Consider the following 57,671-nt stretch of genomic DNA (forward strand, 5'->3'; position numbering starts at 1 on the left):
TTCTTTCAGATAATTGCCAAGCAACAATTTCATTATTATATAAATCTAAAACGGCTGATAAATACACAAATTTGTCTCCGATTCGTACATATGTAATATCGGTTACTAGCTTTTCATACTGCTTTTCTGAATAAAATTCTCTGTTCAGTACGTTAGGAAATACAATAGAACCTCTACGCCCGTAGAAAGGTCTTTTCTTACGTATGACTGATTTTATTCCTAATTCCCTCATTAAACGCCGCACACGTTTATGATTTATAACCATTCCTTCTCTGGATAAAGCCCTCGTCATTCGTTTATACCCAAAGTATGGATGTCGTTTGTGAAGAGCTAAGATATGTTCCTTTAACAGAATATCCTCTTCCATGCGAATCGCTTGTTTAGAACGACTATTCCGCCATTTGTAGTATCCAGCTTTTGAAACTTCACCAATCTTAAGAAGCCACATAAGTGGGTGCTTTCTCCTTAATTTATCAATCATTTGAAACCTTTGTGCTTTTAAGACCACTCCTTCCCGTGTAGATTTGGATTGCGCTTTTTTAGGTAATCTACCTGCGCCTTCAAATAAGCATTCTCTTCTTCTAGACTGTTAAAATGCTTCTTATGCCACTTACCACGTTGGTCATCAAATGATATCTCATTTTGAACTTTCTTTACCCATTCAGCAATTTGAGCATCACTCTTAATCCCGAATCGCTCACGAAGGCGACGATAGGACCAGCCCTCCTCTAACTTTAAACGAACTACTTCTCGTTTTAATTCTTCTGTATATGTAGTATAAGTTTGTCCTTTTTTTGCCATAGAAAAATCCCCTCGCAGGTAGACTATTTAAGAACATCATATCATGTTCTCTTTTTTTGATGTCTACCTGTAGGGGATAATACCACTCTTCCTCAAAGAGAGTGCACTTTTTCGATTATTATGCAGCGAGCAGGCCACATGTAGGGTCTGAACGACGAAACGCTCCATTATCTGGGAGAACAACCACCTTTCTTTCCTGCCCACTAACGACCATCGTACGAGCATACACTCCTTGATCGATGAGGTCGATAACTGTATCAATTTCTCCAGCCTCATAAGCGACCGCGATCGCCCGAAGCCACGCTTTTGCTTCTTCTCCATTTGAAAGGGGCGAATTTTCTGTCTCGAGATCATCTCGAACGAGCGCAAGAGACTTCCGCGCCCTGCGGAGAGCTGCTTTCACCGCTCCTTCCGTTTTTTCTACCATCTTTGCTGCTTCTGACGTACTGTAGCCAAAAACATCACGTAGTAAAAAGACCGACAACTGCAAAGGGGATAAGTGGTTTACCAATGCGAAGAAAGCCCGTTCCATTTCAAAAAGCCCTTGTTCTGGCGGTGTCACCTCGGGTTTCTCCTGCTTCAAAATTCGCGCGAAAACGGCCTTTCTCCGCGATTGATCAATCCATTGGTTTTTGGCCACACGTAGTAAAAAAGCTTCCGGGTTCTGATGCCCTTGTTTTTTTAACGTCTCGATCGCTTTTAACCAAGTCTCTTGAGCTAGATCTTCGGCATCCCAAGTAGATTTTGTCACAAATAAACAATAGCGGCTAACCGTATCGTGAAGTTGCTTGAGGTGTTTTCTGTCGTTCATCAATCGATCCTCCTTATCACCATCATTATACAAGTAAACGAACAACAACTGAAAAAAGATACCCCTGTTCTCAATATTTTTTCCACCGTATCTTTTCGTGATCCTCCGTCGTTTACAACATGAACAGACTAAAAGACAATGGAGGTTTTGAACATGAATGGATATGTACCTTATGTTATCGAGCAATCAGGACTTAGCGAACGATCCTATGACATTTACTCAAGGCTGTTAAAGGATCGAATCGTGTTTCTAGGAGCCGCGATTGATGATCAGATAGCCAACAGCATTGTCGCCCAATTGTTATTTCTTGAAGCGGAAAATCCGAAAAAAGATATTTATCTCTACATCAACAGTCCCGGTGGATCAACTTCTGCAGGATTTGCCATTTACGATACGATGCAGTTTGTAAAGCCGTCGATTCATACGATTTGCACAGGTATGGCTGCTTCCTTTGCCGCCATTTTGCTTCTCGCAGGAACGAAAGGGAAGCGCTTCGCCCTACCGAACAGCGAAATTATGATTCACCAACCTTCGGGAGGAGCCCAAGGGCAGGCGAGCGACCTCGCCATTACAGCAAAGTGGATTTTAGGCATACGGGAAAAGCTCGTTACTGTCACGTCAGAACGAACAGGACAATCACCTGAAAAAGTCGCAAAAGATATGGATCGCGATTATTTTATATCTGCCGAAGAAGCGTTAGAATATGGGATCGTTGATCAGATCATTACGTCAGTCTAACTAGGGAAGCCAGAGGCCAACAGAGCGATGGCCTTTGGCTTTTTGTCTTACCTGTTTACCTTCCAGGAATACTTGAAACGCCATTGTCACAGTTTTTTTAAGACATCTCTAGTTCTGCTGCTCCATATACAAAACTTCCCACAGGTGACCGTCTACATCTTGAAAGCTCCAGCTATACATAAAACCGTGGTCCATCGGATCATTGGCCGGCTTGCCACCCGCTTCAATGGCCTTCGAGACGATCTCATCTACCTGCACTCGGCTATCTGCTGAAATGGCGATGATCACTTCTCTTGAGGTTTCCGTATCCGTCACTGGTTGGTTTGTAAAAGATTGAAAAAATTGTTCTAAGAGCAGCATCGCATAAATGTTTTCTCCGATCACTAAACAAGCAGCCTTGTCATCCGAATATTGTTCGTTAAATTCAAAACCAATGGAAGTGAAAAATTCCTTTGTTTTGTTTAGATCTTTTACCGGCAAATTCACAAAGATATGTTGTGCCTTCACTGTCATATCACTCATCCTTTCAAATCATTTTTTTCACAAGGTGATTGTAGCATGTAACAACGAGCGACATTTCTCACGGATTGCTATTTAGAGGATGATTAAAAACTTTACCTAAGAATCTTCTCATTGCGTTTCAAGCATATCTGAATGTTCACTTTACAATCTCTTGATTTATCAACAGTGAAATCTGGCAACCTTAGCATTTGCTTTCATGTTGTACGCTAAAGTTGTAAGGCAAAAAACGAGGAGGAATGTTTGAATGACGATAAAGATCTCACCAGAGATGACGGTTGAAGAGGTAGGTGCCGCTCTTCAACGAGAGCTTGATAGCCGTTGGCAGTTCGTATGGGAGAAACACCTAGATGAGCTTCAAAAGCTTTATCCTGAACATGGGGATGCCACCTACGGTATGTATTTCGATAAGCTCCTCCCTCCCATTTGGGAGCAGGTGGAGCAGCAAGATTTTTACTCGGCTCTTGAGCCAAAGGAAGACGATTATCTGATTGGCGGATGCTTAAATTTCAGACATTCCATGGAGAAGGAACACTGGGGATCTCCTGGGCATAACATTCGCGTCTTTTGGATCGTGTTAGCAAATCAACATGACGAACATGTCGGTTCATTGCTTCTAGAAATTTATCATTCCCATGAACGATTTCACCTCCCAGCTCCGCCGAGGATTCGGATCTGCCAGGAAACCATACGAGAAAAAATAACCGCACACATTCGCCAGTTACAGGAACAAGTATAACTGTTGAAAAGGGGCCGATCCGCTTAATGGAATCAGCCCCTTCTGTTTACCCTCGTCTCAACCGGTCTAGAATATCTAAATGAGTGGATAAAATCGCATCTAAATGTTCCGTAATCACACGAATGTCAAGATCCCACTACTTGATGCGAAGCAATGCTTGAATGGTTTCTTCGGAAAACCTTAGACATGAACCGATCGATTCATAATTATGTTTATTTTCGCACTCTATTTCTGCTTGGCTTCAATGTATTATGAATCGGCGGTGATCATAATCACCCTTTAACCTGTCTAAATGTAATCATTCATAGCGCAACGATTCGATTGGGTTTAACTTCGCGGCACGGTTGGCCGGAAGAAGACCGAAAATGACACCGATAAGCATCGAAAACAGCAGGCCACCAACAATCACTTGGACGGAAATTAACGACGGCCAGCCAGCAATCGTCGATACTAATGTAGCAATTCCTGAGCCGATTATGATTCCGAGAATTCCACCAATGAGCGTTAAAATTACCGCTTCGATGAGAAATTGAATTAAAATTTGCTGTCTTGTCGCACCGAGTGATTTACGAATCCCGATTTCTCGCGTTCGTTCCGTCACCGATACGAGCATAATGTTCATGACACCGATCCCGCCGACAAACAGAGAAATGCCTGCAATTCCACCGATGATCATTGTCATAATTCTCGTGATTTGACCGATGCCTTCTGCAATTTCTTCCATGTTCAGCACTTGATAGGCCTCTTCTGTTCCATTTCGGGCATTTAAAATCTCTGTCGCCTTTTCTCCCGCTATTTGCAAGTTTTCGAGGGAATCTGATTTGATCGTTACTTGACTAAAATCACTTTTCCCGTAAATGTTTCGCCACGTTTTCCATGGGATGTACACCTCTTGAACATTAAAAGCAAACAGTCCCGTCGGTGGTTCAAGCAGCCCGATGATTTCCACCGGCTGATTCCCAATCCGGATCACCTGTCCGATCGGGGACACTTCTTCCTCAAACAGTTCTTCGGCGATCCCTTCTGAAATAAGCGCAACCCGTCTACCGCCTAAAATATCACCGGTGTGAATCGCCACCCCTTTCGTGACGTTAAACGGATAGACATTTAAATACGCTTGGTTGACCCCGATGATTGAAGCATCTGTTTGCTCCTCTTGAAAACGAACCGATCCATATTCCGAGCTAAACGCAACCACATGCTCGACCTCATCGATTTTCTCTAGTTCGCGAATGTCTTCTTGGCTGAAGGGAGGCTCTTGCCATACGTTCGGATTTGCCTGAATCTCCTCTTCGGACGGCGAGTGGTAAATGTCCACGGTGTTTTCTTCACCTGCAATTTGTGATTTTAAAAGGGCTTCCCCACCTTGGCCGATCGCCACGACGATAATGACCGCTGCAACACCGATCACGATGCCAAGCATCGTGAGCACTGACCGCATTTTATGGGCTTTGATCGAATGAAGCGCCATGCGGATATTTTCAAAAATACTCATGGCTAGTCCCCACCATTTCTTACAGTCTCCACGATTTGACCATCGCGGACAAACACCGTTTGTTGCGTATATTCAGCAATTTCTGGTTCATGGGTGACGAGGGCAATCGTCGTTCCTTCGTTATTTAATGAACAGAGTAGCTCCATGATCGTTTCACTCGTTTTCGTATCTAGTGCACCCGTCGGTTCATCCGCTAAAATAATATTCGGTTCATTAACAATCGAGCGAGCGATCGCCACCCGTTGCTTTTGTCCCCCCGATAACGAATTAGGCAGGTACGTCATCCGCTCCGCTAACCCTACTCGCTCCAAGGCATGCGCTGCACGTTCTGTTCGCTCCTTTTTCTTCATCCCTGCATACACCATGGGCAGTTCAACATTTTGCAAAGCGGTGAGCCGCGGAAGCAAATGAAATTGTTGGAACACGAAGCCGATGTGACGGTTTCGTATTTTCGCAATTTCCTGCTCTGAATAATTCGTTAAATCCTTTCCATCGAACATGTAGCGCCCACTTGTCGGCTGATCGAGACAGCCAATAATGTTCATAAGCGTAGATTTCCCTGACCCTGATGGCCCCATAATCGCCAGAAAATCTCCGCTCGCGATTTCTAGATCAATCGCCGATAAAATTTCCACCATTTCGGTACCGACCCGAAATGACTTTGTCACACGTTCGAGCTTAATCAACGCTCACCACGTCCATTCCGTCTGTGAGCACACCATCGCTCACAATCACTTGATCAGTTTCTTCCAACCCGCGAATTACTTCAATCCGCGAATTTTCCACAAGTCCTGTTTCTACTTCAACTTGTCTTGCCTTCCCGTCTTCCACCACATATACGTAGCTGCCTTCATCTCCTTGATGAACAGCCTCAAGTGGAACCGTTAACGCCGTTTTTTCTTCTGTCACAATGTGCATAATCATCTGATAGCCTGGCTTTAATTTTGATTGATCCCCGCTTAATTGAATGGTAATCGGGTATTGAACGATGCCAGCATCGTTACCTAATGTCTCTGCCTCACTCGGGAAGTAGCTCACCTCTTTTACCGTGCCTTCCCACTCTTCTTCCGGCAGTGCGTCAGAGGAAATACGTACCTCTTGCTCTTCAGAAATGACAAGAGAGTCGTATTCTGAAATTTTCCCTTGAAGCTGGAGTTCGCCTGCGGAGGCAATCTCGAGGACTGGCTTTGTCATGCCATCTTGCCCTTGCTGCAAGTGGTCGTTTACCGTCATGACCGTGCCATCCCCGCGACTTTTGACAACCAGATCCTTTTTCTGCTCTTCAAGTCCATCCTTTTGGATTTGTAGCTGACGCAAGTCTAAATTCGCGGAGCGCTTCTCAAAGTCTAGCTGATCCTTTTCCGGTTGGATCGTTTTATCCGCCTCTTCCTTACCCACTTCATCTCGAAGCTCTTTCTCTTTCTTTTGCAGCTCTTTTTCCTGCTTCTCCAAATGATTGATCCGCAAGTAGCTCGACTCAATTTGCAACTCGTTCTGTCTCAAGCTGACGGCTTGAATATTCGATTAACGGTGTGCCTTCCTCCACTTCGTCACCGACTTCTACTAAAATTTCATAATCATTCCCTAGACTAGCATCAGCGTATACGCGCTGCATATCGACTAGTTCAACGGTACCAGGGACCTTAATTTCAGCCGAGATCGTTTCCATTTCAGGGGAAACCACCTCAACCGATGCTGCACTTTCTCCCATCGAATTCATCACGCCGATAGTGGCTACAGCTCCGATGCCAAGCACGAGCGCCAGACTAATGAGAAGCTTCTTTTTGTTCATATAAACACCTCTAAACCCCTGTTCCCGTTAAACTTAAGAGAATCATGATCACGAAGAATATAGTGACAATAACCCAAGAAGCTAGTTTTCCAAAGCCTGCAACCTTTTGTAAACCGAAAGCCAAAATGACAAATCCCCAAATTGTAAAGATTTCAATCGTATTTAAAAGTGGAAACAATGCGTGATCCATCTCAACAAAAGTCCCTAGACTTGTAAAAGTAGATAAAAGGCTCAATCCGAATAAAAAGGCGATGACACTATTCAACAATCCACCCGCTAACGAAATAAATCCAACAAATAGATTCATAGAAAACAGTTGCTTAAAGGTGACATCCTTTGCTGCAAGCTTGGCGATTAATAATTGAACTGCTGCTGAGATGAGTGGCACTAATAGGATTGTAAATATCCCCCCCATAACCACCGTCATGCGAACAAAAACTTCAAACCCTTCCGGCATCATGGCAAGCTCCTCGGGAGTTGCTAAATCTGTCATGTTGAGACCAAACGCAACAAGTAAAGAGGAGACTAGGCCGATCGCCATAAAAATCAATAAAGGCACTAGCACCTTCGGATTTTGTTTGATTCGTTCTAGTTGGACAAGGGGACTCGTGAAAATCCCGATAATGGATGGCTTCTCGCCACCTGCTCCGTTCTCATGTTCCATTACTTCATTATTCACTGACATTTGATCACCCCATAAATCTTTGTTTAAACACCCACTCATACTTACGCATTATCGTTTAAATGGTTTCATTTTTTTACATAGGTACTCTAAATATTTCAAAAAATAGACGGCTGTACTTTTCAGTTTTCGTCACTAAACAGACGTTCAAGAATAAGATAAAACTACTTGAACGGAATTTCTTAAAATGAGCAACAAAACCTACTTGACAGATGCGAATTATATGATTAATATTACGATTATCAATAAACTTTTCTGAACCTTTTTACGAATAAATGCACACAGCCTAAAACAGACTTTTCCGATCTGTTTTATAAAAATTAAAGGAGGACAAATCGTGAAAGTTTCCAGTAAAGGTGAGTATTGTTTACGGGCTTTAATCATCCTTGCCAAACATCCTGAACGACGCTTTACCGTTCACGAGCTTTCTAAGCAAACACTCGTTCCTCCCCCTTATTTAGAAAAACTACTGAGTCAACTCAGAGTCCTTTCGTATATTACGAGTAAAAGAGGAAAAGGAGGAGGTTACCAATTATCACGAGATGCGAGGGACATTAGCATTGGCGAAGTGATCCGTCAATTGGAAGGACCACTTGCCCCAATGTCTTGTGTCAGTGTCACCTCCTATCAATCCTGTGAATTAGAACAAGGTTGCTTGCTTAAGCCGTTATGGGGATTAGTACGTGATACGGTTGCCAATGTGTTAGACCAAACAACTTTGGCAGATTTAATTGAAAACAAACTCGGGCAAAGGAAGGTGAAATAAGTGGCCTATCATGATCCGGAAAAAATTGAAGAGATCAAAAAAGCGATCGAGAAAATAAAGTATGGATCTGTTCTGATCACGATACACGAAGATCAAATAATGCAAATTGACGCAACGGAACGGGTGCGTTTCCCACAAAACAAAAATAAACAGCAACCGGGCAAGTCTAGCGGTCAACCGAGGACTTCTCCTTCACGTAACTAAGAGCGAACATCGCTTTTGTGAAGGAGAAGTCTTTTCTTTTACTTTTAAAGACAAAGGAGAGTAAACCAATGAAATCAGTGATTGAAAAAAGCCAAGCGTATTTCAAAGGGATCACAATACTTACAATGATCTTTGCATTAACAGCATGCTCAACAGATTCCTCTTCGAATCAAAATGAACAGGGATCATCTGACATTAAAGCACAACCCATCGAGCTACTAAATGTCTCGTATGATCCAACCCGGGAACTTTATCAAGATTTTAATCGAAGCTTTATTGAATATTGGCAGGAAGAAACAGGTGAAACGGTGACGATTCAACAGTCTCATGGGGGATCAGGAAGTCAAGCTCGCTCTATTATTGATGGGTTGGAAGCAGATGTAGCTACTCTCGCCCTAGCCTACGATCTTGATATGCTCCATGAAACGCGTAACTTAATCCCGGAAAATTGGCAAGAACGCTTACCGTACAACTCAACTCCATATACGTCTACCATTGTGTTTCTCGTGCGCCAAGGGAACCCGCTTGACATTCAAGATTGGGATGATCTTGTTCAGGAAGGTGTATCTGTGATTACACCAAACCCGAAAACATCGGGAGGGGCCAGATGGAATTACCTCGCAGCATGGGGATACGCTCTTCAGGAGTATGGAAGTGAAGAAGCAGCAAAAGAGTTTGTCACGAAGCTGTATCAAAATGTAGCAGTGCTTGACTCAGGTGCCCGCGGAGCAACAACCACTTTTGTCGAACGAGGGATCGGCGATGTTTTCCTATCATGGGAAAACGAAGCGTTTCTTGCCCTACATGAATTAGGAGAAGACCAGTTTGACATTGTGTTCCCTTCCGTTAGCATTTTAGCGGAGCCTCCTGTTACCGTCATTGATGCAAATGCCGACAAAAAAGGAACACGTGAAGTAGCGGAAGCTTATCTTGAGTACTTATACACTGATATTGGTCAAGAGTTAGCGGCTGAACACTACTATCGGCCTCGGGAGGAAGATATTTTAGCAAAGTACAGTGAAGTTTTCCCAGAAATTCAGTTATTTACGATTGATGAAATGTTCGGTAGCTGGTCTGAGGCTCAGAAGACTCACTTTGACGATGGCGGAGTATTTGATCAAATTTATCAACCGTAGGAGGAAGTTATACACTTCCTTCTCTATTTGAACAATGAGGGGAATCAATTATGAAATCGGTTCGTAGTTGGAAAAAACATAATATTTTGCCGGGGTTCGGCCTATCGCTAGGATTTACGATGATGTATCTTGGTGCACTTGTCCTTCTTCCTTTATCAATGGTGTTTATCAATACGTCCTCTATGGGATGGCAGGCTTTTTGGCAAGTAATCACAGAGCCCCGTGTTCTCGCCTCCTATCGCTTAAGTTTTGGGGCCGCAATCATTGCTGCTTCTATCAATGCTGTCTTCGGTCTTTTAATCGCATGGGTTCTCGTTCGTTATCACTTTCCAGGAAAGCGAATCATTGATGGTCTTGTCGACTTACCGTTCGCCTTACCGACAGCCGTTGCAGGCATCGCTTTGACGACCTTATATACGACCAATGGCTGGATCGGCCAGTATTTAGAGGTATTCGGTATAAGGATAGCCTTTACGCCTCTTGGAGTCATTGTTGCCTTAACCTTTATTGGATTGCCATTTGTTGTTCGTATGGTTCAACCCGTGCTGCAAGGAATCGAAAAAGAGCTTGAGGAGGCGTCTGCCTGCCTCGGGGCGAATCGGCTACAAACATTTAGAAGAATCATATTCCCAACCGTTCTTCCTGCCCTGTTAACAGGGTTTGCCTTAGCCTTTGCCCGAGCATTAGGAGAGTATGGCTCTGTTGTCTTTATCTCAGGCAACCTACCGATGCAAACAGAAATTACACCATTGCTCATTATGACGAAGCTGGAACAATTCGATTATGCAGGTGCAACAGCTTTAGCAGCTGTCATGCTAATCATTTCATTTATTATGCTTTTATTCATCAATATTCTTCAATGGTGGTCGCAGCGTCGACAGCTATCTTAGGAGGAATCATTCATGGCACAACTATCAACGAATACCACGCCTATCTTTCAAACGGCCGCGAATGAATCTCGCTTCGTGAAAGTTACGTTAATCGGAAGCGCTCTTTCATTCTTATTTTTATTTTTAGTGCTCCCATTAATTGCGATCTTTTATCGTGCCTTTGAACAAGGATTGGCCGTTTACTTCGCTTCAATTAGTGAACCTGACGCTTTATCTGCTATTAAACTTACTTTCCTTGTCGTCCTCATCACGGTTCCACTTAACACGCTGTTCGGAATCGCAGCCGCTTGGGCGATTGGCAAGTTTCAATTTCGCGGGAAAAACTTACTGACGACCTTTATTGATTTACCGTTTTCCGTTTCGCCTGTGATCGCTGGATTGATTTTCGTCCTGCTATTTAGCTCTCACGGCGTCTTTGGGCCTTGGCTGTTGGATCGTGGAATCCAAATCATTTTTTCGACCCCCGGAATCGTCCTTGCGACGATGTTTGTCACCGTTCCTTTCGTTGCGCGAGAGTTAATTCCGGTTATGCAAGCTCAAGGGACAGCACAAGAGGAAGCGTCTTTAACACTTGGGGCAAGTGGGTGGAAAACTCTTTGGCATGTTACGCTACCTAATGTGAAGTGGGCCCTTTTATACGGAGTGATTCTTTGTAATGCACGAGCGATCGGTGAATTTGGCGCAGTATCCGTCGTTTCCGGTCACATTCGCGGGCTTACGAACACGATGCCACTTCACATCGAAATTCTTTACAATGAGTATCAATTTACAGCTGCCTTTGCTGTTGCATCTCTTATGTCACTTTTAGCGATCTTCACATTGATCGTCAAAAACATCATCGAATGGAAAAGCACAACCGTTAGGAGGGGCTCGTAATGTCTATCGTTATACAAAATATTTCAAAATCATTCGGTTCATTTCAAGCGTTATCCGATATTAATCTATCGATTGGAACTGGGGAGCTGGTCGCCCTTTTAGGTCCTTCCGGCTCAGGGAAAACCTCGCTTCTTCGAATTATTGCTGGTCTAGAAGCTGCCGATCAAGGCGACATTTACTTCCATAAGGATAAGGTGACTCAAACACACGCTGCTTCTCGGCAAGTTGGATTCGTTTTTCAACATTATGCTCTATTCCCGCATATGACGGTAGCTGACAACATTTCGTACGGTTTGCGAGTCAAACCACGAAAAGAACGCCCTAGCAAAAAAGAAATCGCTGAAAAAGTACGGGAGTTGTTAGCATTAGTTAAGCTCGAAGGGATGGACGATCGTTACCCAGCTCAGCTTTCAGGCGGCCAGCGCCAGCGCGTCGCTTTAGCAAGGGCGTTAGCCGTTGAACCAAAAGTGCTCTTACTCGATGAGCCTTTCGGCGCGCTTGACGCTAAAGTGCGAAAAGATTTACGAAAATGGCTACGTAAACTACACAACGAGTTTCAAGTGACAAGCGTATTCGTCACACACGATCAAGAGGAAGCGCTCGATGTTTCCGATCGAGTCGTTGTTATGAATCAAGGAAAAATTGAGCAAGTTGGGACACCAGATGAAGTATATGAGCAACCGAAAAGCCCATTCGTATATGATTTCCTAGGCAATGTGAATGTCTTTACAGGTAGGGTAAAACAAGGATTTGTGCACTTGGACACACATCAACTCAAAACGTCTACAATTTCAAAGGACATTCATAATCAGGAGGCGGTTGTTTATACAAGGCCTCACCACATGGAGATTTCACGAAAAAAACAAAAAGACGCCATTCCAGCTGTGATCGAACACATTCATATGGTGGGACCGATCGCTTTTCTTGAGCTTAACTGGAAAGACGACGAGGAAGCATTGCAAGTAGAGCTTGCAAAAGATCGCTTTCATGAACTTAACTTAAAAAAGGGGGAAACCGTATTTGTAGTCCCCAAAAATCTTACCTTATTTTTCCCTGAGGAATTTACGATCTAAAGAAACCCCTCTCAGAAAACGAATTAGCTCTGAGAGGGTTGATTATTACGTTTTTAGAAAATTTACCGCCATTCTCTTTAAATCCTACGCATACCATGGTTGCGTTGGTCGGTTAGAGGGATAACCGAAAGTGGCGCGATACGCTTTTCTTTCTGTGGTAAAATCAAACCAATGTTTCTCACTCTCTCGATCGTTCGCATGATGGACAATACAGCGGAAGCAGTCTTCTACACAAGGGTCGACCCAATAGCCGTAAAGTTTTTCTAGTCGATCCACCATCTCGTCTCCTTTTTCCAACTTAACTGCTTCCAAGTCAAAATAATCTAAATCAACAACCATTTGCGCCACTTTCGGACCGATAGAAGGAATCGTTTGAAAGATGGCCAAACCACGAAGGTATCGAGTCCGTGTCACCGGCGAATGTAAGTATGTAGCCAATGCTTCTACTTCCAAATAGGCAAGATCGCTTAGCTTCACCTTTTGCCTTCGTAGACTCTTCCGTTCCTCATCGGTTAATGGTAATTTAGGCGTCTTCATCTATGCACCTCCTTTATCCTGTGTATTGGCACTAAGACCCCCATTTCAAAATCGGTGAAAAATAAAAAGAAACCCTCCAGCTAATATTCGTTTTGACTATCTTCAACAGCTACGAAGAAAATCCTGCCTCGCATGAACGTGAAGCAGGATTGGTTTGATTAATCAAATGTAATGCGGTTCACGGTGTCACGATCAAGCTTTTTAATCACTTCAACGATCAGCTTCACCGTGTTTTCGTAATCATCACGATGCAAAATACTCGCATGAGAATGGATATAGCGTGTAGCAACAGTGATCGAAAGGGCAGGCACCCCGTTAGCGGTTAAGTGAATAGCCCCAGAGTCTGTGCCGCCACCAGCCATTGCATCAAATTGGTACGGAATGTTGTGCTCATCGGCGATGTCAGTCACAAAGTCACGAAGCCCTTTATGAGAAACCATGGAAGCATCATATAAAACAATCTGTGGCCCTTCTCCCATTTTGGCGAGAGCTTCCTTCTCCGTTACACCAGGGGTATCACCAGCAATTCCTACGTCCACGCCAAAACCGATATCAGGCTTAATGTAATGAGCAGATGTACGAGCACCGCGAAGACCTACCTCTTCTTGCACCGTTCCAACACCATACACGACGTTTGGATGGTTGGTTCCCTTTAGTTCACGAAGTACGTCAATGGCAATGGCGCATCCGATGCGGTTATCCCACGCTTTGGCCATTAGGTATTTCTCGTTTTTCATTACTGTAAAATCACAAACAGGAACGATGGAGTCACCAGGGCGGACGCCAAACTCGAGCGCTTCTTCCTTGCTTGCCACACCGATGTCAATAAACATATCCTTTTTATCGACAGGTTTTTTACGCGCTTCCGCTGGCAAAATATGTGGAGGCTTTGATCCAATGACTCCTGGAATGTTTCCTTTTTTCGTCATGACCGTCACCCGTTGAGCGAGCATGACTTGCTCCCACCAGCCGCCGACTGTTTGAAAACGGAGAAATCCTTTGTCATCAATGCTTGTCACCATAAAGCCAATTTCATCGAGGTGGCCGGCAACCATAATTTTCGGTCCGTCTTCTTTCCCGACCTTTTTTGCCACCAAACTACCAAGCTTGTCGGTTGTCACTTCATCTGCAAATGGTTCGATATGCTTCCTCATTACATCTCGTGCTTCCCGTTCATTCCCTGGAATACCGTTTGCGTCAGTAAGTTCTTTTAACATCTGCAATCGTTCGTCTAATTGTGCCATGAATATGTTCCTCCTTTAACCTTTGATTTCCTATGTATAAGTCTGAGAAGCAGTCACCTGCCTCTCTAGTATAAACGAAAAATGTTTCGGGACTCAAATTATTTTAAAATCAAATTAATAGCCCTCATCTTGTCGCTGATGGTTCACTTTATTTTTATCTAAATACGCTCTTTCTATTTCTACCGTTGAGAAGTTTAGTTTTTCTCCTAAAGCGATGTAGTGACTAAAAAGCGTTCGAAACGCCTGTTCTGTTCGTGACTGCTCTAGTTCTGAAATCGCGCGAAACACAAGGAGGAACTGCTCGGTTAACGTGTTTGTCTCATGATCCATCTGTTTGATTTCAACATCGGTCATTCGTAGCGTCAGTCCAAGTGTAAGGACAAAATGAAGACCATCCACATACTCTTCTAAGATGACGGTTGTTGGCGACGGCCCCTTCTTACTCCAGTATTTGAAGCAGCGTGTTTCATTCGCCAGTTCACCAAGCTCTACCTTTAAAGCAAGAAGCTGCTCATGGAACAAGTCGTATCCCGTCAAGCCGTGCTCTGTTTGAATCCGTTCGTTAAGCGTTTGTTGCAGCGTAAAAAGTTTGTTCAAGTTCACATATAATCCCCTCTCATTGATTCAATTAATTCCATTATATCAGGGCATGAGCCATTTGGTTGAAAAAAAGTGAAACCCATAGCAGAGCTCATCCGTATATTTTATAATAAAAGCACCTATGTTTGTTTTTCGGCTTTGAAAACAAAGCTGACGAAAGGAGAAGCAGCCTATGGTGATTGCGTTTCGCCTTCTGATCTTAATCGCTTTGATCATTTTAATCTACTCTGCGATTCGCTATTTGTTTCACCCAAAACGAAAGTTAGAGCAAGCTCATGATCGCCATCAATTTTTCTTTTATGATGACGAAAAAGAAGTAAGGAAAAATTTTCTCATTACTTATAAAGGTGTCATGTTTGAAGGAGAGAAGTATTTAGGGACGACAGAAACCTCTTTCGAAATCGTATCGATTTATGTATGGGCTCGCTCGACTGATCGGCTAAAAGGATTGGAGCGTCAAGACTTCCGCTTTATTGAAGAAGAAATTTTGTTACGCTATCCGACGGCTCGAATCGAATGGAAAAGCCCCGTGAAGGAATTTCTCAAAAAGACCGACGAACAACCACCTACCCCTTCGCCTTAGGGAACGTAAAAATCCTGTGGAGCAAGAACCACAGGATTTTTACGCTTTGAAAAACTCTTGCCATGCGTAGCGCTGTTCTTTTCTTCGTGCCATAAAACAGAGTAACCCAATGAACAACGCAAACACGACCGTTCCTACAAGGGGTAATTCATGAATCATATCGCCAAACAATGTATAAATGATAGCAGGTGGCATACTTAAGTAGAACGATATTTTCATATACTCCCGAAACGTTGGACGTGTCTCCATCACATAAAGGGACACAAGGTGAAAATGAATAAATGGCACGATACGAAGCAGCATCATTTGCGGCAGGCTCAAGCTCTCTTTTTCTCCTAAAAACCGCTTTTTCAACTGACTCACTTTGGCTAAGAAACGAGGAAAACCATGGACAATCCCGTAAAAGAGGGCACTCGTGGCTGTTAAACCGATAATGGAGTATAGTGAACCATAAAAAGATCCGAACAAATAACCACCTACGAGACAAATGATGATGACAGGAATGAAAAAGACTTGTCTAAACACATGAAGCATGATAAAGAGAACAGGGGCCAACCACCCACTTTGTTCAATTACTTTCAATGATGTTTCGAACATCTCTTCCATAAGGGCCCCCTTTCTTGACATAGTTAGTCTATGAACGAGTGTCATAAAAGATGTAGGCTAGGATCATAAGCTGGACAACGATTAAAAGAGGAAGTCCGACTGAAAAAGAAGCATGTTTTGTTTTATGTCGGAAATATCTCATTCCCGCAAAGACACCGATCGAACCGCCTAGCAAGGCAATGAGCCAGAGCGTTTTTTCAGGGGTTCGCCATCTTCCCGTTCTTGCTTTCTGTTTATCAAGCCCCATGACCGCAAAGCCAATTACCGTTAAACTGCCTACGTAGAGAAAAAAAACGAACAGGAACTCTCCCACTAGCTGTACAGCCTCCTTCGAAAACGAAGACATGTAGCTTCGTTTCTCCTTCTTCCAATGAAAAAGAAAGACGCAGCCACGAGTTGACTGCGCCAGTATTCATTAGTTGTTTAAGCTTGCTTTTGCTTTTTCAGCAAGTTGTGCAAATGCTTTTTCGTCGTTGATTGCTAGATCTGCAAGCATTTTACGGTTCACGTTAATTCCTGCAAGCTTTAACCCGTGCATTAAACGGCTGTAAGAAAGACCGTTCAAACGAGCAGCTGCATTGATACGTGTAATCCACAGCTTACGGAAATCGCGCTTTTTCTGACGACGATCACGGTAAGCGTATTGTAAAGATTTCATTACTTGTCCTTGAGCGGACTTGAAAAGTGTATGTTTAGAACCGAAATAACCTTTTGCTAGCTTTAATACTTTCTTACGACGACGACGAGCGACATAACCGCCTTTTACTCTTGGCATCGTAAAACCCTCCTTCTATCTGAACCGAATCAATTATTTTTTGTACGTTAACATTTCGCGAATACGCTTGAAGTCACCAGAGTGAACGATCGCAGATTTACGCAATTTACGCTTCTGCTTTTGAGACTTGTTCGCGAACAAGTGGCTTGTAAATGCGTGGGAACGCTTGAGTTTCCCAGATCCTGTTTTCTTAAAACGCTTCGCAGCGCCTTTATGAGTCTTCATTTTTGGCATAACTGAACTTCCTCCTTCAAATCATTTCTGTCGCAGCTTACTTGTCCGTCTTTGGAGCAAGTACCAAGAACATGCTGCGACCTTCCATTTTCGGCTTTGCCTCAACGATCGCAATATCTTCACATTCTTTGGCAAGGCGTTCAAGAACATTACGCCCAATTTCGGAATGGGTAATGGCACGGCCGCGGAAACGAATCGCTGCTTTTACCTTGTCTCCCTTGCTAAGAAACTTGCGTGCATTGCGAAGCTTCGTATTAAAGTCATGGTCTTCAATCGTTGGGCTCAGACGAACTTCTTTCACGTTGATCGTCTTTTGCTTCTTACGAGCTTCCTTGTCTTTCTTTTGCTGCTCATAGCGGTATTTTCCGTAATCCATAATACGGCATACCGGCGGCTTTGCGTTCGGTGCCACACAAACTAAGTCTAGATTCACGTTACGAGCCATATCCAAAGCTTCTGCTTTTGACTTGACGCCAATTTGGTCACCATTTGCACCAATAAGACGCACTTCGCGAGCGCGAATTCCTTCGTTGACCAGCATGTCTTTACTAATAATGAGCCACCTCCAAAGGTTTTTCCAGGACGAGATCAAAGCATGGAAAAGCGCCATAAAAGACGTTCTCCAAAGCATCGTCTCCAACACAAAAGAGTGTGGGCATACGACGCCCACACTCATGTTTGTCATCATGAGACATTATTACATGTAGACCTGCCAACTGCGCTGTGCGTCGATCAGGTGAGAAGCGGGCGCTCCTTCTTGCTTTGAGTCCAGTATCAATTTTCTTGTTAACTTTATCATAATCCTATAGAGGTGTCAACTGATCTTTTTATGCGGTTTGAGTCAAGTATTTATAGGCAGTTTTTTTAACACCTTAAATTTGAAAGCGGATTCAAACTCTTAGGATACTCTCTTGGTAAGAATTTTGCCTTTTTTAAAAGCCAGACAACTCTTTTAATGCTTTGTAAACTGGTATGTTAGCTTTTCCTTTTAGATATAGAACATTGTCTCTAGTGGCTTCACCAATTGTGCTCGTAACTTTTTCTTTATAGTATCTTGGTGGGTTCTTTTCCACCTGTGTTTCAGTCCATTTTTCGATCCTGCCAAATAGTGTTTTTAAGGTCAATTTATCCAAGTAAGCTACCAAACCAGTGAACATGGCACTTACACCTTTATCCACCCAACTACGGCCATTTTTAAGTCTTTTGGCAAATACACTCATGGTTCCTTCTGCACTACCCATCGGACGCATTCCTGTTGTATCTATACCCTGTTCTTTAAGCCAGTTACGATAATCTCCCAAGGCTTCTGGATATTTCTCTAATTGGCGAATAAATGCTTCTAGACGTTCCTCTTGCTCATCATCCTCTAGCGTTCCGACTGCACTGTTAAGCTCTGTAAGCAATTTCTCATAATCATATGATGCAAGCGCCTTACGAATTGGACGATAACGTGGGTGATGACGGAACAAACTTCGAATCTCCCGTGCCACATGGAAACGATCAAGCGAAAAGAATGCACGATCTTTGAAATAGTCACGACAAGTTGTAATCCAATTTGCACCATCTCCATTTATTACCAACTTATGAATGGTTGGATCATACTCAAAGTTTTCGATGAGAAAGTCCTCAAACGCCTCCCAAAATGGCTGGTTCCCTTCATGTACGAAATGGCGTTTATTCTTCAGTCTTACTCGTTTCCCATTGACTTCCCAGCCTTGATGAACTGCGGCTATTTTCTCTTCTTTTCCCTTTTTTCGTTTACCTTGACGTTTTACAAACAAACCATCGACCTCTACAAATAATACAGGTTGATGTACATGCTCACGCTTTTTTGGAATACTCGAAACTTGTAATAAGTGTTGACGGATTGCCTCATGACTAATAACCCGATAGCCTAAAAGGGTTTCTAACGTACTGGCTGCTTTTCGATAGGAAGGTCCCTGAACAGCTAATTCAATAGCTACCTCCTCAATCAATGGGCTAAAAGAACCTGCATCCTCAAACTCTAAATAACGATCAAGGAGAAAAACATATTCCCCTGTCTCCCGGTCACGGTAATAATTACGATTTAATTCAATCTCTCCGAAGAGACTAGTTATATGATATTTTCTTTTATCAATGAGTCGATAGCGTTTTTTATCTCGTTCTTCTGCAATCTGCTTGTCCATGTCCTCTAATAGTGTTTTCATGACCTTTGAGAAGGTTTCCTGTAATTGCCTCCAAACTAATTGCTCAATCTGTTTTAAATTTGGATATACTGTGTTATTCTTTTGCATGAGGGGTTACTCCTTTGTTTGTGATTTAGTTTTGGTTGACTAAGATTCTACCAAGGAGTAACCCTCTTTTTCATGTTATTTGCTTATTAACTACCGCGCTTTCGCTTGGTGGCCCCCTCATTTGTTGAGCGTTCTAACGTTCCCTCAACAAATGAGGGGGTTAAATTTTGCCCACAATAATTTTACTCATACTTTTATGCGTGACCTGTTTTATTCTATCGAATTGCTTATCCAGTTGCAACCCCTATTTTTTTGCCTCACGTGCCACATGGCGAACAAATTCGTCCAAGCCCATAGAGGAAGAGTCCTTTTCTCCATATTTCCGGACATTTACCCCATTTGCTTCCACTTCCTTATCCCCGAGAACGAGCATGTAAGGGATTTTTTGCATTTGCGCTTCACGAATTTTGTAGCCGATCTTCTCATCGCGCTCATCAATTTCAACACGGATTCCTGCTTGCTGTAAAGTCTCTTGTACGTTTTTCGCGTAATCAAGATGAGCTTCAGGCGAAACAGGAATGACCTGTACTTGAACAGGTGCAAGCCACGTCGGGAAGGCCCCTTTATATTCTTCTAACAAAAAGGCAACAAATCGTTCCATCGTCGACACGACGCCGCGGTGTACAACGACTGGGCGATGTGGTTGTCCGTCTTCTCCAACATAAGTTAAATCAAAACGTTCAGGAAGTAAAAAGTCGAGTTGGACCGTCGACAACGTCTCATCTTTGCCTAACGCTGTGCGCACTTGGACGTCAAGCTTTGGTCCGTAGAAGGCCGCCTCGCCTTCCGCTTCGAAATAATCTAATTCTAGCTCGTCCATCGCTTCTTTTAACATTCCTTGCGCTTTATTCCACATGTTGTCATCGTCGAAGTACTTTTCTTTATCTTCAGGGTCACGATACGATAAGCGGAATGAATAATTCTTAAGCCCGAAATCTTCGTAGACGGCTTGAATCAAGCGAACGACACGAACAAATTCATCCTTAATCTGATCCGGTCGACAAAAAATATGGGCATCATTCAACGTCATTCCGCGCACCCGCTGCAGTCCCGAAACAGCTCCAGACATTTCATATCGGTGCATAAGCCCAAGCTCCGCAATCCGTAACGGTAACTGGCGGTAGCTGCGCATTTCTGTTTTATAGACCATCATATGATGCGGACAGTTCATCGGGCGGAGCACGAGCTCTTCGTTCTCCATTTCCATTGTCGGAAACATATCATCCTTATAGTGATCCCAGTGCCCTGATGTTTTGTAAAGCTCAGAGCTTGCAAGAACAGGGGTATACACATGTTGATAACCTAGCTTTTCTTCCTTATCCACAATATAGCGTTCAATAATCCGGCGAATGGTTGCGCCTTTTGGTAGCCATAGCGGCAAGCCTTGACCTACTTTTTGGGATAGCGCAAAAATGCCTAGCTCTTTTCCTAGCTTGCGATGATCCCGCTCTTTCGCTTCTTCTAGCAGGCGAAGGTGTTCGTCAAGATCCGCCTTTTTAAAGAAAGCTGTTCCGTATATACGTTGCAGCATTTTATTGCTGCTATCCCCACGCCAATAAGCGCCTGCAAGATTTAACAGCTTGAATTCTTTAAGCTTGCCTGTTGATGGCACGTGGACACCGCGGCAAAGGTCGAAAAACTCGCCTTGCTCATAAATGGTGATCGTTTCATCTTCTGGAAGATCATTAATCAGTTCAATTTTGTAAGGATCGCCAACTTCCTCATAGCGAGCGAGCGCTTCCTCTCGGCTCACAACGACGCGTTCAATCGGTAAGTTTTCCCCGATGATTTTTTTCATTTCTTTTTCGATTTTCGGTAAATCTTCAGGTGTAAGCGATTCGTCCATATCAACATCATAATAGAATCCACCTTCTATGACAGGTCCAACCCCGAGCTTTACATTTCGGTCTTTAAATAAACGCTTAAGCGCTTGAGCCATCACATGGGCTGTACTGTGGCGCAAAACCTCTAAGGCCTCGTCACTTTCTGGAGTAACAATCGTAATCGTTCCGTCCTGTTCAATCGGTGTATTTAAATCAAGCAAGGTGCCGTCAAGCATCCCCGCCAGCGCTTTTTTCTTCAATCCCGGACTAATCGAGCCAGCAATCTCTGCGGTCGTCGTTCCCTTAGGAAACTCCTTCACAGCTCCATCTGGAAACGTAATGTTGATCATGTCAGCCATTTTTGTCAACTCCTTTTTCATTTTTTCGCGTTCAGGTATGATGAGAAACAAAAAACACTCATCCCCAAAAAAGGGACGAGTGTTACTCGTGGTTCCACCCTTGTTCCTACAAAACGAAAAGCATTCCCGTTTTGCAGCTCAAGATTGTTCATAACGACATTTATGCCGGCAGCAGATACTTAGACCATCGTTCCCTGCTGCAGTTCAGAGGTGGTAAGTTACCATTTCGAGTTAGGGAGTTGCACCAACCCTCCCCTCTCTAAAAACCGTCCATGGAACCCATGTCCTCATCATAACCATTTAACGAATGCTATCTTGTTGATATGTAGTATTATAGGGAGGGATGATGAGAAAATCAAGGGCTGTTCAAACATTTTATTTGAAATGATCCACAGACAGCTAGATACTACCGGTAACAGCTACTCCTCTCGATGTTGATGAGGGGAGTCCTTTAGTGGAAACACCTTTAGGCGTTCTTGAAAGATTGCCTGCAGCGTTAAAATCACGCCGTGCTCTTCATCGTTTGTGAACACCTTTACCGTTTCAGGAAGCATGCTCACGAGCGGACTTATGACCATCTCCTCCACGCTTAAACCATGTTCAAATACTAGCTCTTCCTTGAGGTCATACACGATTTCGTCCGTGGAAATTAAGCGAAAGTGCTCATCGTAAAAATGAAACCGCTCGTCGTAAACAGCGTAGATGACGCCACGTTTTGGTATACGGGAGTGAATGAATTGGCGAAGGGTCTCGACCATGCTTTGGTATTCTTGCTCCATCATATATTCGTCAATCGCCAGCTCGACACAATCAATGAGCAATTCCCCATACTCACGTAACCTGAACGTTAAAAACGGATCATAGTAAAACGTCATATTCTCTTCTATATGCTTGGAGAAAGCTTGATAAATATACTCACGGCGATTCGTAAACATGGACAAGGATGGCATGTCTTCCAAATCTCCTTCTAGTATCGAGCGGGCAATCGCCACAATTTGTTCCTTCTCTTCTTCATCTGTGAAATAAAACATGTTCTCGATAATGTCGAGAAGCCATTCTTCTTCCTTTGTGCTAATGACATAATCGGTAAAGATGGACGCTAGTAACGGTTGAAAAGAATCATAAAAGTTCACATACTGGTTTTCATAATTCACATAGAGCGTCTCATCCCCGCCCGCTTCTATTCCTCCTTTCAACCCGAGTTCCGCGTACTTTGTTAAGTAGCCTTGCAACTGCTGAAACAGTTGATGACAATCATGTGCTTTTTCAAAATGAATCGAAATCAACGTGACTCCTCCTTATTCCCCTCTGATCCTACCGGTCGCCTCCTTTCATCTTCGTAAGATCCTCCGCTTTCAGAGGGTCAACCGGTCCTTCTTTGGTTAACGTATGCTCAACTCTTTGCTTGTAGACAGACTCTACTCCCATCCTATGACAGGGGACTTAAAACATGATGATTGTTTTTCGTCTTTTCTTGCCGTTCTTTAGCGAACGAAGCAGCCTTGCCACATCAGATCGTTTCTCCTATCCACTGAAGCCTTAGAAAAACATAGCATCCCGCCCGTAGTTTTAATGATAGAAGGATCGTTTTCTGAACTATTTTTGAAGGCAACATCCTTAAAGTGGAAAAAGCTCGGTTCTGGCCTAAAACGCCAGTTACCGAGCATAAGCAGATCCTTTTCATTTCAGGATAAGGAAAAATTAGCTTTTCGCCATATCCTATTGCGAAATCCAGATACTTTAATCCATCTTACGTTAGGAAAACTCTGCGATTGCCGAGCCGAAGCTGCCCCTTTCACTTAAGTCCCGCATGCTAATGCATAAGGGGCTGTACCTCCACCTGCTATGCAGGTGGAGGTTTATCAGTTAATTTTGCATGACGAAATCTTTTTCTGCCGCTTCCTTGTCTTCAAACGTACGGATGATTTCATAGCTTGTTGTCCGTTGAGCAGGAATTTTTCCCGCTTCGCGGATCAATTGCAAAATTTTGTTCGTATTGACTTTATGGGTCGTCCCAGCAGCTGATACGACATTTTCTTCAATCATCGTACTGCCAAAATCGTTACAACCATACTGAAGCGATAGTTTTCCAACCTCTGGCCCCATCGTTACCCATGACGATTGGAAATTCGGAATGTTATCGAGAAACAGCCGAGATATGGCCACGTTTTTTAAGTAATCACGCGGGGTAAGCTTTTTCGTTTTGTACATTCCCGTATTTTCAGGCTGGAATAACCATGAAATAAAGGCAGTAAAGCACTCGGTTTCATCTTGGGCATCCCGAACACGCTGTAAGTGAAGCGCTCGTTCTTCAAAGGATTCGCCAAAACCGATAACCATCGTTGCGGTTCCGTGCATGCCGACTTTTTTCGTCGCTTTCATTGCATTGATCCATTGTTCCCATGTTATTTTAAGACGGCTGACACGGAGGCGCGTTTCTTCGGTTAAAATTTCAGCCCCGCCTCCTGGCATACTATCGAGCCCGGCCTCATGTAGCTCTCGCAGGACTTCCTCGACGGACATGCTCGATACTTCTGCAATTTTCCACACCTCTGCAGGAGAGAAAGAATGCATCCAAATGTTCGGGAATCGCTCTTTAATGTTTCTAAGTAAATCGGTGTAATAATCGATTGTTAAATCAGGATTCGTTCCACCTTGCATGAGAATTTCTGTCCCGCCCACATCGATGGTTTCTTGGATTTTTTTAAAAATGACTTCATCGTCAAGGACATAGCCTTCCTTATGACCAGGTGCGCGGTAGAACGCACAAAAGCGACAGTACGTATCGCAAAAGTTTGTATAGTTCACGTTCCGTCCGATAACGAACGTTGTTATTGGCTCGGGGTGCCATTTTAACATGATTTGATTGGCGGCTGCGCCCATTTTTTCTACTTCATCGCTTTCATATAGCTTCACTGCATCTTCCATTGAAAGACGTTCTCCGTTCACAGCACGCTCCAAGATTCCGTCAATACTCATCAAAAAACCCCCAGATTTTGAAAGTCTACTAGCTTCATACTATCATAGTTTGCCTGGAGAATCACGACTGATGTTCCCTGCGATTTTGTCCTTGAACCATGACAGAAACTGTGTAGTGACGAATGCGCTCCATGACACGCTTTGCCTTTAATAACTCCGTACCACTTTTATCATTGTAAGCTAAATGCTCCTCCAACTCATCATAGTCATAGTTTGACGTGAATAGTGTAGGAAGCTTCTCCATGATCCGATATTGTAAAATGACACCGAGTACATCGTCACGAACCCAGCTTGTCATCGTTTCTGCTCCAATGTCATCAAAAATGAGCACTTGTGCATTTTTGACAAAATCGAGCTTTTGCTGGAAGGTTCCGTCTCCAATCGATTGTTTTAGCTCTCGAAAAAAATCAGGAACGTAGACGATGGTTGAGTCGATCCCACGGTCTTTTAGCTCGTTGGCGATCGCCCCCATCAAGAACGTTTTCCCGACCCCAAACTTCCCATAAAGATAAAGCCCCATCCCATCTTCACCTGGCTTCGCTGAGAGTGCAAATTCGAGCGCGCGATGACTCGCAATCGAACGTCCTGGTTCGCTTTCTACGTCGTCAAACTTCGCTTCGAGAATTTCTTTCGGAATGTAGAGTGACCGGATAAGAGAACGTTTTTTCTTTTCTCGCTCCTCCTCCTCTTTTAACGGACAAGGGGAATAGCTTAATTCAAGGCTATCACGCTCAACGTAGAGGGTCGGTTGGTAACCCTTCATCAAATTTGGACACTTTTGAAGCCCAGGACAATGTGCGCAGTGGCTTTGCTCTTTTTGGTATTCATACAGCTTAGACAAACCTTGCTCAAGTGTTATAGGGGATAAGGAAGGGTGTTCCTCCAGAAACAACTGAACATGTGGGCTGCGAAAAACCGCCTCTTTTAGTTGCGTAAACTGCTTTTCAAATGAACGGTTGCCCGTCATGTGTTTCAGCGATGATTGAATGGATTCCATCTACCCTTCCTCCTTCCATTGTTTTCGCTGGCGTCGTTCTTCCATCAGTCGCTCAAAACGACGTCGCTCTTCGTCTAAATCCATGGTGCTTGCTCCAAGATTCTCGCGGACCGCCGACTGTTGCTCCTGTAGGCGTTTCTCCTCCTCAATGAGCCATTTCGGCAGCTGATCACGGCGTGGATTTTTCTTTTTCACCGTTGTTTTCCCTGATGTCTTTGCACTGTCTTGCTTTTTCCATGTTTCCAGCTTTCGATGCTCTTCTTTTGCCAATGTCATCGCTTCTGTCACCGTCTTTACTTTTTTCCGTGCCCAGTGACCCGCAATTTTTTCGATTAGTGATTTGGATAGCTTCATGTCGTTACGCAAGAGCACATAGTCAAGCAACACGTTGACGACGCCTGGGAGCAATTGATAGTCCACAATTAAACTTTCGACGATTTTCAGATCGGCGAGAGGTACCTTTGCTCCATCGGATCGGCTTTCAAGCAATGTGAGTGGCGGCGTCGTTTCATATAAGGCAATTACTTTTTCTTCTTCTGTTTGAGGTTGCTGGTTCGCCATCGTCCGATGCTTAAGTGGATGAGTTTGCAGCGCTAACGTTGGGGGCTCATTGCCATGCTCTAGCTTGTACCATTCTTGCGTACGTTTGCGCAACTCTCCAATATCCACCTCATCATCATGAACAAGCGACTGCTGTAAAATCCGGCTCATCTGCAATGGCTCAATCCGATAGACGAATGCAAGGCGTAAAATCGTCTCCTTTACTTCAGGAGTAAGTGTATGCTCTGGCACGATAAAGCTTGATAAGTCCTTTTTCAACAGTTCAAAATCAAATGACTTCTCGGTGAAATGAAAAGATTCACCCTTACGTTCTGAGACAAATTGTTGGTGCTCATATAAGGCTAACGAGTCGACCATTTCTGATTCATGGTTTGAGACGATTTCAGAATGATGGAGCGAAGTAAACACTTCATCAAACCCATACGTCGTCTCGGTAAACGTTTCTTTATCAATAACATCTACAACAAACCGTTCCCGCAGTTTACGATATTGCGTTTTTCCGAGCTTGTTAAATAAATAAACACTCAGTACATCATTTTCAAAAAATTGTTGTGGCGGCATAGGAGGCTGTAACTCATATAAGTATGTCGTCACTCCGTCGGCTTTGGTTTTAAATGTTCGTAGAAGTCCAATCGCTTCAAGCTTTTTTCTTTCTTGAAAAATAGCAGGTAAATCGACGCCCATCATAAGCATGAGTTGACGGTGGGTTTGTTCTTCACTCCAATAATCATCTCGTTTTAACTCACTCCATAGCGTCATATATAAGCTGTAGGCGATCGAACCGACGAGCGGTTGGTACAAAAGGGTTAACACTTTTTGATGGACTTCATGCAAATAGTCTGCCGTACGCACCATATAGCGGTCTACAGGTAATAACTCTTTCCAATGCCAAGTCATGTCACTCACCTCCTTAGAGCAAAAAAGAGCTTGAAGCAAATTCGCTTTAAGCTCCTCGTTATCGATCGTCTCGTTCCATAAGTTCCTTCAGCTCTTGAATAAATACGTTGATATCTTTAAATTGTCGGTAGACAGAGGCGAAACGAACGTACGCTACATCATCCACATTGGCTAACCGTTCCATCACTAACTCGCCAATCTCTTTACTGTCGACTTCATTTTTCCCTTGACCACGAAGCTCCCGCTCCACCTCATTGACGATCCCTTCTAACGTTTCCAATGGGACGGGACGCTTTTCACACGCGCGAATCAAACCGCGCAAAATTTTATCTGAGCTAAATTCTTGCCTCGTTCCATCCTTTTTGACAACGATCAGAGGAACTTCCTCAATCATTTCAAAGGTCGTAAAACGATGGTTGCACGATTCACATTCACGCCGTCTACGAATGGAACGACCTTCGTGAGCTGGCCTCGAATCGAGCACCCTTGTTCCATTATGATGACAGGCTGGACATCGCATCGAATCATCTCCACTACTGCTTGTTAGCAGTCTTCCTTTTTACACGTGCTTACAGAAAATCTCTTTTAATCATAGTAAAAATGAAAAAAAGTGACAAGCCTTGTATAACAAAAAGAGCAGGATTCCTTATGTTAAGATAGGAGATTAGGCCCTTTATCCTTCAGCTATAGAAGCTCGTCGCCAAGGCCCGAACCAATATAAGGAAGCTCTTTGTCGAGCTGTTCATAAAGCGAGAGAATTCGCTTCTTACTATGTCCAAAATCAGACGGTAAGATCGTGTCTGTAGAACAAGAAAAGTCTACAGCCGTACGAAATGGCTTTACCATGACAATCGTTGCGACAAGCAGTGACTTTTGACCAGATGTGGACTGGGCAATCACTTCCCCGCGCTCTTGCTCTACCCGTTTTACCGTAAATCCTGATTGCTGCATCACCCGTTCAACAGCGGCAATCGCCTTATCTTTTGTTGTTTTGTAATAATGGGTTTGCAGCGAAGGATTGCTATGATGTTCGGTTGTCTCCGTTCGACTTGAAACAAGTTGACTCAATGTTTCACGAAATCCCACGTTCTTCACCAACTTTTTTATACATTATTGTTTATATCATACCATAAAGTTGACGAACAATGGGATTGAAACTTGTCCGTACGTTTATTTTAATCAAGTTATGAACGCCTTATTTAAAAATGGCTCGGCGTTTTAAACGTATAAAAAAGAGATGCGCTCGGCACCTCTTAGCATTCGTTTATAAAACCTTGACTTTTGGTTTTTCAAGCTGAATAGGACCCATACCCCTTGGCAGTTCCACTACTTCAGTCGTCGTAGCTTTCAACGCCTCAGCAATATAATTCGATGCGACGTTTGGATCAATTCGATCCCCACACGTATAAACGTCAATACTCGCATATCCGTGCTCTGGGAAGCTGTGAATCGTTAAATGCGACTCTGATATGATGACAACACCACTTACACCTTGAGGGGCAAACTTATGAAAGGCCACCTCACGTACTTCTGCTCCCGCTTTCAGAGCTGCATCAACGAAAACTTGTTCGATGAAGCTTAAGTCGTTCAACTTATCCACGTCACAACCCCAAAGTTCTGCAATCACGTGACGTCCCATTGTATCCATGAGTTGAATCCCCCTTTACAAAAAATTCATGCCTTCTCAAGCATGTAGGAACGTTTATTACACGGGGGAAAGTTAGTCCAAAGAGGTCCTAACCCTTTCTGTAGTAAACGTACTCCTATTTTGCTTTCGTTTCATGTTCACGGAAAATAGTATACTTTGTTTAATCCTTCTTTGCAATAACAACTTTTTCATTTTCTACGGTCACTTGACATCGTCCACTTTTTCCCGTTGAGAAGGCTTTGCTTATTGGGATTCAACTTATAGGATGACCATTTTTTTTATGAATATGCCTTAGAACGCGATCACTTTTGCTGGCTTTTTAAGCTCTTTGGCGACGAGTTCGACTAAGTCGACAACTCGTGTGGAATACCCCCATTCATTATCATACCATGCGAGGACCTTCACCTGGTTTGTATCTTCCATCACCATCGTCGATAAACCATCAACAATGGCAGAGTGTTCGTTTCCATTAAAGTCAATCGAGACTAACGGCTCTTCTGTAAAACCGAGAATTCCTTTCATCGAACCTGCTGCCGCTTGTTTTAACACATGGTTCACTTTTTCTGGCGTCACGTCCGCTTTCACCTGAACTACTAAGTCAACAAGAGACACATTCGGGGTCGGTACACGTAAAGCCATTCCTGTTAGTTTTCCTTCTAATTGTGGTAATACTTTGCTGATGGCTTTAGCAGCACCAGTGGATGTCGGAATTATCGATTGACCACATGCCCGAGCTCGTCGTAAATCTTTGTGGGGATTGTCGATGTTTTTTTGATCATTCGTATATGCATGAACCGTCGTCATCATCCCGCTTTGAATTGTAAACGCTTCATCCAAAACTTTTGCTACTGGGGCCAAGCAATTCGTAGTACATGAAGCATTTGATAAAACGTGATGCTCTTCTGGCTTATAGTCATTTTCGTTTACTCCAACGACAACGGTTACATCTTCATTTTTCCCAGGAGCTGTAATGATTACTTTTTTCGCGCCTGCTTCTAGATGATAACCTGCTGTCTCTTTTGTTTTAAATTTCCCAGTCGCCTCAACAACGATGTCCACTTCTAGATCTTTCCACGGAAGTACTCGAGGATCTCTAGAACTGACTAGCTTTATTTCCTTGCCATTAACAACAAGCGCATCATTTTTAATCTCAACGGTTCCTTGGAATGGACCATGAACACTGTCATATTTTATTAAATGGGCGAGGGTTTCAGCAGGATAGGAAGCGTTAATCGCCACCACATCAAACTGTTTGTTTTCTACCGCTTTGCGGAATACCATTCTGCCTATACGACCAAATCCATTAATCGCTACTTTCACTTTCATTGGAAATCCCCTCTCTTATTATGACATACTAATAATTCATTTATAATAAATAGTATATCACTTTTATTCGAAAAGGACGATTATTTCTTTAAATTTTTTTGAAATCCACTAAAACTTGGCGAATGCAGAGAGGATAGGAATAAGACCTGACGCCAAAGATAAATTTTTTCTTAAAATAAAAAGACCCCTGAAGACTATTGATCTTCAGGGATTACCTTCCAACGTTTTAAAATGTCAATAAGCTGCCTTTTTGTTGCATCCAATGTGCCCGAATTATCAATGATTGCATCGGCACGATCCCGTTTTGATTCAAGGGGGCGCTGTGAGCGAATCCGGTGAATCGCATCGTCCTTTCCCGCTTGATCTCGATTCATTAATCGCTGTAACTGTGTGTGCTCATCTACATAAACAAGGAGCACTTTTTCAACAAGATAAAACAAATTGCTTTCATATAGCAAGGGAATATCGAATACGATTGTCTTTTCCCCTGAACGAATCAACTGTTCTTTTTGCTGCTGCATTTGCCTCCGTACAGCTGGGTGGACGATTTCATTTAGGACGCGACGCTCTTCCTCTTGTTGAAACACAATCGATCCAAGGGCTTTGCGATTTAGCGTCCCGTCATCGTTTACAACCCCTGTGCCAAAATGGGCGACAATGGCCTCATAGGCTGGCATACCTGGTTCTACAACGTCACGAGCCACTTGGTCTGCATCGACAATTGGAAGACCTAACTCCTCCATCATTTTCGCTACACTGCTTTTTCCACTGGCAATGCCCCCAGTCAACCCAATCATCATCTTGATTCGCTCCTTCTACATCCACCTACATCATAAGATTAAAAACACCAATGAGAACTAATAACAAACCCGGTATGAAGGAAAAGCGCTTGATCCAATAAGAATCAGCAAAGCGATAACCACTTTTCATGCCAAGGCTTACGAACAGAGCACTCATCACCGCTACACTCACTGCCATATACAGTGGGTGGAACCCGATTAATGCCGCTCCGATTCCTGCACCGAAGGCATCAAGAGAGAGAGCGATGCCTAAAATAACCGCTTCTCTACCTGTAATGGCTCCTGAATTATCAAAATCTGCGACCATCGGCTTGCGTAAGATGCGAATCACGACACCAAGCATTTTAATTTCAAAATTTAAAATGACGTGATCGTCCTTCGTTTCATGCCCGTTCTTTGCAGGACGAAACGCTTGATAAAGCGCCCAGCAACCGATCAAAATTAAAATGATCCCGCCGAGAGACTCTGCTATAGCCGGTGATAAATACTGCTGAATCGTCATCCCGAAGCCCATCGCAATCAAAATGGAAACGGCGGAACATCCAGCAATAAATAGCAACGATTTAAAAGGGATTTTCATCTTCCTCAAACCGTATGTCAAGCCGACTCCAAAGCTGTCTAAACTAACAGCAAATGCAAGAGCTAGCAAGGAAACTAAATGGATCATGACATGAGCTCCTTCCTCTACTACTATCAGCTACGATAGTATATGGCAAGAGCCTATCCGAGGTACGTTATTTTTGGCATACAGAACAGAAATGTGTACCTCTTCCCCCAACGACCGTCTTCGTAATTGGGGTTCCGCACTGGCGGCAAGCTTCGCCCTTGCGTCCGTATACATCGAGTCGCTGCTGAAACATGCCCATTTCCCCTTGTCCGTTGACATACGATTTGATCGAACTACCACCAAGGTTCACCGCTTCCGTCAATGTATTTAAAATCGCTTGGTGGAGAACCTTCACCTCAGCAACGGTTACATCTTTCGCTAATCGTTCTGGGTGAATTCGCGCCCGAAATAGCGCCTCATCCACATAGATGTTTCCCAGTCCAACAATGATTCCTTGATCGAGCAAAGCCGATTTGATTTTGCGGGATGTTTTAGATAAGCGCTCGGTTAGAAGCTTGGCGGAAAACTGATCAGAGAACGGCTCCACTCCTAGTTTGGCCAAAGGCGGCTCCATTTGTTCCCTTCCGCTCTGAAAGAGGTGCATCGTTCCAAATTTACGGACATCTTGGTAGCGAAGCTCGGTGCCATCTCCAAAGACGAATCGAACGTGGGTATGCTTGGCTACACTTTCATTTTGTTGATACAACCCGTAGCGCCCTTCCATTCGCAAATGGCTCACTAGGGTATAGTCATCTAAGTGAAACAGAAGAAACTTTCCTCGTCTCCCCATGGAACGGATCGTTTGCCCTTTGAGCAACCACTTAAATTGATCCACATCGTCAGGTTTTTTGATCATTTTCGCCCACCCGACATCGACTTGTTCAATTGTTTTCCCAATTACTAACTCGGCGAGGGTTCGCCGCACCGTTTCCACCTCTGGTAATTCTGGCATCTTCGTATCTCCTTACTCCAAGTTACTTTGCATCATACCATGTGTCACCGCAAGCCACGTCCACCTTTAGGGGCACGCGTAATTCCACAGCTTGCTCCATAACAGAAGTCACAAGCTCTTTCATTTGCGCCACTTCTTCCTTCGGCACCTCAAAAATTAATTCGTCATGCACTTGCAACAGTAATCGGCTTTGCAAGTCTTCTTCGTCCATCCGACTCGCCATCTGAACCATCGCTTGCTTTATAATGTCAGCAGCTGTTCCTTGGATCGGTGTGTTCATGGCTGTACGCTCTGCAAAGCTACGTTGATTGAAATTGCGACTCGTTAAGTCAGGCAAATAACGGCGGCGCTTCAACAGTGTTGTCACATAACCCTTCTCTCGAGCTTCATCGATGACGTGATCGAGGTACTCCTTTACCTTCGGGTAGCTAGCAAAATAACGCTCGATGAACGTTGCCGCTTCCTTCCTAGTGATGCCAAGGTTTTGGCTCAGTCCATAATCGCTAATGCCATACACAATTCCGAAGTTGACCGCTTTCGCACTGCGACGCATGTTGGACGTTACTTCTTCCTGGCTAACATGAAATACGTCCATCGCCGTTTTCGTGTGGACATCCATATCTTCACGGAACGCTTCCATAAGCTTTTCATCTTCGGCAAAATGGGCAAGGACGCGCAATTCAATTTGCGAATAATCAGCAGCAAGAATGAACCAGTCCTTTTCCGATGGAACGAAGGCTTTGCGAATTTTACGTCCTTCCTCTAAGCGAATCGGGATGTTTTGTAAATTCGGATCTGTCGAGCTTAAGCGACCGGTTTGAGTTAGAGCCTGATTGAAGCGGGTATGAACCTTCCCAGTCCCCTTGTGAACAACTTTCAGCAATCCGTCAATATACGTAGAATTTAGCTTACCGAGCTGCCGATAGTGAAGTATGTGATCAATGATCTCGTGTTGCCCAGCTAGCTTCTCTAACACATCAGCAGACGTTGAATACCCTGTCTTCGTCTTTTTAATGACTGGAAGCTGTAACTTCTCAAATAAAATTTCACCCAGTTGCTTAGGTGAGTTTATATTGAATGATATGCCAGCTAATTCGTGGATCGTTTGCTCAAGCTCCTCAAGACGAGCATTTAAGTCCGCACCCATTTGCTCAAGCTGCTCAACATCGACTTTTACACCTGTTGTTTCCATTCGTCCTAAAATGACCGAAAGCGGCATCTCCAATTCGTTGAACAACCCTAGCTGCTCATTTTCTTTCAGCTTCTCTTCAACGTGCTCCTTTAATTGAAAAATCGCGTCCGCTTTCCGCGCCAGGTGTTCTCCTAGCTCTTTCTCGTCAGGAATCCGGCGTTTAGCCCCTTTCCCATAAACCGCCTCATCTTCATGTACGTGACCTTTCCGGTGATGTTTCGTCACATCGCTCACTTCATGAAACGATGTGGACGGGTCTAATAAATAGGAGGCCATTTGCAAGTCAAATGTACTACCAGCTAGTTCAATGTTTTTCCAGCCTAACGCAACGACCGCACGCTTCGCATCAAACAACCACTTCTCCTTGCGTTCATCCTTTAACCATTGAATAAGCGCTTCCGATCGGAGAGCTTCATCTGTTGGAATGTAATAGCAACCATTGTTATGGGCGATCGCCAGCCCTAAAATGTCGCCTTGATGGTAGTTCTCATCCAACACTTCCACAACAAGGGCAGCTTTATCCGCTAAATGCGCCTTTTTTACCTCACGAAGCGTTTCATAGTTCAAAGACTGGAGTTCTTCCTTTTCAATCCCTTCTCCGTCTGCATCGACTTTGTCGAGCAATGAGTTAAAATCAAGCTCTTTGAACAATTTCACAACTTCTTTTTTATCATATTCACCAAACGTAAACGAATCTGCGTCCAGCGTCACTGGGGCTTCCAGATAAATCGTCGCCAACTTCTTGCTCATAAGGGCTTGGTCACGATGTTCTTCCAGTCGCTCCTTCATCTTTTTCCCTGAAATTTCGTCGATGGACTCTAGTACTTTTTCAACCGAACCATATTCCTTTAACAATTTCAGCGCTGTCTTTTCTCCGATGCCTGGAACGCCCGGAATATTATCCGAACTATCCCCCATGAGACCTTTCATATCAATAATCTGCTCTGGTGTAATTCCATATCGTTCTTCAATGCCTTTTTCATCATAGACATCAATCTGTGTAATTCCTTTTCTCGTCAAAGCGACCGTCACATGGTCAGACACGATTTGCAACAAGTCTTTATCACCGGTAAAGATTTTCACTTCAAAGTTTTCTTGACTCGCCTGTTTTGCCAATGTACCGATGAGATCGTCCGCTTCAAAGTTTTCCACTTCAACACGGGCAATGTTAAACGCATCCAAGAGCTCGCGAATGAGCGGAAATTGCTCTGAAAGCTCTGGCGGCGTTTTTTGCCTTCCACTTTTGTACGCATCATATGTATCATGCCTAAATGTGGTCTTACCCGCGTCAAAAGCAACAACCATGTGAGTTGGCTTTTCGTCTTCCAACACCTTTAACAGCATCATTGTAAATCCATACACGGCATTCGTATAAACACCTTTATCGTTATTAAGCAATGGCAATGCAAAAAATGCGCGATACGCAATACTATTTCCATCGATCAGTACTAGTTTTTTCAAACGAAACGTACCCCTCTCTTGATCATGTTCAAGTCGTTTATCCGCTTAACTGGCGCTAAGGCTCCCGCTTCAAGCTTTGAGGCAACAAGAAAGCCGAAGATCGTCAGTCTGTGCAACCAGCATCTTTCTGGCGTCAGTTACAAGTGAGTGAAAAACAGACTACACTCTCCACGTCCTATGAAAATTTCTGTGTAACCACATCGTGTGTGTCACATTTAGTGAGGGGACAACAACCCCCACTGAATGAAGTTTTCACCTTATTTTATCACATGAAGGATTTGAAAGAAAAAAGCTAGCAAAGAACAATCTCCGCTAGCTCAGTCTGTGTACCCCATCAAGATTCTTGCGTAAGGGGAATCGGCTGGTAACACGATAACCGTCTGATCCCCGATCGTTTTTTCATAGGAAAGCAACGTGCGGTACAGTTGGTAAAACTCTGGATCACGTCCGAAGGATTCGTTGTAGATTTCTGCAGCCTCGGCCTCACCAGCACCGATAATTTCTTCAGCATCCGCTTTAGCCTTGGCTAAGATTTCCGTTACTTCCTGATCGGTTCTTGCTCGAATCCGGTTCGCTTCAGCATCCCCTTGAGACAAGTAATCTTGGGCGATGGACTCCCGCTCCGAAATCATCCGCCGATAGACCGCCTCTTCGTTTTCCTTCGGTAAGTCCGTTCGCTTCATACGTACATCAAGTAAGACAATGCCTAAATCTTGGCGTTCAAGTGAACTGTTTACTCGTTCCTTTACTTGCTGATTGAAGTCTCCCCTAGAGTTTTCCTCTTCGTTAATGATCTCATCAAACTCTAACTGTCCAAGCTCAGCCCGAATCGCTGAAAAAATTTGCTCCCCTAAAATAGCTTCCGCTCCTTGGAGAGATCCTACATTGGAAATCATTCTGAGCGGATCCTCGATGCGCCATAGAGCGTAATGATCTGCCAGCATCCGTTTTTTATCGCGCGTGTTAATTTCCGCTGGGGGAATGTCATAGATCATTTGATATTTTGGCAGTGTACTGACACTTTGAATGAACGGAATTTTAAATTTTAGCCCTGGCTCGCTTTCAACACGAACGACTTCTCCGAACTGACGCACCACTTTATATTCGCCCTGCTCGACGATAAATAAGTTGGAGAGGATAATTCCAACAATCCCGATTAACAAAACGGCGACAGACCCTAGTTGAACATATTTACGAAGTTCCACCGGTGGCCGCTTTTCATCGAAGTTAATGATTTTGTCATCACTCATTGTTCGTCCCCTCCTCTACAGGTGCTTGTTGCTGACGTTCCAACGGGCGGATCGGCAAATAATTAATCGTATCGTTATTGCTATCCATAATGTAAATTTCCGTGTCCGGTAAAATGGACTCTAACGTTTCAAGAACGAGACGTTGACGGGTAACGTCAGGATTCACTAAATATTCTTCGTATAAAGCATTAAAACGGGCCACATCCCCACGGGCGGTCTCGATCCGGTCCGCTCTCTGCCCTTCCGCTCTTGAAATAATTGCGTCTTTTTCACCCTCCACTTCGTTCGTTTCTTGATTTCGGTAACGATTAGCCTCGTTAATTTTCGTTAAGCGTTCTTCACGAGCATCCGTTACATCGGTAAACGCACGTCGTACTTCTTCCGTCGGTAGCTCTACGTCTTGTAGCTTCACATCTGAGATGCTGATGCCAATTTGATAAAGGTCCATAAGTTCAACTAACGATTCAAAAATATCAGCTTCAATGGTCGGACGTTCGTCGGTTAATGCTTCATCAACAGATGCACTTCCAATAACGCTGCGCAAAGCTGAAGAGGTAGCATTATATAATAGCTCTTTCGGATCCTCTGTGCTATATAAGTATTGCTCTGGGTCTGTGATTCGCCATTGAACAGCTAAATCGGCAAACACGATATTTTCATCCCCAGTGATCATTTTCGCCTCATCTGTAAATTCAACGACTTCCCCTTCATCTTCTTTATAACCGACTTGCAAGTTAAAGGTTCCTCTTGGTAATATCTCAACCTTTTGAATCGGCCACGGCATTTTGAATTTAAGTCCTGGCTCGTCAATGGTTTCCTCTACTTTTCCGAACGTGATCAAAGCAGCTTGTTCCGTTTCATCGACTATGTACCAACCTGTGACGAGAAATAGCCCAAGAATCGCGGCGCCGATAAGCGAGAAAAAACCTACTACTAATTGCCGAATCGTCATGTTGCAGTCCCCCCTGTAAAATCATTTTCTATATGTACGTATGAAACGAACACTTTGTTTCATGTTTGGAAACTTGGCGGTGGCAAAGCCTTATCTCTAATAACTAGTGAAAATTGCTTCTTCTTTCTACCATGGACCCTATATGATAAGCAGCTGCCAGTGCCTTCCCAATTCTATTATAATACAACTTTAGAAAACCGGGGGATAGAAGTGATGTTGTGAAGGAAAGTTTATAAGCGAAAAGAGGGACGAAAGCTTCAGGGGGTGCTTTCGTCCCAACACAAGGGGATGTGTTATTGCTTGTAAACCAATTGCAGGGATGAGAAGAGCAATCAGCTTACAACGGCATTGATGAAACCGTTCAATGGTTATCATAAGGTATCAAAGTTAACCTTGCATAAAGGACTTGTAAAAAATGTGTAAAGCTCATGACTTTTCTTCATCATCACGGTAGCGATGGAACTGAATCGTAAAGGTTGTCCCTTTTCCGAATTCGCTCTCCACGAGGATTTTTCCTTGATGGGCTTCTACAAGGTGCTTCACGATCGCAAGTCCAAGTCCAGTTCCTCCAGAGTTTCGACTTCTTGCCCGGTCCACCCGATAAAAACGTTCAAAAATACGTGGAATTTCAGACTCTCTGATGCCAATGCCTGTATCGTTTACCTCAAATTCGACCACATCCCCATGATCTTTCAGGGCCAAATCGATTCGTCCCCCATTCGATGTGTAAGTGATCGCATTGTTGACTAAATTAATCGCAATTTGCTTTAATCTTTCGGGATCCCCTTCGAGATCAAATGAACCCTCTGCCGAGAGGGAGATGTCAATCCCTTTCTCTTCTGCTTTCCCTTTCAACAATGTCATAACTTCACTAACCACTGCAAACAAATTTGTCTGTTGCCAATTTAACTGAAAATAGTTTTGCTCGATTTTGGAAAGCTCTAATAAATCGTGAATGAGGCTTTGAAGTCGCTCACTTTCCTTCCAAATAATGTGAAGAAACTGATCTCTGAGCTGTTCATCATGCATTGCCCCATCGAGCAGTGTTTCCGTAAATCCTTTGATGGAAGTCACTGGAGTTTTTAACTCATGAGATACGTTCGCTACAAAGTCTTTTCTAACTTGCTCAAGCTTTTTCAATTCGGTAATGTCATGGAAGACAAGAGCAATTCCTTTTAATTTTCCATTTTCCCTAACAATGGGGGCTCCGTGTACATCAAAATGTCGGTATTCCAGATGGATCGGCAGTTTCACTTGTCGCCGTTGCCGCTTTTCTGTTAAAAAGATATCTTGGACGATTTTAATGATTTCTTTATGCTTGATCACATCATGATACAACTGGTGGAGCCAAAGATCCGTATCTTCTTGGAAAATATCGTGGCATGTCTTGTTAATTAGAGAAATATCGCCTCGCGTGTTAATTAAAATAAGGCCGCTTCCCATATTTTCAATGAGCGTTTCTAGACGTTCTTTTTGGACTTGATGGCGCTTCGTCAACTGCTCCAAATTATAGGCCAACACATTGATGGAGCGATTTAATTGTCCAACTTCATCACGACTTTCCTCTGACGTCCGCGCTTGGTAATCCCCTTCGGCTAATTTGTTGGCCACAACTGTCGCACTCTCAATCGGGCGAATCATTTGGTTGGCAATGCGATAGGTGACAGAAACGATCACTAAAAACGCGATCGTAAAGCTCACAATGAGGATGGCCCAAAGCGTGCGATTAACAGAGTTCACCGCTTCAATTGGGAGCCCTAAGCGCACATAGCCAATGGTTTCATTCGCTTCATTTTGAATCGGAACAGCATAGAACAATAATTCCGTTTCGACGGTCGTGCTGTAACGGACAATGCCTTCCTCAAGCTCAGTGAATTCCGGTCGATCGGCATGGTTTTCCATTTCCGCAGGGTCAGCTGCTGATTCCCCAACGACCGTACCATCTGCTAAAATGATCGTTACACGAGCATCTAGCTTTTGACTAATTTCCTCTGTTAGCGTCTGAACTTCATTGAATAAGACTGCCTCATTTTCAACCATCGAAGCTGCTAGGTACGTCTCCTTTTTGAGCCGATCAGTCAAATTTTCTAAATAAACATTTTTAAAGATTTGCCCGATGACAAGACCTAGTCCTGCCATCACAAGAAGGGTGACGGTAAGCACAGCCAACACAAGACGGTAGCGAAATTTAGTCATTCAACTGCGGCTCCTCTAGCTTATAGCCTAAGCCACGAATCGTTTTAATGTAAATCGGCTTTTTCGTATTTGGTTCAATCTTTTCTCTTAAATGACTAATGTGCACATCCACAATTCGAGTATCACCAACGAATTCATAATTCCAAACCGCATTCAGCAGTTGATCCCTCGTAAGCACTCGACCTTTATGATTCGCTAAATAAAGAAGAAGTTCAAATTCTTTTGGTGTTAACTCAAGAGGCTGACCTTTTAAGTAGACTTCGTAATTATCAGGGTAAATTTCCACGTTGCCGAATGATAGGGTTGAAGTGGAACGGCTATTGTCTTCATGGTTATTTTGAGCATGTCCCACTCTCCGTAAAATGGCGCGCACTCTCGCCACAACCTCTCTGGGACTGAAAGGCTTTGTCATATAATCATCGGCTCCTAGCTCCAGCCCAAGAACTTTATCAAATTCGTCGTCTTTTGCAGTCAGCATAAGGATCGGGGTCATCACTTTACTTTGGCGGAGTTGTTTACATACATCGAGTCCATCCATTTCAGGTAACATGAGGTCTAAAATAATAAGATCGAACGTTTGCGTCTTAGCTAGTTGTAGCCCAGAAGCTCCATCCATTGCTGTCACGACCTCGTAGCCTGACTGTTCAAGATTAAACTGCAATAACGTCACAATTGATTCTTCATCGTCTACTACTAACAATCTTTGTGTCATTCACTCAAATCCTCCATCAGCATATTTGAACGGTTTCCCCAAATCCCCTCTATCTAACACTTAGTATACCAAATAAACAGATGCGATCCCATGAAGGCTTTTCTCACCTTATAGAAAATATCTTTTATACTAGAAAAACTCCTGAAGTGATTTCCTTCAGGAGCCTCTCTCTATACGCTACTATTATTCTTTTGGTAGTGCCGACATGACGTTGCGAACAGATTCAATGGACTTAGCAAAGGTCGCTTTCTCTTCATCGGTTAGATCAAGCTCAATAACCTTTTCAATGCCGTCTCCGCCAAGAATCGTCGGAACTCCAACATAGATATCTTCATATCCATACTCACCTTCAAGGTAAGCAATCGTTGGAAGGACGCGTTTCTTATCTTTCAGAATGGCTTCGACCATCTCTGCAAGTGAAGCGGCTGGTGCATAATAAGCACTGCCATTTCCAAGCAAGCCGACAATTTCACCGCCGCCTTTGCGCGTACGTTCCACAATCGCATCGATGCGCTCTTGTGGAAGGAGTTTTTCAAGCGGAATCCCACCTGCATAGGAGTAACGAATCAATGGCACCATGTCATCCCCGTGCCCCCCAAGAACAAAACCTGTAATATCTTCAACAGATAGGTTAAGCTCTTGGGCGACGAACGTACGGAAGCGTGCCGTATCTAGAACGCCCGATTGACCGATGACGCGGTTTTTCGGGAAACCAGATTCTTTATAAACGGTATAGGTCATCGCATCTGCTGGGTTCGTTAAAACAATAATGTAGGCGTTTGGTGAATGTTTCACCACTTCTTTCGTAACAGCCTTCATAATTCCCGCATTTGTTGATACGAGATCATCGCGGCTCATACCAGGCTTACGAGCAATTCCAGCCGTAATGACAACCACATCAGAATCCTTCGTATCTTCATAGCTAGACGTACCTGTGATGTTCACATCAACCCCTTGAACCGGCGTTGACTCGAGCATATCTAACGCTTTTCCTTTAGTCGGACCTTCCATTTGCGGAATATCCACAAGAACGACATCACCTAATTCCTTTTGAGCAACCATTAGCGCTGTCGTAGCACCTGTGAAACCCGCCCCAATAACGGAGACCTTTCTGCGTTTAATTGCCATCTTCCATCACTCCTAGATCAGATTAAAGGTTCTTGATCAATTCATTCGCAAACTCTGAGCATTTGACTTCTGTAGCCCCATCCATTAATCGAGCAAAGTCGTATGTGACAACTTTACTTTCGATCGTTTTGTCCATGGAAGCCATAATTAAGTCAGCAGCTTCATTCCAACCAAGGTGACGAAGCATGAGCTCACCAGATAAAAGTACAGAAGATGGATTCACTTTGTCGAGGCCTGCATATTTCGGCGCCGTTCCGTGAGTGGCCTCAAAAATGGCGTGACCTGTATCATAGTTAATGTTCGCTCCCGGCGCAATTCCGATACCGCCTACTTGAGCCGCGAGTGCATCGGAAATATAGTCACCGTTCAAGTTCATTGTTGCTACAACATCGAACTCTTTCGGACGCGTTAAGATTTGTTGGAGGAAAATATCGGCAATTGAATCTTTGACGATAATTTTGCCTGCTGCTTCCGCCTCTGCTTGCGCTTTATCCGCAGCTTCCTTTCCTTGTTCTTCAACAATTTTGTCGTACTGTGCCCACGTGAATACTTTATCACCGAACTCGCGCTCAGCTACTTCGTACCCCCAGTTTTTGAACGCACCTTCTGTAAACTTCATAATGTTACCTTTATGAACGAGGGTGACGCTCTTACGTCCTTCTGTAATCGCATATTGAATCGCTGCACGAACTAGTCGGTCTGTTCCCTCTTGAGAAACAGGTTTGATGCCAATACCAGAAGTTTCAGGGAAGCGAATTTTCTTAACGCCCATTTCTTCCCGTAAGAAGTTGATTACTTTCTTCACTTCATCCGTTCCAGCCTGATACTCAATTCCTGCGTAGATGTCTTCAGAGTTTTCACGGAAAATAACCATGTTCGTATCTTCCGGACGTTTGACTGGAGATGGAACCCCATTAAAATAACGAACTGGACGCAAGCAAACATAAAGGTCAAGTTCTTGACGTAATGCCACGTTTAAAGAACGAATGCCTCCTCCAACTGGAGTCGTAAGCGGTCCTTTAATAGCGATTGTATACTCGCGAATCGTTTCAAGCGTCTCATCTGGAAGCCATTGGCCTGTTTGATTGAACGCTTTCTCACCTGCCAAAATTTCTTTCCAGACAATTTTCTTTTCTCCGTTGTACGCTTTCTCCACAGCCGCATCGATCACCCGATGTGCAGCCGCCCAAATATCAGGACCTGTTCCATCCCCTTCGATAAATGGGATAATTGGATTGTTTGGTACTTCAAGTACCCCTGCACTTACTTTAATTTTCTCTCCGTTTGCCATGAATGTTACCTCCTATGCGTTCGTCTTCCTCTCTTACTTCTATGTACACGGAGGACACACCTCCGACTGTACTCGTTTAGTTGCGCTCTTCCAAACGTACATATTGTCGCTTGTTCGGTCCAACATATTCTGCCCGAGGGCGAATCAAGCGGTTGTTGCTGTATTGCTCTAAAATATGAGCCAACCATCCGCTCATACGGCTAACAGCAAAAATCGGTGTAAATAAGTCGTGTTTGATTCCAAGACTATGGTAAACGCTAGCGGAATAGAAATCAACGTTTGGCAATAGTCCTTTTTCATTTGTTACGATTTCTTCAATTTTCACAGACATCTCGTACCACTTGCTTTCGCCCGTAATGCTCGTTAATTTCTTAGACATTTCCCGTAGGTGTTTAGCACGTGGATCGCCATTTTTATACACTCGGTGACCGAAGCCCATAATTTTTTGTTTGTTGTCCAAAGCTTTGCGGATGTAAGGTTCAACGTTTTCAACATCGCCGATTTCCGTGAGCATGGCCATTACCTGTTCGTTGGCCCCACCGTGAAGAGGTCCCTTTAATGCCCCAATCGCTGCTGTAATACCAGAGTAAACGTCAGAAAGAGTCGCAACACAGACTCGTGCTGTGAATGTAGAGGCGTTTAGCTCGTGATCAGCATGCAGAACAAGTGCTTTATTAAATGCATTAACCGCTATTTCATCTGGCTCTTCTCCTGTTAGCATGTACAAGAAATTCGCCGCAAAACTTAAATCTGTACGAGGAGCAACAGGCTCTTTTCCTTCGCGAATGCGAGAAAACGCTGTCACAACCGTTGAAACTTGCGCTTGAAGCTTCAATGCCTTTCGCTTGTTTGCTGCTTCATCCATAAGATCCGCTTCCTCATCATACAAGCCTAAGCTTGAAATCGCTGTGCGAAGAGCGCCCATTGGGTGTACGCGATCTAACGGATAAGCTTTCATTTGCTCAATGACTTCTTGCGGGATTTCAGCGTTATTTGCAAGTTCATCTGCAAGTTCTTTAAGCTCTACTTTATTTGGGAGCTTTCCATTCCAAAGAAGGTATATTACTTCTTCAAAACTTGCATGTTCAGCAAGTTCATCAATATCGTATCCTTGATACGTTAATACACTTTCAATAATCGAACTTACGCTAGATGTCGTCGCAACGACGCCTTCAAGACCACGAGTGACACTCATACTACCCTCTCCTTTTCCTATTACTTTTACTCTTAAATGCAACGGATTGATCAGGGGCTTTATCGATATGTATCTTTTCCCTGTCCCGTTTTTGAAAAGCTTTTGGAAAACGTAACAAAATCACATTTTCCTCTATTGTTGTACAGGAAGGAAGTCAACCAATTCTTATTATAAACATTATTTCAACTTTTGTGAATGTTTAAGAGCATTTTTCGACAAGAAGGTTTCTCCAGCGAAGAGCGAAATTCCTTTTAAAATAAAGGTGTTTGCGCAGAACGGCATGATTATCCCCAAAACGAACCGAGCCACTGGACAACCTTCATTGTCAAATAGGCAATCCCAGCGCCAATTAAAGGCCCTACAGCCACACCATTAAATACGGCAACAGCAAGAATCGTACCGAGCACGAGTGCTGTCGTAATATGAGGGTCATTCTTTAACAAATCAATTCCACTTGCTGCAATGAGCGCAACGACAACGCCTGAAAGAAGAGCAACCCATGCATAAGATGAACGGATCGCTTCCCCCATTTGCTTAAACCCGATTTCTCCCGTCGCAATCGGTGTTAGTACAGCAATTGTAATAATGGTTACACCAAGACTGATACCTTTTTGCTGAAAAAATGGGAAAACCTTGTCCCCAACGCCAATAAATTTAATGACGAGGAGCACAAGTACTGCAATAAGTAGCGATTGATTTTTTGCTAGTAGTGCAATCACTAACAAAACAAGCATAAAAATAGTCGCTTGAGATATCAACTTTTGTTGTCCTTCCTTCCTCCTAAACAATCCTCGTTCATCATACCATAAATGTAAGCGCTTTGTCATGTTTCATAGTATTTGCTCAGCGGCTAGGACATATCATAAAACAAAATCCAGAACGACCTCGCTTCTCGGCCAAACCATGCGAAAAAGCCCTATGCTGCTAGTGAGCACAAGGCAACTAACTTTAACGGATCACCGTCTTGAAATGAAGACGAATGAACCATTTCGAGCCATTTTATTGAACAGTTTAAGAATGAAGCCCTTCGCAATTCCTCTCGTTTGTGGGATCAGAAGAAAGAACCCAAGGGCATCTGTAATAAATCCTGGTTTAAGTAACACAACACCGCCTATCAGGATACAAATGCCGTCAAGAAGCATGTCACTTGGAACTCGGCCTTGCTCTACCTCAAGCTGCGCTAAGCGAATCGTTTGTAATCCTTCTCGTTTCGCAAGCCATGCTCCCAGAACACCTGTGAGCAAAATCAACCCAATGGTAGGCCAAAGGCCAATCGCTTGGCCAAATAAAATCAAAAGGGCAATTTCAGCTGCAGGGACAATGATAATGAGCAACAATAAGATTCGAAACATCGCACATCTCCCTTATCATAGAGAAAAAGAGAAGGGATTTTCCCTTCTCTTTTCATTATAGTACACTTGCTTGCCCTCTGTAAATGTCACCGCGGCTCGTATCGACCGTTATTTCTTCCCCATCTTTAAAGAGCGCAGACGCATTTTGTACACCGACGATCACAGGTGTATTAAGACTTAGACCAACAACTGCGGCATGGGATGTAATCCCACCTTCTTCGGTAATGACGGCGGCTGCTTTTTCAAAGGCTGGCATCATATCCTTATCCGTGCTGAAAGTAACTAAAATCGACCCTTCTTCAACCTTTGCATTTGCTTCCTCTGCATTAGCAGCAATGACGACTTTGCCGTTCACCGTGACGCGTCCAATGCCTTGACCTTTCGCGACCACTTCACCAATGACGTGAACTTTCATAATGTTCGTCGTTCCTGTCTCTCCCACTGGAACACCTGCCGTGATGACGACAAGATCCCCTTGTTTCACCAATTGGGACTTTAACGCTGTCTCAACGGTCACTTGAAGCATATCATCCGTCGTCTCTGCCTCTTCTCCAAGGATTGAATACACTCCCCAAACGAGAGCGAGTTGACGAACAACTGTTTCGTTACTTGTAACTGCTACAATTGGTGATTTCGGGCGGTATTTCGCTACTACGCGAGCTGTATGGCCGCTTTCAGTCGCCGTCAAGATTGCACTTGCATTCAAGTTGAATGCTGTGTGGCCAACCGATTGACTAATAGCACTCGTAATCGTCGTTCTCGCTTCTTTTGTATGCTTGGACAAGATTTCTTGATAGTTTAGGGCTTGCTCTGCACGCTCTGCAATTCGGCTCATCGTCTGAACCGCCTCGACTGGATAATCCCCAGCTGCGGTTTCACCGGAAAGCATGATCGCATCCGTTCCATCAAAAATCGCATTCGCTACATCACTAGCTTCGGCTCGAGTTGGACGTGGGTTACGCTGCATCGAGTCAAGCATCTGTGTCGCTGTAATAACAGGTTTAGCTACAAGGTTGCATTTCTTAATAAGCGACTTTTGCACAAGTGGAACTTCCTCAGCAGGAATCTCTACCCCTAGATCTCCGCGGGCCACCATCAAACCGTCTGATACTTCAAGAATTTCCTCGATGTTATCAACGCCTTCTTGATTCTCGATCTTAGGGATGATTTTAATATGCTCTGCCCCGTGCTGCTCAAGCAATTCGCGAATTTCTAGTACATCTTGCGCTCTGCGAACGAATGAAGCTGCAATGAAATCGACGCCTTGCTCTATCCCAAACTTGATATCCGCTGCGTCTTTTTCTGTGATTCCAGGCAGGTTGACGCTTACGTTCGGGACATTGACACCTTTTTTATTTTTCAATGTGCCGCTGTTCAAGACTTTTGTCAAAATCTCTTGATCGCGAACCTCAACGACTTCTAGCCCAATTAACCCATCATCTAATAAAATTTTTGCACCTGGTACAACATCATGCACTAGGCCCGGATATGTGACAGAAATACGCTCACTCGTACCTACAACCTCCTTCATAGAGATGACAAGCTCTTGCCCTGCCTTTAATTCGGCCACGCCCCCTTCAAGGGTTTGGGTACGAATTTCCGGTCCTTTTGTATCAAGTAAAATCGCAACTGTTTTTCCGATACGTTTCGCTGCTTCTCGAATGTTTTTGATTCGTGCACCGTGCTCTTCAAAGTCCCCATGGGAAAAATTTAACCGCGCAACATTCATGCCTGCTTCCATTAATTGTTCTAACTTTTCTACACTTTCACTCGCCGGACCGATCGTACAAACGATTTTTGTCTTTCGCATTTCATTGCCTCCCCTGTTTTCCTTCAACAGCTCTTTTATAAGAACCTTTGTTAAATGGACAATTCCTGTGACAAACGATACATATCCAAATCAATCGAATGCTTACGTTGCAATACTTCTGTAATGTCATGATGGACAAGCTTATTATTTTCAATCCCGACCGTTACACCTGCTTGTCCTTCTAAAAGCAAGTCTACCGCTTTCGCTCCAAGACGACTCGCGAGAACACGATCAAATCCTGTTGGTGAGCCTCCCCGTTGAATGTGTCCGAGCACGGTGACCCTTGTCTCAGCCCCTGTTCGTTCTGAAATTTCTCTTCCGAAGTCCATTCCACTTCCTACACCTTCAGCAACGACGATTATACTATGTTTTTTCCCTCGCTCTTGTCCTCGTTGCAGACGGGAAATGATTTGGTCAATATCATGATCAGCTTCGGGAATCACAATGGTTTCTGCTCCATCGGCTAAGCCAGACCAAAGCGCTAAATCACCGGCATTACGTCCCATGACCTCGATGACATATGTACGATCATGCGATGTTGCTGTATCGCGAATTTTATCAATCGCATCAATAACCGTATTCAAAGCTGTGTCAAAACCAATTGTAAAGTCTGTTCCAGGGATATCGTTATCGATCGTTCCTGGCACTCCCACTGTTGGGAATCCGTGCTCCGTTAATTTTTGCGCACCTGCAAATGAACCATCCCCACCGATAACAACTAGGCCTTCGATGCCAAATTTCTTCAGTTGCTCAATTCCCTTTTTTTGCCCTTCAAGTGTCTTGAATTCTTCACAACGGGCCGTATATAAAATGGTCCCCCCGCGATGGATAATATCACCTACAGAACCAAGCTCCATTTTTCGAATATCTCCTGAAATTAAACCAGCATACCCTTGGTAAATGCCATAAACCTCTACTCCGTGATAGATCGCCTTACGTACAACCGCACGGATGGCGGCATTCATGCCAGGAGAGTCCCCTCCACTCGTTAACACTCCAATTCGCTTCATAATTGAATCTATACCTCCTTCAATGTTCATCACATCTACTCCACTGGACACAGCGTGTGCGCCCCACTCCTCTCATCGTGAAACGTCTTCCCCAAGCAGATCTGCTCATTCTGAACACAAACTTGTGACCATTGGCCCTCATTTTTTAAAAATACCACTTTAACGAGCTGAATACAACTATGGACAAGACATAATGAAAAGTGCTTCCTCTTAGGAAGAAAGCACTTTGTCTTTAATTGACGCTTATGGCATCGTTTACATGGGAAAACTCCCCAATTTTCTTGTATTTTTCGTAACGCTTATTCAGAAGTTCTTCCGTCGTTAGGGATGACAATTGCTTTAACGATTTCTCTAGCACTTGATCAATAGCTTCGGCCTGTTCGGCTACATTACGGTGAGCACCGCCTCTAACTTCAGGAATAATGTCATCTATAATTTGGAGCTCCTTTAAATCAGGTGCTGTAATTTTCATCGTTTCTGCGGCCCGTTGTGCTTGGGATGCATCTTTCCAAAGCAAAGCGGCTGCTCCTTCAGGAGAAATAACCGAATAGGTGGAGTTTTCTAGCATGTGGATTCGATCCCCTACTCCTAACGCTAGCGCCCCTCCACTTCCTCCTTCACCGATCACGATGCAAACAATTGGAACTTTCAATCCTGCCATTTCCAATAGGTTACGGGCAATCGCTTCACTCTGCCCCCGTTCTTCGGCCGCCTTTCCAGGGTACGCTCCCTTCGTATCAATAAAACAGATGACTGGACGGTGGAACTTTTCCGCCTGTTTCATTAAACGTAACGCCTTACGGTAGCCTTCAGGATGAGGCATTCCAAAGTTGCGGCGAATGTTCTCCTTCGTATCTTTGCCCCGCTGATGGCCAATCACGGTTACAGGTTGGCCTTTGTATTTCGCAATCCCAGCAACAATCGCTTCATCATCACCATACAATCGATCTCCGTGCATTTCTAAAAAATCCGAGAACAATTGCTCGATATAATCCAACGTCGTTGGCCTCTCGCCATGGCGAGCAATCTGTACCCGTTGCCACGGCTTCAAGTTACCGTAAATATTCTCTTCAAGGGCATGAAGTCGTTTTTCTAGCTTTTCAATCTCATCCGAAAGATCGATCTCTTTTTCTTCTGTAAATGTGCGCAATTCTTCAATCTTTCCTTTCAAGTCGCGAATCGGCTTCTCGAAGTCAAGCTCAGTTGACATTGACCTCACCTCCTATGAAACATGATGGATATCAAGGATTTTGGTCAAAGTGTCTTTCATCTCTGACCTTGGAATAACCCGATCTAGCTGTCCATGCTTTAACAAAAATTCTGCTGTCTGAAAGTCATTTGGTAATTCCTCACGGATGGTTTGCTCAATGATTCGACGCCCTGCAAACCCAATGAGCGCTCCAGGTTCAGCAAAATTGTAGTCACCTAATGAAGCAAAGCTTGCCGATACCCCACCAGTCGTTGGATGGGTCATAACCGAAATGAACAAACCACCTACTCGGTCTAGACGTTCGAGAGCAGCACTTGTTTTTGCCATTTGCATTAAGCTTAATACCCCTTCTTGCATACGCGCCCCGCCCGATGCAGAGAAAAGGAGGAATGGCTGCTTGTTTTCGATCGCCCGCTCAATAGCACGGGTGATTTTTTCCCCAACGACTGATCCCATGCTCCCCATCCGGAAGCGAGCATCCATGACACCGATGACGAGCGGAAACCCGTTCATCGTTCCTTCTCCCGTCACAATCGCTTCATTTAAGTTCGTTTTCTTTCGATCCGCTTCCACCTTTTCACGATACGTCGGAAACGAAAGTGGATCTTCCGTCGTCATCCCTTTATCCAGCTCTACAAAGGTTCCTGGATCCAGCAAACTTTCGATCCGATCGAAAGCGTTCATTCTGTGGTGGAAGCCACATGAATCACATACGTATAAATTTTTTTTCAACTCTTTTGTATACATAATCGTCCGACATGAAGGACATTTTGTCATAATCCCTTCAGGTATATCATGCTTCGCCCGCTCAGAAGGGATCGTTGCATATCGCTTTTTCTTAGAAAAAAAGTCTTTTAGCACACTCGACACCTCTTTTTTCGCTATGTAATGAACTGGAAGTGCCTTTCCATCGCTTCCTTGATCCATTAGTGCTGCAAATGCAGCGCCATGGTCAACGTCGCTTGCTGTTCATCTTTTTTCTTTAAAGCTTCCACAATCGTGCGATGCTCCTGCACAATCGCCTTACGCTGCCTGCGCTGTACCACTTCATAGGTCATTGCCGTTTGATGATATTCTACGAGAGATGCCCACATATTGTAAAGAAGCCGATTTTGACAAGCAGCAACGATGCGTTCGTGAAACCGATGATCATGTTTACGAAAGTCATCCTCGCTATGTTTCTCTATTTCCGATTCAAGAATGAGTTCATCCAATTGCTGAATTTCTGTTTCAGTTATGCGACGACACGCTAAACGCAATGCCTCAATTTCTACAATTCTCCTCGTTTCCCCTAAATCCTTCAATGCTTGTTGATCTTTTAATAAAAAGGATAAAATCACGCTGACGAGAGGATAACTATTGGCTGGACGAATAAACGTCCCTTCGCCCCTTCGTGTTTCAATCAAATCTAAGAGCTCCAAAGCTCGAAGTGCCTCGCGAACGGATGAGCGACCTACATGTAACCGGTCGCTCAATTCCCGTTCAGAGGGGAGCTTATCACCAGCAGAAAGTTGGTCAGCACGTATGATTTGATTAATCTGTTTAATGACCTCTAAATAGACTTTGTCACCAGCTGACAAACATTTCTCACCTGCACTCTCTTGTAGCCACTTTTACAAATTACTCAATGATAGCTAATTTCTTTGTCTTTGCTTCCACTTCAGCAGGATCAACCTTTCTTCTAGCAACTCCTGTTTCCATCGCCGTTTTCGCCACAGCTGCCGCCACAGCTGGTGCGACACGCGGATCAAATGGAGCAGGAATGACATAGTCAGGATCTAAATCCTCTTCCGCTACAAGGTCAGCAATCGCATGAACAGCAGCAACCTTCATTTCTTCGTTGATGTGCGTCGCCCGTGCATCAAGCGCTCCGCGGAAAATACCAGGAAACGCAAGCACGTTATTTACTTGATTCGGGAAGTCTGAGCGTCCCGTTCCGATCACTTTCGCTCCTGCTGCTTTCGCCTCTTCAGGCATAATCTCCGGCACAGGGTTAGCCATCGCAAAAATAATAGGATCATCATTCATATTTTCAATCATTTCTTTCGTAAGTGCTCCAGCTACAGAAACACCGATAAAAACATCGGCTCCTTTGAGCACATCTCCAAGGCCACCATCGATTTTGTCGCGGTTTGTCCACTTCGCCACTTCTGCTTTCATGTCATTCATGCCATACGGACGGCCGTCATAGATGGCTCCTTTTGAATCACACATTATAATATCCCGTACACCCATTCGTTGCATCAGCTTAATAATAGCAATTCCGGCTGCACCTGCTCCGTTGGCCACGACTTTAATCTCCGACATTCTCTTTCCTGTTAATTTTAGCGCGTTAATAAGGCCCGCCAAAGTCACGATGGCTGTTCCGTGTTGATCATCATGAAAAACAGGGATGTTTGTTTCCTTCTTTAGACGCTCTTCAATTTCGAAGCAGCTCGGTGCGGCAATATCCTCTAAGTTAACGCCACCAAAAGTAGGCTCAAGCAGTTTCACCGTTTCCACAATTTGATCGACATCTGTTGTCCGCAAGCAAATCGGAAACGCGTCTACACCAGCGAAGGATTTAAATAACACAGCCTTCCCTTCCATAACTGGAAGAGAAGCCTCCGGTCCGATGTTTCCTAACCCTAGCACCGCCGTTCCGTTACTTACTACTGCTACCATATTGCCCTTCATTGTATATTCATAAACCGTTTCCACATCTTCAAAAATTTCTTTGCACGGCTCGGCAACACCCGGTGAATAAGCAAGGCTTAAATCTCTTGCATTTCGTACGGGAACCTTAGACTTCGACTCTAATTTTCCTTGATTTTCTCGGTGAATGTGTAAAGCTTCCTCTCTTGTCGTCGCCACAGTAGACACGCTCCTTCAAAGATAGTAGTTATTTTACAAAGTTTATATAATGGCTTTAGCTGGTCTGACCACCTGTATAAAAACATCTTTTATTATAACAGACGAGCCCTTCTTGTACACCCTTGTTTCACTGAGCCATCATTCAGCTCTCATCCTCGTATGTGCTCACAACGACATGTTCTTTTCCGACTAATTGTTCGAGTTCATGTAAGAGTGTAAAGGAGAGGGAAACGTGATATTTTTCCGGGAGCTGAATCGTTTTTCTTTGTTTCTCGTAGTACATGACAACAGGCGTTGGGCCATGGTGGACTTGAAGCAACCGCCGAATATCGTTTAACCGTTCCACTTCTTTCTCAACGTCTGCCGTTATTTTTAAAAACAGCTTTTCCTTTTCTTTTTTTAGCATGTGCTTTAGTGGCAAAACTTTATCGACTAATAGCTGCAGCTCTTCGGAGCGGCCCCGATCCATCTTTCCTTCGACAAAATAAAGCTCGCCTTCCTTTAATCCCCATTCGTACATCGCCCAAACGGCCGGAAAAACAACAGCTTCCCATTCCCCTGTTTCATCACTCATCGTGAGAAAACCCATCACCTCACCGCGTTTTGTTCGAATCCGGCGAATTCGATGGATCATGCCTGCCAATTTTACAAAACGTCGCTCGGCTCCTTCCAAATATGTTAACCGATCATATTGCCTGAGCGATTCGGTATAGGCAAGCAGTGGATGACCACTAAGATAAAACCCGACTGCTTCCTTTTCATAAGCTAGCTTTTCTAAGTCGGTCAAGGGCTCTACCTTTATATACTCTGGCTCTTCTACACTTAGCTGAAACAGCCCCCCAGTATTTTCTTGGAACTCTTTCACTTGTTCAGCAAACTGAAAGGCTTCTTCAATGTTGGCTAGAAGGGTAGCTCGCTCCCCCAGCTCATCAAGAGCTCCTGCTTTAATCAGACTTTCCATCACTCGGCTAGTAACGATACGGCCATCTACTCGCGAGCACAGGTCGAACAGACTGCGAACAGGCGCTTCACGTCGTGCCTTGATAAGTTCGCGGATCGCTCGAACACTCACATAGCGCAACGGTAAAAGTGGGAAGCGGACCCCTTCTTCCTCTTCGCTAAAATGGATATCACTTTTCGAAAGGGAAGGAGGAAGCACTCGGATTCCTTGTTGCTTCATCTCTTGAAGGAGCCGTTCCAATTTTTCAGGTTGATTCCAAATGGTTGAGGCAAGCGCCGCGTAAAATGATCTAGGATAATGGGCTTTTAAATAGGCAAGCTGATAGGCAAGCATGCTGTAGGCAACTGCATGGCTTTTATTAAATCCATAGTTGGCAAAACGAACGATCAGCTCATATATTTTTTTAGCCGTCTCTTGCTCATAGCCTTGGCGGACGGCTCCCGTAACAAATGCCTCCTCTTGCTGGCGTAACGCTTCTCCCTTTTTCTTACTTATTGCTCGTCGCAGCAAATCGGCCTCACCTAAACTAAAGCCAGCCATTTTTGCGGCGATTTGCATAATTTGTTCCTGATAAACAATGACACCATATGTTGAGCTTAAAATCGGCTCTAAGTCTGGATGGAGATAAGTAATTTCCTTTGTCCCTTCTTTTCCTTGAATGTAATCAGGTATAAACTCCATCGGCCCTGGTCTGTAGAGGGCGTTGACAGCGACAATATCTGCGAAAGTATTTGGCTTTAACTCACGTAGCACTTTCCGCATTCCCCCAGATTCTAGCTGAAAGACACCTGTCGTTTCCCCCTTGGCAAGTAAGGCGAATGTTTTTGCATCGTTTAAGGGGAGCTGCTTTACATTGAGAGAATGGCCGTACGTTTCCCTCACTCGTTTGACGACCATTTCTAGCAATGTCAAATTACGCAATCCAAGAAAATCCATTTTAATTAAGCCAACATCCTCGACTGTTTCCATCGTCCCTTGCGTGAGAGGCACCTCTCCTTGCCCATGCTGTAAAGCAATGACCTCTGTCAACGGCTGTTCACTGATCACGACCCCGGCTGCATGGGTAGACGTATGCCGCGGCAGCCCCTCTACCTTGCGCGCGAGCTTCATCACTTTTTGCGCCTCATCGGAAGCGTGCACGAGCTGTCGGAGCCGTTCGTTCTCATTATAAGCTTTTACCAATGTCATCCCAGGTCTACCGGAAATCTCTTTGCTAATTTTTTCAATGACGTTTGGCGGGATCGCGAGTGCCTTTCCTACATCACGTACCGAGGCTCTTGCAGCCAACGTACCGAATGTGAGGATTTGCGCTACTCGATTCGCCCCGTACTTTTTCTTCACGTAAACAATCACTTCTTCGCGGCGATGATCAGGGAAGTCAAGATCGATGTCAGGCAAGGAAATACGTTCTGGATTTAAGAAACGTTCAAACAGTAAATCATAGTGGAGCGGGTCTACGTCGGTAATAAATAACACATACGCCACTAATGAGCCGGCGACAGAACCTCTTCCCGGCCCTGTTACAATCGACGCTTCCCGAGCGAATCGCATAAAATCCCACACGATTAAAAAGTAATCGCTAAAGCCCATTCTCTCAATAACCGCCAATTCTTCTCCTAAGCGTTGCGCCTTCTCTTTGGTCCATTCTTCCCCATATCGCTCTTTCGCCCCTTGTTCACAAAGCTTGCGCAAGTAGTCCTCAGCTGATTGTTCATTAGGCGTTTGAAATTTCGGTAACCTTGGCTTACCAAGCGTAAGTTCAACATGGCAACGATCGGCTAGCTTTTTCGTATTTTGCAACGCTTCTGGATAAGCTCGAAACGTTTGCTCCATCTCAGTCAACGTGAAAAAGCAAACATCCTCCTCTTGTTCGATTCTTAATTCTTCTACGAGAACACCTTCGCGAATCGCCTGAATCACTTTCCACGCGTCTAAATCTTCTCGCTCTAATACTTGAATATGCTGACTGCACACAAGGGGAATCGCTAGCTTTGCCGCCAATTGATTGATCGGTTCAACTTTAGAACGGTCCGTGCCTTGAATTTCTAAATAAACGGATTCCCCTCCAAGATGATCTTTGAGAAACTGGATAAATCGCTCTCCTCGTTCTAGCGCTTCATCTTCGAGACAAGCGCGAACAAATCCTCCTGAATATGGAATGACGTACAACAAGTCGTCCTTATACGCGAGAAGCTCTTCCCACGTCACATATTTTTCTTTTTCCTCGCGGCATTGAATGATCGTTGAAAGCTTCAAAAGGTGCTCATACCCTTTATTGGAGCGGGCATATAAGAGAAGGTCACTCTCTCGATCCTCTGCAAATCGAACGGTGGTCTCCATCCCGATAATCGGTTTCAATCCTGATTCTTTACAAGCTTTGTAAAAAGGAACAGCCCCATACATGACATGGCGATCGGTTAATGCCAATGCAGAAAACTGGGCTGCTTTTGCCTTTTCTACTAGTGCTGGAATCCGACACATGCTTGAGAGAAGGGTGTATTCACTATGTACGTGTATATGAACACTTTCCATCGAAGCTTCCCTCATTTCTTATCTGTTTCGTTTCTATTTTCTATTATAGTATGTCTTTTTCTCTTATGTCAGCTTTCCACCTTCGGGACAGCATATTCTTGTCCACTGACGACTATACATAGTAACAGCATTTCATAGCGGGAATGATTTATACGACAAGGAGAGAGGGACGATGGACAGAGAATTCTTAGCAACATTAGTGATTGATTTTTTCGTCGCCTTTGGAGTCCTCATTGGGGGAACGTTAATTGGGGGGATGGGAGCGTATTTAATAGGCAAACCCCCGTTGCAAGTCATGCATGACCTGGCAGGAAGCTTAAAAATTTGGGCAATCGTTGCTGCGATTGGAGGTTCATTTGATGCGATTACGAGCTTAGAGCGCGGACTATTCACCGGAGCTCATGATGATATTTTCAAAACATTGTTTATGGTGTTTTTCGCCCTTTGCGGTGCACACTCAGGTACGCTGTTAGTGCAGTGGATTGTTGGGGAGCAGCATGTCCTATGAGAGTGCCTCCTTATTATCGTCGGCCCGGTTGGCAGCGTTTTTTCGCCGGATTGATCATTGGAATTTTGATCGGCTGGGTGTTTTTCTTATTGCAGTACGGACCGATCCACGATGAGCTCATTTTAGAACGGAGCAAACAGCAGGCAGAGGTCGCTCAACTAAAAGAGCGAATTGATGATCTCGTTCGTAAGCAAAATGAACAAAATGAGGAGAATCAAAAAAAATTAACGATTCAAGAAATCGAAATTTCCTTTACGAATGCACGGAGCCTTCGTTTAAACCAGCTTACCCTCTATGAGCTTCATCAGCAAGCGATAGAGGAGCTCCACTTTTTAGAACAGAGAGACATTGAAACGGTTGCTAACATGAAAGACCTTATGATCTCGACCCTTGAGAATAAAGTATTTTCCATCAACGATAGTCGCTACCAGCTGGACGTCGAAGAGGTTTATTTATTTACAACCTTGCATATTTACGCGAAAATAGTCCCTGCTTCTTCATAACGATCTATGACGTTTTTCTGAATATTTCTCCCTTTCCTTTCCAAGACAAACCGTTATCCTGTATACTATATAAAAGGAAAACTAACGCGATTTGTAAAAAGGAAGGAGTGAATGAAATGGATGTAACCGGTAAAGAAATGATCATTAACCGTAAGGAAATGGCCTTAAAAAAGGTGGAAAAGATCAAGGCAGGTTATTCTGCATTTGCCGAAAGCAAAGAAGTATCCGATTTCATTCGCAAAGAACTCAAACGATTAGGGATCGACGACGTATATGAGGACATAACTGAGCTTGGCTCTTGGTTCATTCCAGCAAACCAGCGGGATGAAGATCATAAGTAAATCTAAGTAGCAAAGAGACTGGGACAAACGTATAAAAAGGTTCGGATCATCAAAATAAAATGATCCGAACCTTTTTTCTGTTGATTCGTGGGATCGCCTGTTGTTTGATTTGCGTTTATGGCCGTAAACGCAAACCCTCATTCATTTCTGACATTCTCGTTGCCTCTGACGGACATTCGAGTGACACGCAAATGAGCCTTCAGATAACTAAAAACCGATTTTTACGTCGACCTTACACTGACCATAGATTGCCCCCCGTTTTCTCGTCTGAAAGCATCTGTTGAATCTTTATTTGTTGTTCCTATTTTTCATTGATTAAGATTTCCCCACTCACGGAGGAGGCCTTGAACTTCCGAATGAACACGGAACCGATAAATGGTTCGGTCAATAGGCTTATAAGCATACGAATACTGCTAAGGTATCCTTTTTGTGTATACGCATGACTAGACGGACGTTTCCAAGCTGATGGTCAAAATCACGAGACGCCTGCGGGAAAAGCAAGAACTGAAGATCCATCGGGGTGATTTTCCCCGATTAGCTAAAGCCTTGTCCGCGGCAAGGGAGTGGTTTTTGAAACAATCAACGCCATATAAAATAAGAGTGGCACTCATCACCGTGGCGGGTGCCACCCCCATATGTTAGAGTATCCGTCTAACGACTGGAAGACAGACGACAAACTAGTATCGTGCAATTAAGTTTAACGTCATTGGTGGCTTCCTTGCAAAGAAGTTTTTGGCGGTAAGCCAAGCTTTCCTAACGTCTAAAATCGCTAGCCACCCGCCGGAGCTTCTCTACAATCTTATCTGTTTCCTCCCAGCTCTTCGCCTTCGCTCCTGCTGCCATCGGGTGTCCGCCCCCGTTATGTTCCATCGCCACCGTATTGATTAC

General features: G+C 44.0%; 58 protein-coding genes, 1 pseudogene and 2 other annotated features (1 of these 61 only partly in view). Of the genes and pseudogenes, 12 read left to right on the forward strand and 47 right to left on the reverse strand.

The window, feature by feature from the left end:
* Together E2L07_RS00320 and E2L07_RS00325 are read right to left on the reverse strand one after the other, a co-directional pair.
* Nucleotides 1-801, reverse strand: a pseudogene (locus E2L07_RS00320) (IS3 family transposase); the annotation flags it as partial.
* Between the two features lie 118 nt (nt 802-919).
* Nucleotides 920-1,612 (reverse strand): RNA polymerase sigma factor, encoded by a 693-nt coding sequence (locus tag E2L07_RS00325; RefSeq protein WP_134228543.1) that lies wholly within the window; start codon nt 1,610-1,612, stop codon nt 920-922.
* Nucleotides 1,613-1,765: 153 nt separating this feature from the next.
* On the opposite strand from E2L07_RS00325, the gene E2L07_RS00330 reads away from it, so the two are divergent.
* A complete protein-coding gene (locus E2L07_RS00330) occupies nt 1,766-2,350 on the forward strand; it encodes an ATP-dependent Clp protease proteolytic subunit (RefSeq protein WP_134228544.1) in 585 nt (194 codons plus the stop codon).
* Between the two features lie 108 nt (nt 2,351-2,458).
* On the opposite strand, the gene E2L07_RS00335 is transcribed toward E2L07_RS00330, so the two are convergent.
* Nucleotides 2,459-2,863 carry a VOC family protein gene (locus E2L07_RS00335; protein ID WP_134228545.1) on the reverse strand — a complete coding sequence of 135 codons (405 nt, stop codon included), beginning with the start codon at nt 2,861-2,863 and terminating at the stop codon, nt 2,459-2,461.
* A gap of 253 nt (nt 2,864-3,116) precedes the next feature.
* Between E2L07_RS00335 and E2L07_RS00340 the strand changes: the two genes are divergently transcribed.
* Nucleotides 3,117-3,608, forward strand: a complete 492-nt coding sequence (locus E2L07_RS00340) for a DUF6022 family protein (protein WP_134228546.1) — start codon at nt 3,117-3,119, stop codon at nt 3,606-3,608.
* A gap of 298 nt (nt 3,609-3,906) precedes the next feature.
* Here the strand turns inward: E2L07_RS00340 and E2L07_RS00345 are convergent, their stop codons facing one another.
* Genes E2L07_RS00345 through yknW form a run of 5 tightly spaced genes read right to left on the reverse strand, consistent with a single transcriptional unit; the run spans nt 3,907 to nt 7,580 of the window.
* The gene (locus tag E2L07_RS00345) at nt 3,907-5,103 is read right to left on the reverse strand and encodes an ABC transporter permease (RefSeq protein ID WP_134228547.1); all 1,197 of its coding nucleotides are present in this window, start codon (nt 5,101-5,103) and stop codon (nt 3,907-3,909) included.
* 2 nt (nt 5,104-5,105) lie between these two features.
* The gene (locus tag E2L07_RS00350) at nt 5,106-5,789 is read right to left on the reverse strand and encodes an ABC transporter ATP-binding protein (RefSeq protein WP_010899266.1); all 684 of its coding nucleotides are present in this window, start codon (nt 5,787-5,789) and stop codon (nt 5,106-5,108) included.
* The gene (locus tag E2L07_RS00355; protein WP_166739997.1) at nt 5,782-6,591 is read right to left on the reverse strand and encodes an efflux RND transporter periplasmic adaptor subunit; all 810 of its coding nucleotides are present in this window, start codon (nt 6,589-6,591) and stop codon (nt 5,782-5,784) included. Before E2L07_RS00355 ends, E2L07_RS00350 begins: the two co-directional genes overlap by 8 nt.
* Nucleotides 6,581-6,895, reverse strand: a complete 315-nt coding sequence (locus tag E2L07_RS00360; protein WP_134228549.1) for an efflux RND transporter periplasmic adaptor subunit — start codon at nt 6,893-6,895, stop codon at nt 6,581-6,583. The genes E2L07_RS00355 and E2L07_RS00360 overlap by 11 nt, the downstream gene beginning before the upstream one ends.
* A 10-nt stretch (nt 6,896-6,905) precedes the next feature.
* A complete protein-coding gene (gene yknW, locus E2L07_RS00365; protein ID WP_053430543.1) occupies nt 6,906-7,580 on the reverse strand; it encodes a YknW family membrane protein in 675 nt (224 codons plus the stop codon).
* 334 nt (nt 7,581-7,914) lie between these two features.
* Between yknW and E2L07_RS00370 the strand changes: the two genes are divergently transcribed.
* From E2L07_RS00370 to E2L07_RS00395, 6 genes are all read left to right on the forward strand, one after another.
* Nucleotides 7,915-8,343 (forward strand): RrF2 family transcriptional regulator, encoded by a 429-nt coding sequence (locus tag E2L07_RS00370; protein WP_134228550.1) that lies wholly within the window; start codon nt 7,915-7,917, stop codon nt 8,341-8,343.
* On the forward strand, nt 8,344-8,547 hold the full coding sequence (locus tag E2L07_RS00375) for a YezD family protein (RefSeq protein WP_010899270.1): 204 nt from the start codon (nt 8,344-8,346) through the stop codon (nt 8,545-8,547).
* Between the two features lie 68 nt (nt 8,548-8,615).
* The gene (locus E2L07_RS00380) at nt 8,616-9,683 is read left to right on the forward strand and encodes a sulfate ABC transporter substrate-binding protein (RefSeq protein WP_134228551.1); all 1,068 of its coding nucleotides are present in this window, start codon (nt 8,616-8,618) and stop codon (nt 9,681-9,683) included.
* A gap of 50 nt (nt 9,684-9,733) precedes the next feature.
* Nucleotides 9,734-10,573: a sulfate ABC transporter permease subunit CysT gene (gene cysT / locus E2L07_RS00385; protein WP_134228552.1), complete on the forward strand. Its 840-nt coding sequence runs from the start codon at nt 9,734-9,736 to the stop codon at nt 10,571-10,573.
* Nucleotides 10,574-10,585: 12 nt separating this feature from the next.
* Entirely contained in the window at nt 10,586-11,449 is an 864-nt protein-coding gene (gene cysW, locus E2L07_RS00390; protein ID WP_134228553.1) for a sulfate ABC transporter permease subunit CysW, read from the forward strand.
* A complete protein-coding gene (locus E2L07_RS00395; RefSeq protein ID WP_134228554.1) occupies nt 11,449-12,522 on the forward strand; it encodes a sulfate/molybdate ABC transporter ATP-binding protein in 1,074 nt (357 codons plus the stop codon). Before cysW ends, E2L07_RS00395 begins: the two co-directional genes overlap by 1 nt.
* Nucleotides 12,523-12,606: 84 nt before the next feature.
* Here the strand turns inward: E2L07_RS00395 and E2L07_RS00400 are convergent, their stop codons facing one another.
* The 3 genes from E2L07_RS00400 to E2L07_RS00410 form a co-directional block, all read right to left on the reverse strand.
* Nucleotides 12,607-13,059, reverse strand: a complete 453-nt coding sequence (locus E2L07_RS00400; protein WP_134228555.1) for a helix-hairpin-helix domain-containing protein — start codon at nt 13,057-13,059, stop codon at nt 12,607-12,609.
* A gap of 158 nt (nt 13,060-13,217) precedes the next feature.
* Nucleotides 13,218-14,303 (reverse strand): M42 family metallopeptidase, encoded by a 1,086-nt coding sequence (locus E2L07_RS00405; RefSeq protein WP_010899276.1) that lies wholly within the window; start codon nt 14,301-14,303, stop codon nt 13,218-13,220.
* A 114-nt stretch (nt 14,304-14,417) separates the two neighbouring features.
* Nucleotides 14,418-14,906, reverse strand: coding sequence for a dUTP diphosphatase (locus tag E2L07_RS00410; protein WP_134228556.1), 489 nt, complete (start codon nt 14,904-14,906; stop codon nt 14,418-14,420).
* A gap of 169 nt (nt 14,907-15,075) precedes the next feature.
* Between E2L07_RS00410 and E2L07_RS00415 the strand changes: the two genes are divergently transcribed.
* Nucleotides 15,076-15,486, forward strand: a complete 411-nt coding sequence (locus tag E2L07_RS00415; RefSeq protein ID WP_010899278.1) for a hypothetical protein — start codon at nt 15,076-15,078, stop codon at nt 15,484-15,486.
* A 39-nt stretch (nt 15,487-15,525) separates the two neighbouring features.
* On the opposite strand, the gene E2L07_RS00420 is transcribed toward E2L07_RS00415, so the two are convergent.
* From E2L07_RS00420 to dnaE, 35 genes are all read right to left on the reverse strand, one after another.
* Nucleotides 15,526-16,092: a TVP38/TMEM64 family protein gene (locus tag E2L07_RS00420; protein WP_010899279.1), complete on the reverse strand. Its 567-nt coding sequence runs from the start codon at nt 16,090-16,092 to the stop codon at nt 15,526-15,528.
* Nucleotides 16,093-16,120: 28 nt separating this feature from the next.
* Nucleotides 16,121-16,438 carry a DUF1294 domain-containing protein gene (locus tag E2L07_RS00425; RefSeq protein ID WP_070098001.1) on the reverse strand — a complete coding sequence of 106 codons (318 nt, stop codon included), beginning with the start codon at nt 16,436-16,438 and terminating at the stop codon, nt 16,121-16,123.
* Between the two features lie 69 nt (nt 16,439-16,507).
* Nucleotides 16,508-16,867: a 50S ribosomal protein L20 gene (gene rplT, locus E2L07_RS00430; RefSeq protein WP_010899281.1), complete on the reverse strand. Its 360-nt coding sequence runs from the start codon at nt 16,865-16,867 to the stop codon at nt 16,508-16,510.
* Between the two features lie 33 nt (nt 16,868-16,900).
* Complete coding sequence (gene rpmI / locus E2L07_RS00435) at nt 16,901-17,101, reverse strand: 50S ribosomal protein L35 (protein ID WP_010899282.1); 201 nt, start codon at nt 17,099-17,101, stop codon at nt 16,901-16,903.
* Between the two features lie 37 nt (nt 17,102-17,138).
* Nucleotides 17,139-17,642, reverse strand: a complete 504-nt coding sequence (infC, locus tag E2L07_RS00440) for a translation initiation factor IF-3 (protein ID WP_041821749.1) — start codon at nt 17,640-17,642, stop codon at nt 17,139-17,141.
* A gap of 96 nt (nt 17,643-17,738) precedes the next feature.
* Nucleotides 17,739-17,866, reverse strand: a sequence feature (ribosomal protein L20 leader region).
* A 167-nt stretch (nt 17,867-18,033) separates the two neighbouring features.
* The gene (locus tag E2L07_RS00445; protein ID WP_134228557.1) at nt 18,034-19,377 is read right to left on the reverse strand and encodes an ISLre2 family transposase; all 1,344 of its coding nucleotides are present in this window, start codon (nt 19,375-19,377) and stop codon (nt 18,034-18,036) included.
* 244 nt (nt 19,378-19,621) lie between these two features.
* Nucleotides 19,622-21,559 (reverse strand): threonine--tRNA ligase, encoded by a 1,938-nt coding sequence (thrS, locus tag E2L07_RS00450; RefSeq protein ID WP_053430539.1) that lies wholly within the window; start codon nt 21,557-21,559, stop codon nt 19,622-19,624.
* A gap of 68 nt (nt 21,560-21,627) precedes the next feature.
* Nucleotides 21,628-21,862: a binding site (T-box leader), on the reverse strand.
* 116 nt (nt 21,863-21,978) lie between these two features.
* Complete coding sequence (gene ytxC / locus E2L07_RS00455) at nt 21,979-22,845, reverse strand: putative sporulation protein YtxC (protein WP_010899285.1); 867 nt, start codon at nt 22,843-22,845, stop codon at nt 21,979-21,981.
* Nucleotides 22,846-23,425: 580 nt separating this feature from the next.
* Nucleotides 23,426-24,538 (reverse strand): cyclic dehypoxanthinyl futalosine synthase, encoded by a 1,113-nt coding sequence (gene mqnC, locus E2L07_RS00460; RefSeq protein WP_053430538.1) that lies wholly within the window; start codon nt 24,536-24,538, stop codon nt 23,426-23,428.
* A 61-nt stretch (nt 24,539-24,599) separates the two neighbouring features.
* Nucleotides 24,600-25,535 carry a primosomal protein DnaI gene (gene dnaI / locus E2L07_RS00465; RefSeq protein WP_010899287.1) on the reverse strand — a complete coding sequence of 312 codons (936 nt, stop codon included), beginning with the start codon at nt 25,533-25,535 and terminating at the stop codon, nt 24,600-24,602.
* The gene (locus E2L07_RS00470; RefSeq protein WP_053430537.1) at nt 25,536-26,993 is read right to left on the reverse strand and encodes a replication initiation and membrane attachment family protein; all 1,458 of its coding nucleotides are present in this window, start codon (nt 26,991-26,993) and stop codon (nt 25,536-25,538) included. It lies immediately after the preceding gene.
* A gap of 58 nt (nt 26,994-27,051) precedes the next feature.
* Nucleotides 27,052-27,513 (reverse strand): transcriptional regulator NrdR, encoded by a 462-nt coding sequence (gene nrdR, locus E2L07_RS00475; RefSeq protein ID WP_010899289.1) that lies wholly within the window; start codon nt 27,511-27,513, stop codon nt 27,052-27,054.
* A 164-nt stretch (nt 27,514-27,677) separates the two neighbouring features.
* The gene (locus tag E2L07_RS00480) at nt 27,678-28,079 is read right to left on the reverse strand and encodes a DUF1499 domain-containing protein (protein ID WP_010899290.1); all 402 of its coding nucleotides are present in this window, start codon (nt 28,077-28,079) and stop codon (nt 27,678-27,680) included.
* A gap of 178 nt (nt 28,080-28,257) precedes the next feature.
* Nucleotides 28,258-28,641: an adenosylmethionine decarboxylase gene (gene speD / locus E2L07_RS00485; RefSeq protein ID WP_053430536.1), complete on the reverse strand. Its 384-nt coding sequence runs from the start codon at nt 28,639-28,641 to the stop codon at nt 28,258-28,260.
* A gap of 291 nt (nt 28,642-28,932) precedes the next feature.
* The gene (locus E2L07_RS00490) at nt 28,933-29,967 is read right to left on the reverse strand and encodes a glyceraldehyde-3-phosphate dehydrogenase (protein WP_134228558.1); all 1,035 of its coding nucleotides are present in this window, start codon (nt 29,965-29,967) and stop codon (nt 28,933-28,935) included.
* Between the two features lie 194 nt (nt 29,968-30,161).
* Nucleotides 30,162-30,767 carry a dephospho-CoA kinase gene (gene coaE, locus E2L07_RS00495; protein ID WP_010899293.1) on the reverse strand — a complete coding sequence of 202 codons (606 nt, stop codon included), beginning with the start codon at nt 30,765-30,767 and terminating at the stop codon, nt 30,162-30,164.
* Nucleotides 30,768-30,792: 25 nt separating this feature from the next.
* Nucleotides 30,793-31,434, reverse strand: coding sequence for a sporulation membrane protein YtaF (gene ytaF / locus E2L07_RS00500; RefSeq protein ID WP_134228559.1), 642 nt, complete (start codon nt 31,432-31,434; stop codon nt 30,793-30,795).
* Between the two features lie 67 nt (nt 31,435-31,501).
* Nucleotides 31,502-32,326 carry a DNA-formamidopyrimidine glycosylase gene (mutM, locus tag E2L07_RS00505; protein WP_134228560.1) on the reverse strand — a complete coding sequence of 275 codons (825 nt, stop codon included), beginning with the start codon at nt 32,324-32,326 and terminating at the stop codon, nt 31,502-31,504.
* Nucleotides 32,327-32,348: 22 nt separating this feature from the next.
* A complete protein-coding gene (polA, locus tag E2L07_RS00510; RefSeq protein ID WP_134228561.1) occupies nt 32,349-34,979 on the reverse strand; it encodes a DNA polymerase I in 2,631 nt (876 codons plus the stop codon).
* A 317-nt stretch (nt 34,980-35,296) separates the two neighbouring features.
* Nucleotides 35,297-36,229: a protease modulator HflC gene (gene hflC / locus E2L07_RS00515; protein WP_053430532.1), complete on the reverse strand. Its 933-nt coding sequence runs from the start codon at nt 36,227-36,229 to the stop codon at nt 35,297-35,299.
* Nucleotides 36,222-37,181: an FtsH protease activity modulator HflK gene (hflK, locus tag E2L07_RS00520; protein ID WP_010899298.1), complete on the reverse strand. Its 960-nt coding sequence runs from the start codon at nt 37,179-37,181 to the stop codon at nt 36,222-36,224. The genes hflC and hflK overlap by 8 nt, the downstream gene beginning before the upstream one ends.
* 426 nt (nt 37,182-37,607) lie before the next feature.
* The gene (gene pnpS, locus E2L07_RS00525; protein WP_010899299.1) at nt 37,608-39,377 is read right to left on the reverse strand and encodes a two-component system histidine kinase PnpS; all 1,770 of its coding nucleotides are present in this window, start codon (nt 39,375-39,377) and stop codon (nt 37,608-37,610) included.
* Nucleotides 39,370-40,089 (reverse strand): response regulator transcription factor, encoded by a 720-nt coding sequence (locus tag E2L07_RS00530; protein ID WP_010899300.1) that lies wholly within the window; start codon nt 40,087-40,089, stop codon nt 39,370-39,372. Before E2L07_RS00530 ends, pnpS begins: the two co-directional genes overlap by 8 nt.
* A 183-nt stretch (nt 40,090-40,272) precedes the next feature.
* On the reverse strand, nt 40,273-41,217 hold the full coding sequence (gene mdh / locus E2L07_RS00535; RefSeq protein WP_053430529.1) for a malate dehydrogenase: 945 nt from the start codon (nt 41,215-41,217) through the stop codon (nt 40,273-40,275).
* A 22-nt stretch (nt 41,218-41,239) separates the two neighbouring features.
* Entirely contained in the window at nt 41,240-42,508 is a 1,269-nt protein-coding gene (gene icd, locus E2L07_RS00540) for an NADP-dependent isocitrate dehydrogenase (protein WP_010899302.1), read from the reverse strand.
* 76 nt (nt 42,509-42,584) lie between these two features.
* Nucleotides 42,585-43,703: a citrate synthase gene (citZ, locus tag E2L07_RS00545; RefSeq protein WP_134228562.1), complete on the reverse strand. Its 1,119-nt coding sequence runs from the start codon at nt 43,701-43,703 to the stop codon at nt 42,585-42,587.
* Nucleotides 43,704-43,987: 284 nt separating this feature from the next.
* On the reverse strand, nt 43,988-44,461 hold the full coding sequence (locus E2L07_RS00550; protein ID WP_010899304.1) for a DUF441 domain-containing protein: 474 nt from the start codon (nt 44,459-44,461) through the stop codon (nt 43,988-43,990).
* Between the two features lie 198 nt (nt 44,462-44,659).
* Nucleotides 44,660-45,055 carry an FxsA family protein gene (locus tag E2L07_RS00555; protein WP_134228563.1) on the reverse strand — a complete coding sequence of 132 codons (396 nt, stop codon included), beginning with the start codon at nt 45,053-45,055 and terminating at the stop codon, nt 44,660-44,662.
* A gap of 55 nt (nt 45,056-45,110) precedes the next feature.
* Nucleotides 45,111-46,865 carry a pyruvate kinase gene (gene pyk / locus E2L07_RS00560; protein WP_134228564.1) on the reverse strand — a complete coding sequence of 585 codons (1,755 nt, stop codon included), beginning with the start codon at nt 46,863-46,865 and terminating at the stop codon, nt 45,111-45,113.
* A gap of 50 nt (nt 46,866-46,915) precedes the next feature.
* Nucleotides 46,916-47,875 (reverse strand): 6-phosphofructokinase, encoded by a 960-nt coding sequence (pfkA, locus tag E2L07_RS00565; RefSeq protein WP_010899307.1) that lies wholly within the window; start codon nt 47,873-47,875, stop codon nt 46,916-46,918.
* A gap of 232 nt (nt 47,876-48,107) precedes the next feature.
* Nucleotides 48,108-49,085 (reverse strand): acetyl-CoA carboxylase carboxyl transferase subunit alpha, encoded by a 978-nt coding sequence (accA, locus tag E2L07_RS00570; protein ID WP_010899308.1) that lies wholly within the window; start codon nt 49,083-49,085, stop codon nt 48,108-48,110.
* Nucleotides 49,086-49,097: 12 nt separating this feature from the next.
* The gene (accD, locus tag E2L07_RS00575) at nt 49,098-49,946 is read right to left on the reverse strand and encodes an acetyl-CoA carboxylase, carboxyltransferase subunit beta (RefSeq protein ID WP_010899309.1); all 849 of its coding nucleotides are present in this window, start codon (nt 49,944-49,946) and stop codon (nt 49,098-49,100) included.
* Nucleotides 49,947-50,011: 65 nt separating this feature from the next.
* Nucleotides 50,012-50,665, reverse strand: coding sequence for a FadR/GntR family transcriptional regulator (locus E2L07_RS00580; protein ID WP_010899310.1), 654 nt, complete (start codon nt 50,663-50,665; stop codon nt 50,012-50,014).
* 40 nt (nt 50,666-50,705) lie between these two features.
* On the reverse strand, nt 50,706-51,938 hold the full coding sequence (ystJ, locus tag E2L07_RS00585; RefSeq protein ID WP_010899311.1) for an NADP-dependent malic enzyme: 1,233 nt from the start codon (nt 51,936-51,938) through the stop codon (nt 50,706-50,708).
* Between the two features lie 142 nt (nt 51,939-52,080).
* Complete coding sequence (gene dnaE, locus E2L07_RS00590) at nt 52,081-55,431, reverse strand: DNA polymerase III subunit alpha (RefSeq protein ID WP_134228565.1); 3,351 nt, start codon at nt 55,429-55,431, stop codon at nt 52,081-52,083.
* Between the two features lie 172 nt (nt 55,432-55,603).
* Between dnaE and ytrH the strand changes: the two genes are divergently transcribed.
* The 3 genes from ytrH to E2L07_RS00605 all read left to right on the forward strand — a co-directional run bounded on the left by ytrH (nt 55,604) and on the right by E2L07_RS00605 (nt 56,783).
* Nucleotides 55,604-55,939 carry a sporulation membrane protein YtrH gene (ytrH, locus tag E2L07_RS00595; protein WP_010899313.1) on the forward strand — a complete coding sequence of 112 codons (336 nt, stop codon included), beginning with the start codon at nt 55,604-55,606 and terminating at the stop codon, nt 55,937-55,939.
* Nucleotides 55,936-56,442, forward strand: a complete 507-nt coding sequence (gene ytrI / locus E2L07_RS00600) for a sporulation membrane protein YtrI (protein WP_010899314.1) — start codon at nt 55,936-55,938, stop codon at nt 56,440-56,442. Before ytrH ends, ytrI begins: the two co-directional genes overlap by 4 nt.
* 116 nt (nt 56,443-56,558) lie before the next feature.
* A complete protein-coding gene (locus tag E2L07_RS00605) occupies nt 56,559-56,783 on the forward strand; it encodes a YtzJ family protein (RefSeq protein WP_010899315.1) in 225 nt (74 codons plus the stop codon).
* Between the two features lie 753 nt (nt 56,784-57,536).
* Here the strand turns inward: E2L07_RS00605 and E2L07_RS00610 are convergent.
* A protein-coding gene (locus E2L07_RS00610; protein ID WP_010899316.1) for a DHH family phosphoesterase crosses the window boundary here: on the reverse strand, nt 57,537-57,671 show its final stretch. Its footprint extends 810 nt past the window's final position; 135 of the gene's 945 nt are visible here — the last part of the coding sequence; its start codon lies beyond the right edge, outside the window; the stop codon is at nt 57,537-57,539.

This window comes from Halalkalibacterium halodurans, from assembly GCF_004376175.1.
Lineage (GTDB): Bacteria > Bacillota > Bacilli > Bacillales > Bacillaceae_D > Halalkalibacterium > Halalkalibacterium halodurans.

Coding starts and splice junctions, on each gene's coding strand:
- E2L07_RS00325 (WP_134228543.1), bottom strand. CDS start 1,612: ATGAACGACAGAAAACACCTCAAGCAACTTCACGATACGGTTAGCCGC.
- E2L07_RS00330 (WP_134228544.1), top strand. CDS start 1,766: ATGAATGGATATGTACCTTATGTTATCGAGCAATCAGGACTTAGCGAA.
- E2L07_RS00335 (WP_134228545.1), bottom strand. CDS start 2,863: ATGACAGTGAAGGCACAACATATCTTTGTGAATTTGCCGGTAAAAGAT.
- E2L07_RS00340 (WP_134228546.1), top strand. CDS start 3,117: ATGACGATAAAGATCTCACCAGAGATGACGGTTGAAGAGGTAGGTGCC.
- E2L07_RS00345 (WP_134228547.1), bottom strand. CDS start 5,103: ATGAGTATTTTTGAAAATATCCGCATGGCGCTTCATTCGATCAAAGCC.
- E2L07_RS00360 (WP_134228549.1), bottom strand. CDS start 6,895: ATGAACAAAAAGAAGCTTCTCATTAGTCTGGCGCTCGTGCTTGGCATC.
- yknW (WP_053430543.1), bottom strand. CDS start 7,580: ATGTCAGTGAATAATGAAGTAATGGAACATGAGAACGGAGCAGGTGGC.
- E2L07_RS00380 (WP_134228551.1), top strand. CDS start 8,616: ATGAAATCAGTGATTGAAAAAAGCCAAGCGTATTTCAAAGGGATCACA.
- cysT (WP_134228552.1), top strand. CDS start 9,734: ATGAAATCGGTTCGTAGTTGGAAAAAACATAATATTTTGCCGGGGTTC.
- cysW (WP_134228553.1), top strand. CDS start 10,586: ATGGCACAACTATCAACGAATACCACGCCTATCTTTCAAACGGCCGCG.
- E2L07_RS00395 (WP_134228554.1), top strand. CDS start 11,449: ATGTCTATCGTTATACAAAATATTTCAAAATCATTCGGTTCATTTCAA.
- E2L07_RS00400 (WP_134228555.1), bottom strand. CDS start 13,059: ATGAAGACGCCTAAATTACCATTAACCGATGAGGAACGGAAGAGTCTA.
- E2L07_RS00405 (WP_010899276.1), bottom strand. CDS start 14,303: ATGGCACAATTAGACGAACGATTGCAGATGTTAAAAGAACTTACTGAC.
- E2L07_RS00415 (WP_010899278.1), top strand. CDS start 15,076: ATGGTGATTGCGTTTCGCCTTCTGATCTTAATCGCTTTGATCATTTTA.
- E2L07_RS00420 (WP_010899279.1), bottom strand. CDS start 16,092: ATGGAAGAGATGTTCGAAACATCATTGAAAGTAATTGAACAAAGTGGG.
- E2L07_RS00425 (WP_070098001.1), bottom strand. CDS start 16,438: ATGTCTTCGTTTTCGAAGGAGGCTGTACAGCTAGTGGGAGAGTTCCTG.
- rplT (WP_010899281.1), bottom strand. CDS start 16,867: ATGCCAAGAGTAAAAGGCGGTTATGTCGCTCGTCGTCGTCGTAAGAAA.
- rpmI (WP_010899282.1), bottom strand. CDS start 17,101: ATGCCAAAAATGAAGACTCATAAAGGCGCTGCGAAGCGTTTTAAGAAA.
- infC (WP_041821749.1), bottom strand. CDS start 17,642: ATGCTGGTCAACGAAGGAATTCGCGCTCGCGAAGTGCGTCTTATTGGT.
- E2L07_RS00445 (WP_134228557.1), bottom strand. CDS start 19,377: ATGCAAAAGAATAACACAGTATATCCAAATTTAAAACAGATTGAGCAA.
- thrS (WP_053430539.1), bottom strand. CDS start 21,559: ATGGCTGACATGATCAACATTACGTTTCCAGATGGAGCTGTGAAGGAG.
- mqnC (WP_053430538.1), bottom strand. CDS start 24,538: ATGAGTATTGACGGAATCTTGGAGCGTGCTGTGAACGGAGAACGTCTT.
- dnaI (WP_010899287.1), bottom strand. CDS start 25,535: ATGGAATCCATTCAATCATCGCTGAAACACATGACGGGCAACCGTTCA.
- E2L07_RS00470 (WP_053430537.1), bottom strand. CDS start 26,993: ATGACTTGGCATTGGAAAGAGTTATTACCTGTAGACCGCTATATGGTG.
- nrdR (WP_010899289.1), bottom strand. CDS start 27,513: ATGCGATGTCCAGCCTGTCATCATAATGGAACAAGGGTGCTCGATTCG.
- speD (WP_053430536.1), bottom strand. CDS start 28,641: ATGGATACAATGGGACGTCACGTGATTGCAGAACTTTGGGGTTGTGAC.
- E2L07_RS00490 (WP_134228558.1), bottom strand. CDS start 29,967: ATGAAAGTGAAAGTAGCGATTAATGGATTTGGTCGTATAGGCAGAATG.
- coaE (WP_010899293.1), bottom strand. CDS start 30,767: ATGATGATTGGGTTGACTGGGGGCATTGCCAGTGGAAAAAGCAGTGTA.
- ytaF (WP_134228559.1), bottom strand. CDS start 31,434: ATGATCCATTTAGTTTCCTTGCTAGCTCTTGCATTTGCTGTTAGTTTA.
- mutM (WP_134228560.1), bottom strand. CDS start 32,326: ATGCCAGAATTACCAGAGGTGGAAACGGTGCGGCGAACCCTCGCCGAG.
- hflC (WP_053430532.1), bottom strand. CDS start 36,229: ATGAGTGATGACAAAATCATTAACTTCGATGAAAAGCGGCCACCGGTG.
- hflK (WP_010899298.1), bottom strand. CDS start 37,181: ATGACGATTCGGCAATTAGTAGTAGGTTTTTTCTCGCTTATCGGCGCC.
- pnpS (WP_010899299.1), bottom strand. CDS start 39,377: ATGACTAAATTTCGCTACCGTCTTGTGTTGGCTGTGCTTACCGTCACC.
- E2L07_RS00530 (WP_010899300.1), bottom strand. CDS start 40,089: ATGACACAAAGATTGTTAGTAGTAGACGATGAAGAATCAATTGTGACG.
- mdh (WP_053430529.1), bottom strand. CDS start 41,217: ATGGCAATTAAACGCAGAAAGGTCTCCGTTATTGGGGCGGGTTTCACA.
- icd (WP_010899302.1), bottom strand. CDS start 42,508: ATGGCAAACGGAGAGAAAATTAAAGTAAGTGCAGGGGTACTTGAAGTA.
- citZ (WP_134228562.1), bottom strand. CDS start 43,703: ATGAGTGTCACTCGTGGTCTTGAAGGCGTCGTTGCGACGACATCTAGC.
- E2L07_RS00555 (WP_134228563.1), bottom strand. CDS start 45,055: ATGTTTCGAATCTTATTGTTGCTCATTATCATTGTCCCTGCAGCTGAA.
- pyk (WP_134228564.1), bottom strand. CDS start 46,865: ATGCGAAAGACAAAAATCGTTTGTACGATCGGTCCGGCGAGTGAAAGT.
- pfkA (WP_010899307.1), bottom strand. CDS start 47,875: ATGAAGCGAATTGGAGTGTTAACGAGTGGAGGGGACTCTCCTGGCATG.
- accA (WP_010899308.1), bottom strand. CDS start 49,085: ATGTCAACTGAGCTTGACTTCGAGAAGCCGATTCGCGACTTGAAAGGA.
- dnaE (WP_134228565.1), bottom strand. CDS start 55,431: ATGGAAAGTGTTCATATACACGTACATAGTGAATACACCCTTCTCTCA.
- ytrH (WP_010899313.1), top strand. CDS start 55,604: ATGGACAGAGAATTCTTAGCAACATTAGTGATTGATTTTTTCGTCGCC.
- ytrI (WP_010899314.1), top strand. CDS start 55,936: ATGAGAGTGCCTCCTTATTATCGTCGGCCCGGTTGGCAGCGTTTTTTC.
- E2L07_RS00605 (WP_010899315.1), top strand. CDS start 56,559: ATGGATGTAACCGGTAAAGAAATGATCATTAACCGTAAGGAAATGGCC.